The sequence below is a fragment of the Sphingopyxis sp. H073 genome (assembly GCF_001468395.1).
Classification (GTDB): Bacteria; Pseudomonadota; Alphaproteobacteria; order Sphingomonadales; family Sphingomonadaceae; genus Sphingopyxis.
The window spans coordinates 450671-499426 of sequence record NZ_LNSG01000004.1; the positions used below are offsets into that span (position 1 = coordinate 450671).

Consider the following 48756-nt stretch of genomic DNA (forward strand, 5'->3'; position numbering starts at 1 on the left):
CCGCAGTGATCGGCATGGCCGGCATTGCGACCTTGTTGCTTCCCGAAACGAAAGAGCGCAGCCTGATCGTTGAGGATTGACGGATAACAGGGCGCAGCCGCTTTTATCCGTCATCGCGGCGAAGGCCGGGAATACGGAAAAGGGAAGAACGACCGGCGCAATATAGTTTCAAATGAAACCGGCGCTGCTATAGGCGGGGCAATCTCAAAGGAGCATCCCATGGCCATGCGCGGCACACCCAAGACGAACAGCAAGAAAATCGGCGACAAGGAGCTGAGCCCCGCCACGCTGATGATGGGACTCGGCTATGATCCCGTGCTCTCCGAAGGCTCGCTGAAGCCGCCGATCTTTCTGACCTCGACCTTCGCCTTTGAAAGCGCCGCCGCCGGCAAGCGCTTCTTCGAACATATCACCGGCAAGCGCGAAGGCCCCGCCGACGGCCTCGTCTATTCGCGCTTCAACGGCCCGAACCAGGAAATCCTCGAAGACCGCCTCGCGGTCTGGGACGGCGCCGACGACAGCCTCGTCTTCTCCAGCGGCATGTCGGCGATTGCGACCCTGCTCCTCGCGCTCGTGAACCAGAACGACGTGATCGTCCATTCGGGTCCGCTCTATGCTGCGACCGAAACGCTGATCGCGCGCATCCTGTCGCGCTTCGGCGTCAGCTTCCTCGATTTCCCGGCCGGCGCGACCCGCGAAGAGATCGACGCAATCCTCGACCGCGCGAAGGCGCTCGCCACCGAAAAGGGCGGCAAGGTCGCGCTCGTCTATCTCGAAAGCCCGGCGAACCCGACCAATGCGCTCGTCGATGTCGAGGCCGTCCGCGCCGCGCGCGACGCCGCTTTCCCCGGCGAGCAGAAGCCCGCGATCGCGATCGACAACACCTTCCTCGGCCCGCTCTGGCAGCAGCCGCTGAAGCAGGGCGCCGAACTCGTCGTTTACAGCCTCACCAAATATGCCGGCGGCCATTCGGACCTCGTTGCGGGCGGCGTCTCGGGCGACCAGAAGCTGCTCAACATCATCCGTCCGATGCGCAATACGATCGGCACGATCTGCGACCCCAACACCGCGTGGATGTTGCTGCGCAGCCTCGAAACGCTCGAACTGCGCATGAGCCGCGCGGGCGAAAATGCGCTGAAGGTCTGCACCTTCCTTCGCGATCATCCGAAGGTCGAGGGCCTCGGCTATCTCGGCTTCATCAGCGAGGCGCGCCAGAAGGATATCTTCGACCGCCATTGTTCGGGCGCGGGCTCGACCTTCTCGCTCTTCATCAAGGGCGGTGAGGCCGAGAGCTTCCGCTTCCTCGACGCGCTCAAGATCGCGAAACTCGCGGTCAGCCTGGGCGGCACCGAGACGCTGGCGAGCCACCCCGCCGCGATGACGCATCTGTCGGTTCCCGACGAGCGCAAGAAGGCACTCGGCATCACCGACAATCTGGTGCGGGTGTCGATCGGCATCGAGGACGCCGACGACCTGATTGCCGATTTCGCGCAGGCGCTGGACGCGGTCTAACGACCGCGCCGCGCGCGCCAGTCGACCACCTGCCACCCCATTTTCGGCGCGAGCTGCTTGAGCTTGCGCGACGGCGTCGTCGCGACCGCCTCGTCGGCGAAATGCAGCATCGGGTGATCGGAGACATGATCCGAATAGGCGCGGATATGTGCCTGATCGCGCGTGATGTCATTGTCGGCGAGCCAATCCGAAATGCGCGCAAATTTCGCATCGCCATAGCAATTGTCGCCCGCAAGCCGCGCGTGGATATGATCGGCGCCATCGGGCTCGTCGAGCCGCGTCGCGAGCACGTCGTCGATCCCCAGCCGCCGCGCGATCGCGTCGACATAAAGATGGAACGACGCCGTCGCGAGCAGCAGCCGGTATCCCGCCTCGCGGTCGGCGGCGATCTGGTCGAGCGCCGCCGCGTGCAACCCGCGCCCGATCACCTGATCGGCATAGCTTTCGGCAAGCGGGGTGATCTCGTCACGGCTGAACTGCTTCCCGACGAGCAGCCGCAGGTTGATCGCCTTCAGCCGCGACCGGTCGATCAACCGTAGCGAATAGGCCGCGCCCGCCAGCGCGACAAGCGGCAGCAACAGCATGCGCCATTGCTGGCGCCGGCGGACAACATGCATCAGAAATCCGCTGTAAGTCCCTGAACGCGTTATCGTTCGGTCCATGTCGTACATCGCAACGCGATGCCGGTATTCGGTCGGGACGATTGGCACGGGCGCATCCATGCCCCCGTCCATAAGGCGCGCGCAGCGAGGCGCCAAGCGGCTTCGGATTCGCTTGCCGTCTCGGGGCAAATAATACAATGTCCCCCGCGAGATGGTGGCCAGGGCGGACTTCGACTATGACGACGGCGCCGATGGCGCTGCGGTCCGCTTCACGGGTCGGCTGACGCTGGCGCGCCTTGGCGACGTGCCCGCGCGCCTCGACGAACTCGGCCCGATCGCGACAATCGACCTTTCCGCGATCGAACGAATCGACACCGTCGGCGCGTGGATTGTCACCCGCACCGTTAACGAACATGGCGCGAAGGTCATTGGCGCAAGCCCCGAGGCCGAACGGCTGCTCGAGGCGCTGCGCGAAGACAAGAGCGAATATGCCGTTCACCGCGACCGCCGTTCGCCGATCGAGCGAATGCTCGAACAGGTCGGCACCGCCACCCTTGCCATCTGGAACGAACTGCTCGGCATCGTCGGCTTCTTCGGCGCGATGATTGTGGCGCTCGGCATCCAGATCCGCGCCCGCCGCCGCCTGCGCTGGAACGCCGTCGTCACGCGCTTTCAGGCCGTGGGCGTCGACGCGCTGCCGATCATCGGGCTGATGAGCTTCCTGATCGGCATCGTCATCGCGCAGCAGGGCGCGGTGCAGCTCGAACAGTTCGGGCTGGAGGTGTTCACGATCAATCTCGTCGGCCGCGCCTCGCTCCGCGAACTTGGCCTATTGATGACCGCGATCATGGTTGCCGGCCGCTCAGGGTCGGCCTTCGCCGCCCAGATCGGGACGATGAAGCTGACGGAAGAGGTCGACGCGATGCGCACGATCGGCGTCTCGCCGATGGAGGCAATCGTGCTGCCGCGCGTCGCGGCGTCGACGATCACCATGCCGCTGCTCGGCTTCTACGCCAGCATCTGCGCGATCATCGGCGGCGGGGTCTTTTGCTGGCTCGGGCTCGAAATCCCGCCGCTGACTTACGTGCAACGGCTGCGCGAGATCATCCCGATGCACGATTTCTACATCATGCTGATCAAGGCGCCGGTGTTCGGGATCCTGATCGGCGTCACAGGCTGTTACGAAGGTATGCAGGTGCGCCAGAATGCCGAGGAGGTCGGCCGCCGCACGACATCCGCGGTCGTCGCCGCCATCTTCCTCGTCATCGTTCTCGATGCCTTTTTCGCCGTCTTCTTCTCCTCGCTGGGGTGGAATTGATGGCCGACGAAATCGAGCAGCAGGAAATTAAAGAGGAGCTGGCGGCCGCTGACGCGGTGCGTCCCGAAAAATTCGAATTTGCGATCCGCATTCGCGGCCTCAGAAACCAGTTCGGCGACGCGGTGGTCCACGACGATCTCGACCTCGACGTCCGTTCGGGCGAGATACTGGGCGTCGTCGGCGGGTCGGGCACCGGCAAATCGGTACTGATGCGCTCGATCGTCGGGCTCCAGACGCCGGCAGCAGGCGAAATCGAAGTCTATGGCAAGACGCTCGATACCATCACCGATCAAGAGGAATCGCGCGACCTTCGCCGCCGCTGGGGCGTGATGTTCCAGGGCGGCGCGCTCTTCTCGACGCTCAGCGTCGCGGAGAATATCCAGGTGCCGCTGTGCGAATATTATCCGCGCCTCGACCAGAAACTGCTCGACGAGATCGCCGCCTACAAGGTCGCGATGGTCGGACTGCCCCCCGACGCGGGGCCCAAATATCCCGCCGAGCTGTCGGGCGGGATGGTGAAGCGCGCCGGTCTGGCCCGCGCGCTCGCGCTCGATCCCGCGCTGCTCTTCCTCGACGAGCCCACGGCGGGTCTCGATCCGATCGGCGCCGCGAAGTTCGACGAGCTCATCCGCGGCCTTGCCGACACGATGGGCCTCACCGTCTTCCTCATCACCCACGACCTCGACACGCTCTATGCGACGTGCGACCGCGTCGCGGTGCTCGCCGAAAAGCGTGTCATCGCGGTCGGCACGATTCCCGAACTGCTTGCCACCGAGCATCCGTGGATACAGGAATATTTCAACGGCCCGCGCGGCCGCGCCGCCTCGAGCTGCAACCAGACCCAGGATAGGAAGAGCTGATGGAAACGCGGTCGAACAATGTGCTGGTCGGGGCCTTCGTCCTGCTCTTCACGCTCGCCCTCGCCGGCTTCGTCGTCTGGCTCGCCAACGACAGCGGCGGCACCAAGCGCGAATATGACATCTTCTTCAAACAGTCGGTCGACGGCCTCAACAAGGGGGCGCAGGTGCAATTCTCCGGCGTTCCTGCGGGACAGGTGCGCCAGATCGCGCTGTGGCCCGACGATCCGCAATTCGTCCGCGTCCGCATCGAGGTGAACGAGGGCGTGCCGATCCTGCAGGGCACCACCGCCGCACTGGAAGGCGTCGGCTTCACCGGCGTCTCGCAGATCTCGCTCGACGGCGCGGTAAAGGGCGCACCACCGATCACCGACAAGGGGCCCGCCGGCAAGCCCGTCATCCCGACGCGCGTCGGCGGTCTCGGCGAACTGCTCAACACGGCGCCGCAATTGCTGCAACGCCTCTCGACGCTGACCGAGCGCCTCGCCGAACTCGCCGACGACAAGAATCAGGAAAGCTTCGCCAACATCCTGGACAATGTGGAGGCGACCACCGCGACGCTCGCGCGCAACGGCCCGGCGCTCGAAAGGGCGCTCGCCGACGCGCGCATTGCGATCCAGCAGGCGGGCAATGCGGCCGAGCAGGTCGGCAATCTCGCCGCCTCGGCGCAGGGGACGATCGACCGCAACGTCGACCCCGCGATGGCAAACCTGCGCGATACTTTGAAGTCCGCCAACGCATCGATGAAGACGCTCGAATCCGCGATCGCCGACGCGCGGCCGGGGCTCAAGACCTTCAGCGACACGACGATCCCCGAAGCCAATGCGCTGATCCGCGACCTCCGTCGCACCTCGGCCTCGCTGTCCAGCCTGACCGACAAGCTGGACCAGCAGGGCGCGGGCGCGGTCCTCGGCGGCAGCAAGCTGCCCGACTACAAGGAATGATGAGGATGTCCATGATGCAAACCACCCGCACCGCCCTGCTCGCTTCCGTGGTTGCCGTTTGCCTCACCGGCTGCATCGGGCTCGGCGGCAAGACGCCGCCCTTCCTCCTGACGCTCGACGCCGACGCCGCGCCGACCTCGGGCGAGGCGCGCACGGCCGCCGAGGCTGCGACCCTGACGATCCTGATCCCGACCGCGCCGCAGAAGCTGCGCACGACGCGCATTCCCGTGCAGCAGGACGACAGCAGCGTGACCTATGTGAAGGACGCGCAATGGGTCGAGGCGCCGCAGCGGCTGTTCCAGCGGCTGGTGTCCGAAACCGTCGCCGCGCGCACCGCCCGCGTCGTCCTCGACGAGGGTCAATATCTGACCGCACCCGGCGAACAACTCGCAGGACAGCTCATGGAATTCGGCATCGACGCGCGCTCGAACGAGGCGGTCGTCGTCTATCAGGCGATGCTCGTCTCGGCAGGCGGCAAGACCGTCACGCAGCGCCGCTTCGAGGTCCGCGAACCCCTGGCCGCCAAGATCGAGGCCAAGCCCGCGGGCGAAGCGCTGGCGCGCGCGGCGAACAAGGTTGCGGTCGATGTCGCAGCTTGGCTGGGAGGCTAACGCCGCCGGACCGGACCGCGATCCGGTTCGGCTTGCCGGCGATCGCGAAGATCGTCCCCGGAGAGTGCCGGCGGGCGTGACCGCTCTCGATCATGGGCCGGACCCCAATCGCCTCATGCTGATCCACGCCGCCGCCAGCTAGCGCCTATCTCCACCGCGGCATCGCGATCGAGTTCAACCGCGTCGTCCCCGAAGCGATGAAGCCGCGCAAGATCGCAATCGGCAGCAGTTCCCGCGAGCGGCAGCGGATCGCAGCGCCCGAGGATAAGGCGCTCGAACTGCCGCGCTAACTGGAGCAGCGAGGGGTGATCGGGCCGGTAATAATGGATCTCGGCGGTCGTCAGTCCATAGCCGTCCAGCTGCGCGATCAGCGCCCGGTCGGTCATGGCGCGCGCGCTTCGCCGCCGTCGAGCGAGCGGAGCGCCGCCAGCACATCGTCGACCGGCACCGCGCGCCGCACGCCCGGCGGCTTGCGAAGCGCCGGCCGGTTGCAGACCGCCGAGCGGTCCGATGCCCAGGATGCGAGGAGGGCGCGCTTGACCTCGGGCTCCAGGCTCGGGTGACGCGCCACGTCGAAGGGATGAAGAAAACGGGAAAATGGCTCGGACATGATCGTGCCTCCTTCCTTGTCGCCATTCCTTTCTCGTCGTGCGGCAACAGGCCGCGAGGACAGATTTTGGGAAGCCAGCGAGTCGAGTCAAGAGGGCTGAGGCCGTTGAAAAGGGGGCCTTGTTTCTCCCAACCGGGGCACAAAAAATTCTGCCCGATCCTCTTGAAGCGAAAAAATCCGCTTCCTAGCTTTTCGGCGCCGCGCGTCCCGGACAGGCGCGCGGTCTGTATCATATCGTTATGCAACATGGAGGTTATGCATGCATTTCCGTCCCTTGCACGACCGTGTGGTCGTCCGTCGCATCGAAGCCGAGGAAAAGACCTCGGGCGGCATCATCATCCCCGACACCGCCAAGGAAAAGCCGCAGGAGGGCGAAGTCGTCGCCGTCGGTCCGGGCGCCCGCGCCGAGGACGGCACCGTGACCGCGCTCGACGTCCAGGCCGGCGACCGCATCCTGTTCGGCAAATGGTCGGGCACCGAGGTGCGCATCGACGGCGAAGAGTTGCTCATCATGAAGGAGAGCGACATCCTCGGCGTGATCGAGCAGGCCGCGGCGCTCAAGAAGGCGGCCTGACGCCGCATCCATCCACAATTGAAAGGACATCAAGAAGGAGGTCAAAATGGCTGCCAAGGAAGTGAAATTTGCGTCGGACGCGCGTGATCGCATGCTGCGCGGCGTGGATACGCTTGCGAATGCAGTGAAGGTGACGCTGGGCCCCAAGGGCCGCAACGTCGTCATCGAGAAAAGCTTCGGCGCGCCGCGGATCACCAAGGACGGCGTCACCGTCGCCAAGGAAATCGAGCTGGCCGACAAGTTCGAGAATATGGGCGCGCAGATGCTGCGCGAGGTGGCCAGCAAGCAGAATGACAAGGCCGGCGACGGCACGACCACCGCGACGGTGCTCGCGCAGGCGATCGTCCGCGAAGGCGCGAAGGCGGTCGCCGCGGGGATGAACCCGATGGACGTCAAGCGCGGCATCGACCTTGCCGTGACCACCGTGGTCGATGACCTCAAGGCGCACGCCAAGTCGGTCGAGGCAAACAGCGAGATCGCGCAGGTCGCAACGATCTCCGCCAACGGCGACGAAGAGGTCGGCCGCATCCTCGCCGAGGCGATGGAAAAGGTCGGCAACGAAGGGGTGATCACCGTCGAGGAAGCAAAGAGCCTGGCGACCGAACTCGAGACCGTCGAAGGCATGCAGTTCGATCGCGGTTACTTGAGCCCCTATTTCATCACCAACGCCGAGAAGCTCAAGGTCGAGCTCGACGATCCGTACATCCTGATCCACGAGAAGAAGCTGTCGAACCTGCAGGCGATGCTGCCGCTCCTCGAAAGCGTCGTGCAGTCGGGCCGACCGCTGCTGATCATCGCGGAGGATGTCGAGGGCGAAGCGCTCGCGACGCTGGTCGTCAACCGCCTGCGCGGCGGCCTCAAGGTCGCGGCGGTCAAGGCGCCCGGCTTCGGCGACCGCCGCAAGGCGATGCTCGAGGATATCGCGGTGCTCACCGGCGGCAATGTCGTCAGCGAGGAACTCGGCATCAAGCTCGAGAGCGTCACGATCAACATGCTCGGGCGCGCGAAGAAGGTCGTCATCGACAAGGATAATACGACGATCGTCGATGGCGTCGGTTCGAAGTCGGACATCGACGGCCGTATCGCACAGATCCGCCAGCAGATCGAGACGACGACCAGCGATTACGACCGCGAAAAGCTGCAAGAGCGGCTCGCCAAGCTCGCGGGCGGCGTCGCGGTGATCCGCGTCGGCGGCGCCACAGAGGTCGAGGTCAAGGAGAAGAAGGACCGCGTCGACGACGCGCTCCATGCAACGCGCGCGGCGGTCGAGGAAGGCATCCTTCCCGGCGGCGGCATTGCGCTGCTCCGCTCGCTGAAGGCGCTCGAGGGCCTGAAGGCTGCGAACGACGACCAGCAGTCGGGCATCGACATCGTCCGCCGCGCGCTCCGCGCGCCGGCGCGCCAGATCGCCGACAATGCCGGCGAGGACGGCGCCTGGATTGTCGGCAAGCTGCTCGAAAGCGAGGAGTATAGCTGGGGCTTCAACGCCGCGACCGGCGAGTATCAGGATCTCGTCAAGGCGGGCGTGATCGACCCCGCCAAGGTCGTTCGCACCGCGCTGCAGGATGCGGCGTCGGTCGCGTCGCTGCTGATCACGACCGAGGCGCTCGTAGCCGAACTGCCGAAGGAGGAGAAGGCGGCGCCGATGCCGGCGATGGACTTCTGACGATCGGAGGGCGGCGGGAGACTGCCGCCCTCACCCGCAGGTCGAGCGCAGCAAGACGATGGCACTTCCTTGAGGCCGCGATGCGCCACCCTGATCAGAAGCTGCCTGCTATCCCCTTCCCGCGCTGATCCCGTCGACGATCGGGTCGGCAAGGAACAGGCTGTCTCCAATTTTCACGGCCGCGATAGGATGCGTCCGGCCGTTACCCGCCCCTCGCGAACTGCGATGATTTCATAATCGGCCATAGGCGAAGGAATCGAACCTTCTCGTCGGGACGCGCTAGTAGCGGATCGGCACGATGCGGATGCGATCGATGGCGCCGGGGGACGCACGCGACCTTGCGATCGCCGCGGCCCGCAGTTCATCGAGAATGATCGCGTCATAGCCGCTTTCGTCGGGCTGCATCGGGATATCCGTTTCGACGACGAGAATGACCTTGCGCGCGAAGCCATCGAGTTCCCATTCGAACCAGCTTCGGACGATATGGTCCGCGAGCTGCCGGTTATCCGGCATGGGATTCGCTTCCCGATACGGATCGCGAACGGATTTCCCGCTCGACGCTCGCATAACCCGCATCGCTCTGGGTCGCTAGAGTGATCGGCCGACCGCCCAACGCACTGCTTTCGGTGTTCAGGAAGGCGAGTGCCGGGTCCCGGCCGCCAAGAAGCTGGAAGGCCAGCGCGCTGATGGCGCCCTGGCGCTGCGCGTCGCGCGGAGCGAGCGGCGACGCTGTGCGATGTCGCCGGAACGGGTTCGTACGCATATTCACTGGCGCGGCGCGGGTTTGGTTCGGATCAAGCGTCATTGGCTTGCTCCCTTGCCGGACCGGCACCGGCGCTTTGGCGAGCGAGGGCGGCGCGGGCATCGTCGATGTTCGAGTATCGAAATGCTCCGACCCGGAACTGTTCGACGTAAAGATGTTCGATGCCCTCTTCGGATCGCGACCGGAAGGGCTCGAACGCTCCCGCGCCTGTCCGGTGCAGATCGGGTGGGGCGGGTAGCTTTGCCGCAAGCGCGGCGAGCTTTTCCTCATCGAGGCCGAGCGCCCGGTAGATATCGCGGCCGACGATCCAGACATCCTCCTGGATATCCGCAAGGCGGCCGATGACATCTTCTAGCGCGAAGGAAGCGCGTTCCTCCGCGGTCATGGCGAGCACCTCGTTGACGAGCAGTTCGGCGATCAGCGTGTCGCCGACGAACATGGGATAATCCGCCGCGGCCTCCGCGATCGGCGAATCGGCCCTGGGACCGCCGGATGCCCCGTCTGTCAATGCCGCGAAGCCGTCCGTCAGCCCTCTGCGCTCGCGATATTGATCGATCCGCTTCGCATAATAGCGTGGCAGGTCGAAATTCGGCAGCAAATGCCCGTCGCGTTGCGCCTGACTTACCGCCAACAGCGCCATCTGGTGATGATAGAGGAGTTGATTGAGATCCACATTCGCCTCCCTTTTGCGGGAGCGCGATCGTCTCTCAGGCGCCAACATGCAGAAACGAAGTCGGCGATTCACGAAAGATGGGGCTGACGATGCGCGTTTTCAAGTGCGCCCTGCAAGCGTCGTCGCTACGGTTGTGGGTGGCCGATTGGGACGGCCCGCTTTTGAAATGATCGCTTCAAGAACAGACAAGCGCGCCTTCAATGCTATCTCTCCGGCCTCCGATCACCCCCAATTCAAAAGGGGGGCGGTTTATGGACGAGAGTGCGGCAGCTCGTCGGCGGCGCAGCGCCGGGTCCTTCGATTGGTCCTCCTCCTCCGCTCCCGTCGGATCGCCTGATCCACAGAGAGTCTGGCTCGATCCTTTTCGCGGTAAGCAATCATGGCTTCGCCAGTTTCTTGTCCTGCAAGCCAGTTTGCGGCGGTGGTTTATGCAAGCGGCTGGCGCATATCCGGCCGCCCGATCATGGGTGGCTTCGACGATCGAAAACATCGCACCACACCGTACGGCCGACGGCCGCGAGGCCAGGATCCTGATGCTCCAAGATTCAGGACCGGCAGAGGCGTTCGATTTGCCATATCGCCTGTTTCTCGTCGATGACTTCCGCATATTTGGCTTGAAGATCGAACAAGCTGGCCTGGTGGGGATCGACGTGGCGATCGGCGCACGCGTCTTCGACGACGAACGGGGCGAAGCCGTGCTGGAGTGCGTCGAGTGCAGAGGCCCGCACGCACCCCGATGTCGAAACCCCCGCTATCATCAAGGTGTCGATACCATCCCCTTCGAGAAGGGCGCTCAACCCTGTGCCAAAAAACGCCGACGGATATTGTTTGGTTATGACATGTTCGCCGGGCCCCGGCGAAAGCTCGCGCGGAAATTCGCCGAGAGGCGAACCTCTGTCCAGACAACTGAGAGCGGGAACCTTCTTGTAGAACAATCCGCCGTCGGAGCCGCCGGGCTCGAATATGACGTTGGTGAAGACGATCGGCATGCCGGCTGCCCGGGCGGCCGCCAAAAGTCGCACCGTGGATGCAAGAGCATTTTCAGCGCCTGCAAATAACGGCGAAGCGGGGTCCAGATAGGCCATGACGAAGTCGACGATGAGCAAGGCGGGACGAGTGCCAAAGGGCAGGTGTCCGTCAAAAGTGCCGCGATAATTCTCTCCGAGATCGTCGCGTCCGGCCATCATATGACCCCGGCAGCGGCGAGCGCATCTCGCTCCTCCGTCGATATACCGAGCAAATCCCCGTAAATCGCGTCATTATGCTGACCAACGAGCGATGGCGCCGGCGACCGGACCGCGCTCGGGCTCCGCGAAAGGCGCGGAAAGGCATTCTGCATCTTGAGCGGGCCAAAGCGTTCGGTTTCAACTTCGACGATCGCTTCGCGTGCAGCAAAATGGGGGTCGGCGAGCATCTCCGGCGCGCGATAGACCCGGCCTGCCGGTACCGAATGTTCGATCATCAGCCGATCGACCTCCGCCACGGGCAGCGTTTCCGTCCACCGGTTGATGAGAGCGTCGAGTTCCGCTTGGTGATGCCCCCTTGCGATATGGGTCGCATAGCGCTCGTCGTCGGCGAGAGCGGGCTGCTCCATGGCTTGGGCGAGGCGCCTGAAAATGGCGTCATTATTGGCACCGATCATGAATTCGCCGTCAAGGCACCGATACACATTGGACGGTGCGATCCCCGGCAGGATGGAGCCCGAACGCTCACGTATGATGCCGGCATGATCATATTCGGCCACGAGCCCTTCCATCACTTGCAGCACCGATTCATAAAGCGCTGCGTCGACGATCTGGCCAAAGCCGGTCTTTTCGCGATAATGAAGCGCGGCAAGAACGCCCATGCAACCATATGTGGCGCACAATGTATCGCCGATCGAAATTCCCATGCGCGAGGGCGCGCGGTCGGGCTCGCCGACAATATAGCGCCAGCCCCCCATGGCTTCACCGATGCCGCCAAATCCGGCGCGATCCGAATAGGGACCCGTCTGACCATAACCCGACATGCGCGCAATGATCAGACGCGGATTGTCCCGATGCAGGTCTTCTGGCGAGAGGCCCCATTTTTCGAGCGTTCCCGGCTTGAAATTCTCGATGAGCACGTCGGCCGTGGCGATCAGTCTCCGCGCGAGCGCTTGGCCCGCTGCAACGCGCAGATTGCAAGATACCGACTGCTTGTTGCGCGCAATGACTTCCCAGTGAACCTTGTCTTCGCCCTGGCCCCACAGGCGCATCGGGTCTCCGGCTCCCGGCGGCTCGATCTTGATGACATCAGCGCCCATGTCGCCAAGAAGTTGGCCGCAAAAGGGACCGGCCAGCAGCTGACCCATTTCCACGACGCGAAGGCCGTGCAGCGCGCCTGCCCGGTCCATATTCACTGCGCGGCTTCCAGCTCCGGCCATGCCGGCTGTATCGGTGCCGGGAGCCCCGTCTCGGCTTCGCAGGCGCTGCGCAAGGCTTCGACCCCCGGGCCATAATCGAAAAGCGACAAAGGTGCGCGGGTGCTGCGCATGTGATGGCGCAGCGCCTCGGTTGCGGCGGCGTCGATCTCGCCGTCCTCGCTGGCGACCACCCCATAAGCGCGGGCCCCAGCGACGGTTACAAGCCCCTGCAAGACTTCCAGGCCGACCAGCGATGGATCGCGCGCCAGCGGATCGCCCCAGCCGCCACCGCCCCAAGTGATGAAATGGAGCTGGTCGTCGACTGCAACGCTGATGTCTTCGACCTTGTTGCCGATCACGCAATGCGACCCGTCGGCTCGCTCCAATATTTTCCGCGCACGCTTGCCCGGCGCCCCGCCGTTCACGCCCCAAGGCGGAACGAACCAGCGATCGTCGTGGATCGAAATCGTGCCGGGACTGAGAAAGCGGTAGGTCATATGAATACCGTTGCCGCCGCGATGAAGCCCCGCCCCTCCGCTGTCGGGATCGGTCTCGTAGCGCTCGATCATGAGCGGAAAGTAACGCTCCAGAAATTCGTTCGGAACATTGGTAAAGCCCGGCCACAGGGAATGTCCGTCGGGGCCGTCACCCATCGGGCGGCCCGGAATGCCTCCAAATCCGATCTGGAACAGCTGAAACCACTCCCCCCCTTTACCCGGGCGGTGATCGTTGCCCGAATAAAAGAGATGGGGACTCGACGAAAAGCCCGCCGCGTTCAAGAATTCGGGTGTTTTTTGCCCAAGCAGCCCACCCAAAATGTCGAAAATACGGCCCAGTGCATGCGTGCGGCCCGACAGGGCGGCGGGAAAATGGGGCTTCAGCAGGGATCCGGCGGGAATACGGACGTCAATAAGGTCATAGAAGCCATCGTTGAACAGGATCTGCGGGTCGAAGACCATGATCATGTAGATTCCGAAGAACATCTTGAACATGTTTTCATTGAGGTAGAAATTGATCGAAGCGCTGCTCTGCGGATCGGTACCCTGAAAGTCGAGGACAACCTTGTCGCCGTCGCGCCACATCGTGCATTTGATCTTGTACGGGCCATAGCCCATTCCATCATCGCATATATAATCCTCGAAACTTACCGGTTCCTCGGCGACCGCCATTGCGATCAACTGCTTCATGGCCCGGTGATTGCGAGCGAGCAGTTCCTGCGTTGCCGACACATAGACGTCATCGCCAAACCGGTCTGCCATTTCGACGACCCGCCGCGCCGCAACCCGGCACGCGGCGATCAGCGCGTTCAAGTCGGCCTGGCACCAGTCGGGTTTGCGCGTCTGATGCATGACCAGCTTGATCAGATCCTCGTTATATTCACCCTTTCGCCAGATTTTCACCGGCGGAATCCGCACTCCTTCCTCGAAGATCGAGCGAGCGTTTATCGGCATCGAGCCTACCACCTTGCCGCCGATGTCGGACTGGTGGCCGAACATGGCGGTATAGGCGATGAGGCGGCCTGATTTGAAAACCGGGAGCAGAATAAGCCAGTCATTGGAATGGCTGACAGCCCCTTCGCAGCTATAGGGGTCCGACAGAAAAATCATGTCGCCATCTTCGAGCGTGCCGTCGAACTGCTTCAGAAAACCGCCGATGAAGCTGCCGAACTGACCCACTATCATCTTGCCATTGTGATCGGCGATGAGCGGAAAGGCATCGCCCTGCTCGCGAATTCCCGGCGACATCGCGGTCCGCACCAGCGTTGCATCCATTTCGACACGAGCGTTGCGAAGTGCGTTTTCGATAATGTCGAGTGTCACCGGATCGATTTCGGCGGGGGCGAACGGTTGCGAGTTTGTCTGGACGATCGTCGCGGGCATGGTCTTGCTCCTCAGGCCAGATAGATCAGGATGTTTCCGAACGCGTCGACGCGGGCGACGCAGCCATTTTCGATCAGCGTCGTCGAATCCATCTCGATCACGATCGCAGGGCCCGGGATGATGTCGCCCTGCTTGAGCTTTGACCGGTCGTAAATGATGGCCGATCGCTCCTCGCCGTCCATCCAGAGCCGGTGGTCGCGGATTTTCGCAGCGGCGGGATTGCCATCGCCGTGCGGCAATTCAGCCGCCGGCAGGTTCAAAACCGGTCCCAACGCCACGGCGCGCAGATTCACAATCTCATGCGGCGTTTCCATATTGAACGTGAAAAGGCGCAGATGCTCGGCGTCGAACCGGGACAATAGCCCTTCGATGCCGTCGCGTTCGAGCGTGTCGAGGGGCGTGGTCAACGGTACTTCGAACGCCTGTCCCGCGTAGCGAACGTCAATTTCAAACTCGGTATCAATCTCATCGGCATTGAGGCCGTCACTTTCCAGCTCGGCGCGAATTTGCGTCGCCATGTCGCTGAGCATCGAGACCAAATCGCGGGCGTCGGTGTCCTGTGCCAAACGCGAAAAGGACCGCGCGGTCTCGGTGCGCATTCGGGTGGTCGCGTCGCCCAGCGCACAGAGCACCCCGGGCGATACCGGCGATATCGCAGGCCAGCTTCCCATCAGCCGCGCCACCGCATTGACATGGAGAGGGCCGGCGCCGCCGAACCCCATCAATGCAAAATGCCGCGGGTCATAGCCCTGCTGGACCGAGATCATGCGCAGCGCCCCGAACATATTTTCGTTGACGATGTCGATGATCCCGCGAGCCGCGCTCATCAGATCGATCCCAAGCGCGTCCGCGATCGTCTGCACGGCCTTTGCGGCGCTCTCGCGATCGAGTTGAAACGAGCCGCCGAGCAGGTTCTCGGGCAGATAGCCGAGGACGACGTTGGCGTCGGTCACCGTCGGCGCACTGCCGCCCTTGCCATAAGCGACAGGGCCGGGCACCGCGCCGGCCGATTGCGGTCCGACGCGAAGCGCGCGCGTAAGTTCCGGAACATAGGCGATCGAGCCCCCGCCAGCTCCGACCGTCTTGACGTCTAGCGAGGATGCCCGAACCGACAAATGGCCGACATCGGTCGTACGCGCGCGGCGGGGCTCGAGATTTTCGATGAGCGCCACGTCGGTGGACGTGCCGCCAACGTCCAGCGTCAGAATGTTGGAGAACCCGGAATGCTTCGCGACCCAAAGCGCACCCGTCACACCGCCGGCCGGCCCCGACATCAGAATATTCACGGGATGCTCCTCGGCCTTTGCCGAAGACATGAGTCCGCCGTCGGACCGGAGCAGCGACAACTTCCCTGCCATCCCCCGCTCGGCGAGCCGGTTGCGAAGGCTCGCTATATATTTGCCGACGACGGGCCGCACGGCCGCGTTGGCAACGGTCGTCAACGTCCGTTCATATTCCTGCATTTCAGGAAGGATCTCATGGCTCAATGATACCGGCACGCCGGGCATGATTTCCCGGGCCAGGGTCCCGATCCGGCTTTCATGGTCCCCGTTGGCGTAGGCATTGATCAGGCTGATGGTAATCGCCTCGACACCCCGTTCCTTCAACGCCCCGAGCGCCTGCCGAACGTCCGTTTCGTCCAGCGGGCGGACCTCCTCGCCTGCCGCGCTGATCCGGCCTTTTACCGTGACCGTATCTTCGAGCGCCGCCAGCGGCACTGGCTTGGGCCAGACGATCCATGCGGCGAGGCCGCCCGGCACATAGCTTCGGGCAATCTGCATGATATGCCGATGTCCCTCGGTGGTCACCAGTCCCACTCGGGCACCCTTCCCTTCGAGCACGGCGTTGGTTGCGACCGTCGTGCCGTGGAGGAGGTAGCTTATGTCGCTGGCGGCGATGCCGGCCTGGGCGCAGATGGCATCGAGCCCCGTGACAATGCCTTCGGAGCTGTCCTGCGGCGTCGATGGGGTCTTGTGACGCCAGAAGGCGCCCGATGCGTCGTCAAACAGGAGAAGGTCGGTAAATGTTCCTCCGACATCGACGCCCAAACGATAGCCCATTGCGTAGCCTCCTCAGGCGCCCGGCGGAAAAGCCGGCGCGCGCGCCGCCATGCCCGGCAATTGCTTGTCGATCAGGCTGCCAAGCCACTGGCTGGTCGCGATCAGCGCATCGATACGCATGCCGGTCGCAATCCCCGCGCGCTCAAGCATGTAGACGACGTCCTCGCTGCACACGTTCCCCGCGGCCCCCAGCGCGAAGGGACAGCCGCCGAGGCCGCCGACCGACGCATCTACGATCGTCGCGCCCGCCGCGACCGCCGCCCAGACATTCGCCAGTCCGGTGCCGCGCGTATTGTGAAAATGAACCCTGACCGGAAGCGGCGCGACCGCGTCGCTCACGCGGCGAACGAGCTCGGTCACGCGCCACGGATCGGCGACGCCGATCGTGTCGGCGAGCGCTATTTCTGCCGGGCCCGATTGCGCCAGGGTCCGCGCGATTTCGACGACATGCGACGGGTCGACTTCGCCCTCATAGGGGCAGCCGAACGCAGCCGCGATCGTCACTTGCCCCGACGCGCCCCCGCGGTTCGCGAGCGCCACGATATCGCACGCCGCGGCGACCGAGCCCGCGCATGTCTGCCCCTGATTGGCCATGGCGAAGCTGTCCGTCGCGACCGCCACGGCGCCAAGCTGATCGATCCTGCCGGTGGCAAGCGCTCGCTCCGCGCCGCGAAGATTCAGCACGAGCCCGACATAGGTGACGTCGCCGCGCCGCGGCAGCCCGGCGCAGACATCTTCGGCATCGGCCATTTGAGGCACCCGGCGAGGATTGACGAAACTTGCCACCTCGATCCGCCGTGCCCCGGCGTCGATCAGGCGCTCGATCAGCGAAAGCTTGTCGTTCGTGGCAAGGATGACGGGCTCGTTCTGGAGCCCGTCGCGGGGGCCCACTTCGACGAATTCGATGGCGGATGGCAGAATCATCGCTTCCTCATTCGCATATATGTATACAAAATCAACCTCCCTCGACCTGACGCCCGCTCCCGCGCTTGTGCGCATCGGCATAGGCATGGAAGGCGCGCCGGATGTGGCTCTTCATGACCGCGGCCGCCCAATCGGGATCGCGTCGGCCGAATGCGGCAAGCAGTTCGTCATGCTCTCGACCGGAGCTTTGCAGATCTTCCCGATCATATTGGAGCGCGGTTCGCAGGACGACGGGCTGCTCGATGATCCGCGACAGCATGAGCGCGAGCCGTTGAGACGCCGACGCTTCCATGATGATCGCGTGAAATATGCGGTTCTGCTCCAGAAACGCCGGAATGTCCGGCGCGTCACCCGCGATCGCCCTGTAGATCGCCTGGTTGCATCGCCTGAGCTGCTCGACTTGCTCGGGGCTGACGCGGACAGCGGCGCGGGCTGCCGCGTGCGATTCGAGCATTGCGCGAAGCTCGAACGCCTCCTCCATGTCGTCCAGTGACCAGTCCGCCACGAAACTGCGCTGGGAGTCGTTCCGGCGCACGAAAGACTCGCTTTCGAGGCGCCTGAGCGCGTCGCGAATAGGCGTGCGCGAAACCCCGCAAATTTCGGCCAGTTGCTCCTCGCGCAGCTGCTCGCCGGGCGCCAGGTCACCCGACAACACCATGTTCCGGATCTGCGAATAGGCCCGATCGGATGCGCGCGACATTCTTGCCTCCTTTGAGCACTTGACGCTCGATGTTTGTATACAATATGACGTAGCGGGGGCAACGTCCAACGTGTCTTTGCAGGGGCGGCGCCGAATTTGACACCGAGGAGTCAACGATGCGCATCACGAAAGCCGTCTTGCTGTCTTCGATCGCTGCCATCGCAGCCCAATCTGGTCCGGCCGCCGCGCAGGAGAGCGCCGGGATAACAGATGAAGGCGATATCATTGTCACTGCGCGGCGACAAAATGAACGGCTCGTCGATGTCCCTGCGTCGGTGACGGTGTTGACGTCCGACACGCTCGAAACCACGGGTGTCGATAATGCGCAGGGCTTTGCCCAGTTGACGCCGGGCGTGACGATTGTGACCGGGACCGCGGAGGCGGGGGATACGCAAATCAACATCCGGGGGATCAATGGCGCGCGCGATGCCGAAAGCTCGGTGGCTCTCGTGGTCGACGGGATATTGAAAACCAACAGCGCTCAGCTCAACCAGAACCAGGGCACGCTGCGCCAGATCGAAATTCTGAAAGGGCCGCAAGGCGCCATCTATGGCCGCAACGCCGCCGCCGGGGCGATTGTGATAACGACCGCAAAACCTGGCGAGCAGTTCGAAGGCGCGGTCAAGGCGAGTTACGCCAACGAAAATACCTTCGAGGGCTCCGCTTATGTATCGGCGCCGATCGGCGGCAATGCCGGCGTTCTCGTGTCAGGCTATTATCGCACGACAGACGGCTTTTATCGCAACAGCTTTCTCGATCGCAAGGTGGTCGACGACCAGGAAATATGGTCGATCGACGGACGCTTTGTCGCGGACCTGGGCGAGGCGACCGAGATCGATGTCAAGACCCGCTATTCGAAGCTGTCGGGAGCCTCGATCAACTTCAACGCGGCCTTTCACCTGCCGGCATTGGGCGGCGCCTTCAACGAAGACGTCGACGATCACCCGTTCAATTATTATAGCAATATCCGCCCCACCAACGACCAGAAGTCGTTCGATGCCTCGATCAAGCTGGACCATGATTTTGGCTCGACGCGGTTGACGGCATGGGCGCTATACTCCGATGTCCGGCAGTCCTTGTCGGCAGACGGCACCTCGGCGGATTTTGCGCGCTATATTGCCCCGGCATTTGGCGCCCCCGCAAACCCGACCAATCTTGCTGTTCAAAATGCCTGTTTCGCGTCAACAGCTGCCAATACCGGATACCCCGTCAATCCGCCTGGCGCGATAGGGCAGATTCCTGTCCCCTTCATTTTCGACTTCTCGGGCTCGACCTTCGGCCCCTACAGCCCCACCACATGCGATGGCACGCAATTTCAGGTTCGCAACCAGAAGGACATCAGCGGAGAAATCCGTTTGGCCTCGAACGGGGACGGTGCCCTGAGCTGGCAGCTGGGGGGCTATGTTCTCCATATCGACCGCTCGGTCGGGGTAAGTTTGGGAGCCGATCTGGGCCTGGGACTGATACAGCAGCTCTACAATGCACCCGGCAGCAGCAATCCTACCTCGCAGCTTTATTCGGACAAGTTCAAGACCAACGTCTACGCCGTCTTCGGATCGGCAGACTATGACGTCACCGACCGCCTCAAGCTGAGCCTCGCGCTCCGCTACGATATCGAGGACCGAAACGTATCGAGCCGCGTGCCGAATGTGCTCGATCCGATTACCGGGGCGAAGATCAATCCGGGGCTTCCGGCGACCGGGAGCATCCCCGATCAATCGAAAACCTTTCGGCAGCTCCAGCCAAAGGTCAGTCTGAGCTACTCGCCGACGGCAAACTCCAACATATATGCCAATTGGGGCGTGGGATTTAAATCGGGCGGGTTCAACAACCAGGGTTCGTCAGCGACAGTCGACCAGTTCTTCAACAACGGCGTCGATTTCGGGACGATCGATGCCAATGTCGCAATCGACGACAATTATCGCAAGGAACGCTCGAGCTCGTTCGAAGCCGGCGTCAAGGGGGCGCTCTTCGACAATCGCGTCACCTTCGATCTTGCCGGATATTACACCCGGATCACGGACATGCAGTTCTTCGAGTTTTTCGTGGGGTCCTTTGGCCTCCTGCGCGTCGTCTCGAACATCGATCGGGTGGATATCAAAGGCGTCGAATTGAACGCCAGCGCCCGAATTGTCGACGGTTGGAAAGTGTTCGGATCGGTCAATCTGACCGACAGCGAGATCAAGCGGAACAGTTCGCGAACCTACACGGTAGGAAACAAATCTCCCTATACGGCGGACTATACGATCAACCTCGGCACCCAGATCGACGCGCCGCTGGCCCGCAACTTCGATCTCGTTCTGCGCGCCGACTATCGCATCACCGGGCCGACATGGTTCCATACCGTACAAAATCAGAGCAGCCCCACGGTCTTCAGCGCGCTGCTTCCGGCTTCGTTGTTCGCGCTGCCGCCGTCGGCCGGCAACGGCAGTTACATCAATGCTCGCCGTGACGCATTCGGCGTGCTCAACCTTCGCGCGGGACTTCAGAGCGACAGATGGTCGCTTATGCTGTTCGCCGACAATATGCTCGATCGCAAATATATCAACGAGGCCATCCCCGCGATCGAATTTGGCGGGTCTTTCATCTCGCCAGGCGCACGCAGGCTGATTGGCGTCGAAGCGGGCTTCAAATTCTAGCGCGGCCCTATGCCGCAAAAACCCCTCGCCGCCTTTGCCAGTGACGAAGGAATTGATTGGCGACTGTCGAAGGAGGCGGCCCGGACCTGATCGGGTGCGCCAACGCTGGGGCAAATCTGCGCGCGGCAAACCGTCTTCCGTCTGATAGCTCGACGATAGTCGCCCACGGGGCCGTGAAAAAGTCAACGAGCGAAGGAAACCTGTATCGGGAGCCTGTACCGCCACCGTCGACTATCGGCCCGTGGCCTACCGTCAGCGTCCCGGGCATAAATCCAAAATGGCTGACGTTCATCGGAATTTTGCTTGGATGACCTAAAGCGACCGGAGCACGACATTTCTAGTATCGTCATCCTGAACTTGTTTCAGGATCCATGGTCCGTCGCCTCCTTCAACGCAGCGGTCGATGAGAGGTCAGCTCATGGATGCTGAAACAAGTTCAGCATGACGAGCTTCGGTTAGCCGCTCACCACCCCAAATCCGCCATCGCCTGCAAATAGGCCTTTCCTACATTATCCCGCTGTGTCAGCCTTCTTCCGGCTCTTTCATCTGGTAGATGAAAGCGGTCGGGACGAGGCGTGCGAGATGCGTTCGGCATGCTCCCGGTCCAAAAAGAGCGCTCAATGGGCTGAACTTTCCTGAACTTTGGGATTCAGGCCGCGATGACCGGGGAAGCCATGACAGATCCCCACCCTATCTTGGCCGTCAAGGCCGCCGGCATATCCCGCTGCTCGTCAGATCGAACGACCATCGCATAATGGCGATATCCTTTGCGAAAAATTGAGCTTGCAGGGTGTCGCGGCGATGCTAGCCTCGCATAGCAACAGGAGAGCCAATGATGCGTCACGTCCTAGCTCTGCCGGCCGCATTTGCGGTGATCGCACTTGCCACCTCCGCCACGGCCCAAGGCGCCTCCGATGTCGAGGATCTTGTCGGGGCCCGGGCGGCCGGCGGCGAGACCCAGCTTCTCTCGCGCGGATATGAGCAGCGTCAGTCGAACGACGTGCGCGATCAGCGTTTCACCTTCTGGTGGAACAAGCGCACCGGACGCTGCATCTCCGTATCCACGATGGAGGGCCGCTACGCCGCGATCATCGGGGTGCCTGCCGGGAACTGCTCCGAAGGGTCACAGGGCGACAACCGGAACGATCACGGCGCACCGCCGCCCGCATCCGACTATCGCGACCCCAATTCGATGGTCCTTGTCTGTTATGGCGGCGGAAATCGCCCGACCGTGACCTCGCAGCCGACTTACACCTGGAACCATTCCAATCATAAATGGGAATGGAGCAATCAGGTGGCGAGCGGCACCGAGGCATTCAACAGCGATATCCAGATCGAACTCTACGGAACGCAGGGCCGTATCCACCTCGGGCCCAAGCTTGTGCCGCCGATCCATTCCGGCGGCGATCATGGGTGGTGGGATCTGGAAAACCTGGTCGTTGGACGCGATCAGATCACCGCGACTTATCGCCTCAATGGCATGAACAAGCCCAAGCTGACGATCGATCGCCGCACCGGCCTCATCACCATCAAGGCGGTCACCGACTTTTCCGGGCGCTGCGACATTGGCAACTGGGGCAACGGGCAGCGCCGCTTCTGATATGGAGCCAAGGTCGACCGCGCATCATTTCGGTCGACCTTAGGGGTCGAGACACGGCAAGAAGCGCAGACTTGACGTCACGCCTTTAGCCGCTGGTGGTCCGCTTTGATCGCCATAGCTGCGATAGAGGCATGAACCGCGTGGGCTTCGATCGGCTTGATCAGCAAATGGCCCTGGATCTGGTGGCACCCCTCCTGCCGCACGATTTCGGCTGCGCTTAATCCTCTACGCCCTCGGCCAGTGTCTCCATGCCCGGCGCGTCCGCCAGCGTCGTGATCGCGCGGATCACCTTGTCGGCCTTCCCGGGACATTGGGGCGGTGCGCCAGATGCACTCGCCGCCTCTTGAAACCGAAAAAGGCCTACCTAATTTTTTCCTGGACGCCGCATTTTGCGGGTCCGAAGGACATAGAGAGCGCCGGCTCTACGTCCCGGCGCATCTCATGCCCGAATTGCTTCACTCAGGAGGATTTGGAAATGAGAACCGACTTCGACTTTACCCCCTACCGCCGCTCGACGGTGGGTTTCGACCACCTCTTCGACCTGCTGGAGAAGGGGCAGCGCAGCGAGACGTCCGACGGCTATCCCGCCTTCGACATCGTCCGCGACGCCGACGACCGCTATCGCATCACGCTGGCGGTTCCCGGCTTCAAGGCCGACGAGATCGAGATCGTCGCGCAGCAGAACCAGCTCACTGTCACGGGCAAGCCGGCCGGGGAGGATGCGAAGCGCGCCTATCTCCACCGCGGCATCGCGCGCCGGGAATTCGAACGGCGCTTCCAGCTGGCCGACTATATCGAGGTGGGCAGCGCAAGCTTCGCCGACGGGCTGCTCACGATCGAGCTCAACCGCGTCGTTCCCGAAGCGATGAAGCCGCGCAAGATCGAGATCGGCAGCAGTTCCGGCGAGCGGCAGCGGATCGCAGCGCCCGAGGACAAGGCGCTCGAAAGCGCGTGAGCGCCTAAGAGGGGGCACTCCATCGTGCCCCCTTTTTTCAGGAAGATTGTCGGCGGCGGGGGTTAGGCAGGCAGCGACCTGGCCGGCCGCTCGCCCTATTCCAGCGACCGCAGAATATCGGCCGCGCGCCACTCGGCGGGTCCGATCAGCGCATGATGCGCGATCCGTACCGAATGGAGCGCAGCTTCGATCTGCCGCCGCCACATGGCCAGAAAATCGAACAGTATCGGAAAGTCCGGCGGAAGATCATAGTCCTGCCAGACAAAGAGCTGGAGCAGCGAGGGATGATCGGGCCGGTAATAGTGGATCTCGGCGGTCGTCAGCCCATAGCCGTCCAGCTGCGCGATCAGCGCCCGGTCGGTCATGGCGCGCGCGCTTCGCCGCCGTCGAGCGAGCGGAGCGCCGCCAGCACATCGTCGACCGGCACCGCGCGCCGCACGCCCGGCGGCTTGCGGAGCGCCGGCCGGTTGCGGACTGCCGAGCGGTCCGATGCCCAGGATGCGAGGAGGGCGCGCTTGACCTCGGGCTCCAGGCTCGGGTGACGCGCCACGTCGAAGGGATGAAGAAAACGGGAAAATGGCTCGGACATGATCGTGCCTCCTTCCTTGTCGCCATTCCTTTCTCGTCGTGCGGCAAAAGGCCGCGGATACAGATTTTGGGAAGCCAGCGAGTCGAGTCAAGAGGGCTGAGGCCGTTGAAAAGGGGGCCTTGTTTCTCCCAACCCGGGGGAACAAAAAATTCTGCCCGATCCTCTTGAAGCGAAGAGGTGCGCTTTCGGCGGCCGTCAGTAACCAGCTTCGACCGCCAACCGGATGGCATCCGCGGTGGTCTCGACGCCGAGCGCACGCAAAAGTGCCGACCGGTGCATCTTCACCGTGCGCTCCGACAATGAAAGTGCGAATGCGATCTGCTTGTTGAGCTGCCCGCTCGCCATATGCTTCAATACCTCGCGCTGCCGCGGCGAAAGCGCCTCGATCAATTGGCGCGCCCTTGCGGTGCGCTGGGCAGCCGCATCCTCGACGCCACCTACTTCCATTTGGGATCCAAGGAAATATTCGAGCTTTCCGGTGACCCCGAATATCGGCGCGACGAGGACGGCGTTGCGGAACGGCGAGCCGTCCTTGCGATAGTTCAGGATGTCGACAAGCGCGGGCCGGCGCGCGCGGATTGAGGCGCGCAACGTCTCGGTCAGTTCAGGCTCGGTGCCGGGGCCGGAAAGAAAACGGCAATTCCGCCCGATAATCTCCTCGCGTGCATATCCCGTCAGCGCCGCGAACGCCGCATTGCATTCGACGATCGGATTGTCGGGCAACCGCGGGTCGCTGATCACCGCAGCGATCGGGCTCGCCGCGATCATCGTCTTCAATGACATAGCTTCCTGCCTGCTCCTCGCCTCATGCCCCAAGGGACATGTTGCGACACTTGCCCCCTGTCATGCAAGCCTCGTCGGCGCCGGAATGCGGCGGAACGAGAAAAACCCAGATGATCCATGATGACCGGGGCCGCGGCGCGGCTCGCGATACTTCCGCTTCCTGCATTCCGTTGTCGATCGACGCTATGGTCCGGTGCCCTCCATGCATGTAGCGATCGTGGGCGCCGGAATCTCAGGCCTCGCCTGCGCCCACCGGCTGCGGGACGCAGGCATTGCCGTCTCCGTTTTCGACAAGGCTCGCGGCGTCGGGGGGCGTCTTGCAACGCGGCGCTCCAAGCTCCGGGGCCGGGCCGTCGGCTTCGACCACGGCGCAACACATTTCACGGCACGGTCGGACGGTTTCCGGCGCCTCGTAGGCCAGTGGGAGGCAGCGGGGCTTGCCGCGCGCTGGCCTGCCGCGGGCGCCGACAGCTGGGTCGGGACGCCGACGATGACTGCCCCGATAAAGGCGCTCGCCTCGGGCATCGATGTCAGCCTCTCGACCCCGGTTACCGCCCTGACCCGATCAGGCGACGGCTGGACACTGCACAGCGAAGCGGCCCGCCTCGGCGATTTCGACGCGGCGGTGGTCGCGATCCCTTCCGAGCAAGCGGCGCCGCTCCTGTCGCTTCACGACTTCGAGATGGCGCGCGCCGCCATGTCGGTGCGATCCTATCCATCGTGGAGCGCGATGTTCGCCTTTCGCGAGCGCATTGCCGATCTTCCCGATTTCCTGCGCGGCGCCGGCCCCATCGTGACCGCCGCTCGCGACAGCGCCAAGCCGGGACGCACGCCCGGTGAACGGTGGGTCGTGCAGGCCGACTGGACGTGGTCGGAGGCGAATCTGGGCCGCGACAGCGCGGATGTGTCGGAGGCACTACTTGCTGCTCTCGCGGATGCGGCCGGCCGCCCCCTGCCGCGCCCTTTCCATTCGGCCGCGCACCGCTGGCTGTTTGCCCAGCCCTCGGGCCGGGACCTCACGACGCTCTGGAACGATGCGATCGGGCTCGGCGCCTGCGGTGACTGGCTTTATCATGGCTTTGCCGAATATGCATGGTTGTCCGGCCATGTGCTGGGCGCGGCGATCGCTGCGGGAGCAAACCGATGATCGCTGCCGTCGTCATCGGCGCGGGCTTCGGCGGTCTCGCTCTGGCGATCAGACTGCAGTCGGCGGGCGTGGAAACGCTGCTGGTCGAGGCACGCGAGCTTGCAGGCGGCCGCGCCTATATGTTCGAGAAGGAAGGCTTCCGGTTCGACGCCGGCCCGACCGTCATCACAGACCCCTCCTGCCTCGCCGAGCTCTGGGCGCTAAGCGGCGACACGATCGATCGCGATGTCGACCTGCTTCCCGTTGCACCCTTCTATCGGCTCAGCTGGCCCGACGGATCGCATTTCGACTACAGCAATGATCGCGGCGCACTGAACCGGCAGATCGCCGCCCTCGAACCGCGCGATCTGGAAGGCTATGAACGATTTCTCGGCTACGCGGCCGCAGTCCATGAGGAAGGATATGTGAAGCTTGGGGCGGTGCCGTTCCTCGATTTCCGCTCGATGCTGAAAGCGGCGCCGGCGCTGGCGCGGCGCCGGGCCTGGCGCTCGGTCTACGCAACCGTCGCCGGCTTCGTGAAAAATGAGAAGCTCCGCGAGGCCTTGTCGTTCCACACCCTGCTGGTCGGCGGCAATCCGATGACGACGAGCAGCATCTATGCGCTGATCCACAAGCTCGAGCAGGATGGCGGCGTCTGGTATGCCCGCGGCGGCACGAACCGCCTGGTTGCCGGCATGTCGGCGCTGTTCGAGCGCCTCGGCGGAACGATCCGTCTGGGCGATCCGGTGGTGCGGATCGAAACGCGGGGCGACCGCGCGACGGCTGTCGTGACGAAGAGCGGCTTCCGCGCGGAGGCCAGCGTCGTCGCATCGAACGCGGACCTATTGCACAGCTACCGCGATCTGCTCGATCATCCCCGCGGGCCGCGAGAAGGCGCGCGGCTGGCTCGCAAAAGCTGGTCCCCGAGCCTTTTCGTTCTCCATCTGGGCGTGCGGGGGCGCTTCCCCGACATTCCGCATCACATGATCCTGTTCGGACCTCGATACCGCGGACTTCTCGACGACATCTACCGTCACGGCAGGCTTGCGGACGACTTTTCGCTCTATCTCCATCATCCCAGCGCGTCCGATCCCACCGTCGCGCCCGATGGGCACAGCAGCTTCTACATTCTCGCGCCGGTTCCGCATCTCGGCCATGCTCCGCTCGACTGGGACGTCGAAGGGCCGAGGCTGGCGGCGCGCATGATCGCCGAGATCGAGCGGCGGCTGATTCCGGATTTCGGCGACCGTATCGTGACGAGCCTCGCCTATGCCCCGCCCGATTTCGAACGCGATCTTGCCGCCCATCACGGCAGCGCCTTCAGCCTTACTCCGTCGTTGACGCAGAGTGCATGGTTTCGCGGCCACAACCGCGACGACCGTATCTCCAACCTCTACTTCACCGGTGCCGGCACCCATCCCGGCGCCGGCATTCCCGGCGTCGTGGCGAGCGCGAAAGCAACGGCCGGTCTCATCCTCGACGATATCGGCGCACGGCGGGCCGCGCACGGCCGCGGCCCTGTCGCTCGGAAACAACAGGGGCCGGGAAGATGACCGCGACCGGCCTATTGAGGAGCGAGGCCGGCGCGCCGGCCACGGGCATTGGCGGTTCCACCGGCGGCAGGGCCCTTGCGACCTTTACCTTGCCGCGGTGGGGGGCGATGGATTGTCATCGCCGGGCGGTGCGGCGCTGCGCCGCACCGCCCGAAACCCTGGCCCATGATGGGCGCGCGGACCGGGGAACGGGATGACCCGAACATCGATCTTGTGGTTCCGGCAGGACCTCCGGCTCACCGACCATCCGGCGCTGACGGCGGCGATAGCCGAGGGCGCTGTCGTGCCGGTCTATATATTGGACGATGAGGCGCCCGGGGATTGGTCGATCGGCGGAGCGCAAAGGTGGTGGCTTCACCACAGCCTCACGGCCCTCGACGCCAGCCTCCGCAAGCGGGGCAGCAGGCTGGTTCTGCGGCGCGGCGCAGCGGCGGCCGAGCTGGAGAAGATCATGATCGAAACCGGCGCGCGCCATGTCTTGGCCACGCGCTGTTACGAGCCATGGTGGAAACGGATCGACGCGGCACTGTCTGCCCGCGCAGACCTCGTGCTGCACGACGGCAATTATCTCGCCCCACCGTCGGCCATCACGAACATGAGCGGCGAGCGTTACCGCGTCTTCACTCCATGGTATCGTCGGCTGCTCGAGCGAATGCCGCCCGCGCTGCCGCTGCCGGCTCCGGACCGCATCGCGGGCCCCGAGCTATGGCCGGAGTCGGAAGGGCTTTCAACTTGGTGCCTCACACCGACCGCGCCCGATTGGGCCTCGGGCTTCGGCGCGTGGGTGCCCGGCGAGAAGGGGGCTCTTCGCGCACTTCGCGACTGGCTCCCGGCCGCTGGCGATTACAAAATCGATCGCGACTATCCCGCTCGGCCCGCGACATCGCGGCTCTCCCCCCATCTCCACTTCGGCGAAATCAGTCCGCGAACGCTTTGGCATGCGCTCGGGGACCGCGACGATCCCGGCGCCGAAGCTTTTCGTTCCGAAATCGGCTGGCGCGAACATGGTCTCAATCTCGTCGATCAAATGCCCGATTATGGCGAACGGAACGGCCGCGCTCCCTTCGACCGCTTCCCATGGCGAACGGGCGCGGCGGCGGATCGGGACTTTCGGGCATGGTGCCGGGGCCGGACCGGATATCCTGTCGTCGACGCTGGGATGCGCGAACTCTGGAGCACCGGATGGATGCACAACCGCGTCCGAATGATAACCGCGTCCTTCCTGGTCAAGCATCTCCTCATCGACTGGCGGCGCGGCGAGCGTTGGTTCTGGGACACATTGCTCGACGCCGATTTCGGCTCAAATGCGATGAACTGGCAATATGTCGCTGGCACGGGCGTCGATGCGCCCGTCTTTTCGCGGATCATGTCGCCGCTCCTGCAGTGCGAGAAGTTTGCGATGGGAGATTATGTCCGCGCGTTCGTGCCCGAACTCTCTCGGCTCGGTGACAGCGAGATTGCCGCAATGCATGGCGGCGGGACCGGCATTGCCGGCTATCCGGCGCCGCTCGTCGGCCACCAGGAGGCTCGGAGCCGTGCACTGGCCGCGTGGGAGTCGCTGCGCGCCTGACGAAGATCACGCCGAAGCGCTTGGCGGCGCGGATTGCCCGAAAGTCCAGCTGTCGGTGCCGCTCGAATGCGCTCAAAGGCCCTTCGGATGAGCATCGGGAAAGTTATCGCCCGGACATGCGGCGGCCGGCAGGTCGATGCGCATCGTCTTCGGATGGCCTCAGCGCGAGCGAAGCGGGATTGAAAAACCAGCTCGTCCTTATCCTCGGCGACCAGCTTACCCCGGCCATCTCGTCGCTGCGCGGGCTCGATCGGGCCAGGACGCGTGTCCTGATGGTCGAGGTCGCAGCCGAGGCCGGCTATGTCGCGCATCATCGCAAAAAGCTCGCCTTCGTCTTCTCCGCCATGCGTCACTTCGCTGCCGAGCTGCGCACGGACGGGTGGGACGTAGAGTATGTGCGGCTCGACGATGCTGGAAATAGCGGCTCGCTTGCATCCGAGATCGAGCGGTTCAGACGGCGTCATGGCAAATTGCCGCTTCGGGTGACCGAAGCCGGCGAGTATCGCGTCGCCGAAATCCTGCGGTCGGTCGCCGACGCGACAATCGTCCCTGACGATCGCTTTTTCATCAGTTCCGCCGAATTCGCCGCGTGGGCCGAAGGGCGCTCGCAGCTTCGCATGGAACATTTCTACCGGATGATGCGGCGGCGCACTGGCATTCTCATGGACGGCGACAAGCCGCTGGGCGGCAAGTGGAATTTCGATAGCGACAACCGCAACGCCGCAACGCGCGATCTCATGATGACCCAGCCGCTGCAATTTACGCCGGACCGCGTGACGCGCGAGGTCCTTGCCATGGTGACGGAAAACTTCCCCGACAATTTCGGTAATCTCGAGCCCTTCTGGTTCGCGGTCGCCCGCCGCGACGCCGGGGCCGCGTTCGAGGATTTCGTGAGCACGCGTCTCTCGCGCTTCGGCGATTATCAGGATGCGATGCTGGCGGGCGAGAAGTATCTCTACCACGCGGCGATCGCCCAATATCTGAACGCCGGTCTGCTCGACGCGCGCCATCTGTGCTGGGTTGTCGACAGCGCGTATCGCGCCGGAAAAGTGCCGATAAATGCCGCCGAGGGCTTCATTCGGCAGATTCTTGGCTGGCGCGAATATGTTCGCGGCATCTACTGGTGGCGGATGCCGGGCTATGCCGACGAAAATGCGCTCGGCGCGTCGAGGCCGCTCCCCGCGCTCTATTGGACCGGCGACACCGATATGGCCTGCCTTGCGTCCTGCGTCGCGCAAACCCGCGAGGAGGCCTACGCCCACCATATCCAGCGGCTAATGGTGACCGGCAATTTTGCGCTGCTGGTCGGCGTGGCCCCCGCCGAAGTGCATCGCTGGTACCTCGCCGTTTACGCTGACGCCTATGAGTGGGTCGAATTGCCGAACACCATCGGGATGAGCCAGTTTGCCGACGGCGGCCTGCTCGCCTCCAAGCCCTATGCCGCAAGCGGCGCCTATATCAACAGGATGTCGGATTACTGCCACGGCTGCCGATATGACGTGAAGAGCCGGACCGGCACCAACGCCTGTCCGTTCAACTTCCTCTACTGGGACTTCATCGCCCGCCACGCGACGATGCTCCGCGCCAACCCGCGCATGCGGATGGCCGCAGACAGCTGGATGCGGTTCAGCGACGCCGAGCGGAAAAATGTGCGCGCCAGCGCTCGCAATTTCCTGCAGGCATTGCGGTAAGTCGGAACCGCGGACGGATCGCACCGTCGGCCGCGTTCGCCGACGGCATCGCGGGCTGCCCGAAGAGGCATATTGTTGCCCGGGCTTTCGCGCGAGAGACGTCGGCGGCGGGGCTATTCTGCCCCGATCCTGAGGAAGCGCCGACGGCACGCGAGCCCATGCCAGCCAAATTCCCAAGCGATGCGCCGGGCGGCGAGCGCTCCGGCACGGTTCCCCCCGATGTCATCGAAGCCATTCGGACCATGCTGCGCTGGATCGGGGAGGACCCCGACAGGGAGGGCTTGCGCGAGACGCCGGGCACGGTCGCTCAATCCTTGCGCTCGGCCCTATCGGGACACAGGGAAGGCGTGATGTTCGATGTCAGGCCAAGAGCAAGCGAAGAGTCCGGGGCGCCGGAAATGATAGTCTTGCGAAATACTCCCTTCGACACAGTCCGGGAAACCGATCTTGCTCTGGTGACCGGTGTGGCGACGGTCGCCTATCTGCCCGATGCGATGACCGCAGAAGCCTCCGCGATCCGGCATGCGCTGGCCATTCTTGCCCGGCGCCTTCAGACGCAGGAGCAGCTCACCGCGGACTTCGCGGAAGCGATCTGGGACCGGCTGTCGCCAGCGGGTGTCGCGGTGATCATCGAAACCAGACATGTCGATCTGGTCACCGGCATGCCTGCGACCGACCTCGCGGTGACCACACGCATCATGCTCGGCCGCTTCAGGGATGATCCGGAGATGCGCCGCGCCGTTGCCGCGCTGATAGGCCCCGGCCCACCCGCATCCGGAACGCGCGCCGCCAATGCGAGCCGCTCCCGCCAGAGAATTGCGGTTCCCGGGGACGATGGCGAGGCCGGAACACGCTAGATGAAAGCGAAGGCGAGCCCCGAAACACCGAGGCCGATCGAAAGGCGCCATCGCAACCTGTTCCAATTGGTCGCACCGGCATGCCCGCCGACGATGGCCCGATCGACCAGCGGCGACAGGATGAGGGCAAGCGACAGCACCGCGAGCGAGGGCTTCGGCCACGACCAGCCGACAAGCCAGGGCAAGAAACTCGCCCAAACGGCAAGCGAGGGCAGCACCGCTGCTACGGGGGTCCAGCGCGGCGCCGACGGCCGGGACGATGCCAAACCCCACCAGAGGCCGCCGAGAAAGGAGAGGATCGAGGCGAGATAGAAATAAAGAAGAGCGAGCGCGGTCCAGTAATAGTCCAGGCCGCACGCCAGCGGCAACAGCAGGCATGCGGCGGGGGGAAGCAGGCCGGCGTAACCAAGCGTTTCCTGCATCCGGGAGACGGAGAGAATAGGTTCGGCCATCGTCGGATTATTCCGCCCACCCTATGCTGGCGCAATCTGCCCTTTGATGCATCCCCCGCCCGAAAGGACATGTCGCCGCCACAGCCACGGGAACGTAGACAGGCGGTGTCCCCTTCCCCCCAGGGACGGTTTGCAAAGGAACGACATATGTCCATTTCCCGCATTGCGCTTTCGATCGCGGCCGCGAGCATGACCATCGCCGCCGGTACCGCCGCCGCCAAGAACCCCGCAGTCGGCGGCGCGGCCATGTACGAAACGAAGAATATCGTGGAGAATGCCTCCGCCTCGAAGGACCACACGACGCTCGTCGCCGCCGTGAAGGCGGCCGGCCTTGTCGACACGCTCGCGTCGCCGGGACCCTTCACGGTATTCGCGCCGACCAACGCCGCTTTTGGCAAATTGCCGGCAGGCACGGTCGATACCCTGCTGAAGCCCGAGAACAAGGCAACCCTGACCGGCGTGCTCACCTATCATGTCGTTCCCGGCCGTCTTACCGCCGCGGACCTTGCGGCGCAGGTTCAGGCCAATGGCGGAAAGGCCGTCCTCACCACCGTCCAAGGTGGAAAGCTCACCATCTGGCAGCAGGACGGCGCCTGGTATGTCGGCGATGCCAAGGGCGGCAAGGCAAAGATCGGCCCTGCTGATGTACTCCAGTCGAACGGCGTGATCCACGTGATCGACGGCGTCCTTCTGCCGGGCTGATACAAGAGGCGCGATCGCGCTCGTCGATCGCGCCGTCTCCCGGGCCGGCTCGCGCCTGTTTGCGTAAACCGGCCACAGGCGCCTGAATGCCTTGATGCGGCCGCGCGCAGGCTGAATGCCGGGCCGGATTAGACTATCCCGCCTTCGGCGCCGCCGCCACGGCCTTGCGCCTCCGCGGCGCGGTTCGCGCCCGCCACAAGCTGGCCGAGCTAGTCCCATTTTCAGGAGCAGCCGCTCGCCAATTTGGTGCGAGCCGGGATTCGCCAATGCGACCTTGACCGCGACCGCGTGAGTCCCCCCACGGGATTTACCCCCACATTATCTCGTCGGAATTGGGGGGAAGCACTGTGCGGGGGAAAGCCTATCCTCCCCCACTCCTCCACACACTATGGTCCGGCTGCAAGCGGATTTGCTCGGACGCGAGGGGCGAAGAGGGCATATCGCCCCAGGTTTTCTAGGGTCAGGACTCATTGATCAGAGCCAGCCCGCGCCCGATCGGATAGCGGCCGTCAGTCGCGACCGGATAGCCGCCGAAGCTCGCATTTATGTCCTTCAGAGCATCCGTGCCGAAAATTGCCGGCGGCCCGTAAGGATGAGCCGCCGGTCAAAGTTATGAGCGCGTGCCACGCGCTCGGGGAGGATCAGGGAAGCGTCCGGCGACCGCGCCCAAACACGAGAGCAACGACGAACAGCACTGCGGCGATGATCAACAGGATCTTGGCGAACTCCGCCGAAAGGCCGGCGATGCCGCCGAAACCCAGAAGCGCCGCGACGAGCGCGATTACGGCAAAAATGATAGCCCAGCGAAACATGATCTTCTCCTTCTTTCAGGGCGCGATTCCGGATGACCCGATGCGCGCGCCGGGGCAGCGGACTACGCTGCTCCCTTACTTGTTCTGATGGACGGATAACGTTGAATCCCGACGTTTGGTTCCGCCGCCGCGCCGCCGTTCGTCTGTTTCGGGATCATCCTGCCGATAATCGATCTCCGCCCACGAACGTGATGCCATCGATCGACATATCTGACCCACGCTGGGAACCAACGGTTCGCCTGCCGCATACCCCCCATATGTTTGCCATTGACTCGCTGCTCGTCAAAATCGCCCTCATCGGCATCATCGGCCTCGGTGCGCAGTGGATTGCATGGCGGACGGGTCGCCCTGCGATCGCGCTGATGCTAATCGCGGGGATCATCGCCGGCCCCGTTCTTGGGCTCATCGATCCCGAGCGCGATTTTGGCGCGCTGCGCGAACCGATCATCAAGCTCGCGGTAGCGGTGATCCTGTTCGAGGGCGGTCTCAGCCTCAGGTTCCGCGAGCTGAGACAAGCGGGTACGGCCGTCCTGATGCTCGTCTTCATCGGCGTGCCGCTCGGCTGGGCGCTGGGGACCGCCGCGGCCTATTACGGCGCCGGCCTGCCGCTCGAGCTCGCCGCGCTGTTTGGCGGCGTCATGGTCGTCACCGGCCCCACGGTGATCTCGCCGCTGCTACGCTCGCTCAACATTCCGCCGCGCGTCAAGCATATGCTCAAATGGGAAGCGATCGTGAACGACCCGATCGGGGCGCTGATCGCGGTCGGCGTCTACGCCTATATCACGCACGGCGGCGGCGCGAGCGCGACCACGGTCGTCGCCGATGTCGTTGCCGCAAGTGCGCTGGCGATCCTGATCGGCATCGCCGCCGGCTTCGCGCTCACCACCGCCTATCTGCGCGGCTGGATTCCCGAATATTTGAAAGCGCCGATCCTCCTGACCTCGGTTATCGCAGTGTTCGTGCTTTCCGACCTCGTGATGCACGAGACTGGGCTCATCACCGTCACCGTGATGGGAGTGGTGATGGCAAACCGCGAAACCTATTCGAGCCACATGCTTCGCCGGTTCAAGGAGGATCTGACCATCCTTCTCGTGTCGGGCGTCTTCATCCTCCTGTCGGCGACGCTCGACTGGCAGGTGGTGCAAAACTTCGAGCTGCGTTTCCTCCTGTTCCTGTTCCTTCTCCTGTTCGTGGTGCGCCCGCTCACGATCATGACCGCGCTGCTCTTCACGCGCATTCCGATCCAGGAAAGGCTGTTTGTCGCATGGATCGCGCCGCGGGGCATCGTCGCGGTGGCCGTGACCGGTTTGTTCGCGCTGCGCCTCACCGACTATGGCGTGCCCGGCGCCGAGGCGCTCGTGCCTCTGGGGTTCGGCGTCGTGATCGTCACCATCTTCGCACACGGCTTCACCGCCGCCGCCGTCGCCCGCTTGCTCGACCTCGACCGCGGTAAGGGCAACGGCGTTCTTCTCGTCGGCGCCAACAGCTGGACGATCGCCTTCGCCGAGTTCGTGAAGAGCCAGGACCGCGAAGTGCTGATCGCCGACGAGGACAAGCTCGCGCTCCGGCGCGCGAGGCGCGTCGAGATTCCCGTCCATCATGGCAATATCCTCGACGAGGCACATGAGGACGAGATCGAGCTCGGCCAATATCGCCAGCTGATCGCCGCCACCGGCAGCGACAGCTACAATGCGCTTGTGTGCAGCGAGCTGGCGCCCGAGATCGGGGCCGATCGCGTCAGCCGCACCGGCGGCCAGTCGCGCCTCAAGGGCTTGCGCCGAGGCCGCATCTTCACGCTCGCCGGCACCTCGATCGAGGAGCTACTCGACCGCCTTCAGGCAGGCTGGACCTTCGGGCGGACGCGGATCACCGAGAAGTTCACCTATGAGGATTTCGTGGTGCGCATGAAGGCGAATGGCGGCGACAGCCTCGCCGTCGCCAAGGCGTCGGGCGATCTCGTCATCTTCTCGAGCGACCGACGGCCCGCCGTTGAAGTCGACGATGTCATCTGGACCTTCGTCCCACCCGAAGGTCCCGCGAAGCCGGTGTCGTCGCCGATTACCGGCTCGGCGGAGATCGCAGCATGAAAGCCCATTGGAGCGCCCTTGCCGAACGAACCAAGGCTCTAACCAACGCTCTGCCGCGCAAGGTGAAGATCGCGCTTGCTGCCATAAGTGGTCTGCTCCTGGCCGCAGTCCTGCTCCTCGGCGCATTCCCGGTCGGGCTGCTCCGCGGCGCAGCCGAACGCAGTCTGTCGAACCAGTTCAGTGCGGCGGTGGAACTCGGCGCGCTTGAACGCGACGGTCTGCTTTCCTTCACGCCCCTCGTCACCGTGCGCGATCTTCGCATCGGCCAGCCGAAGTGGGCGGGTCCGGGCGACATGGTGAAGGTCGAGCGCGCCAGCGCCCGCGTGTCCATCTTCTCCCTCCTGACGGGTGATGCCACACCGCGCACGCTCGACATCGACGGGCTCGATCTGGCGCTCGTCCGCGATGCAAAGGGCAACAGCAATTGGGGCGGCCCCGCCGACCGGGGGGGCGAAGCGAGCGAGCCGCTCCGCATTGCCGAAATCCGTATCCGGGACAGCCGCTTCACGCTGAAGGACAAAAAGCGCCGCCTTGATATCGCGGGCACCATAGAGGCCGACGATCGCAAGGGCGTGAGGATCGCGGCAAGCGGCAGCTTCAACGGCGCCGCCGCGACGCTACGGGCCGACGGCGGCGGTCCATCGATCAATGCCACCGGCTGGCCCTTCACCGCCCGCCTGTCTTCCCCCATCCTCGATGTCCAGGCTACCGGAAGCATGGCCGCGCCGCTCGACGTTTCGGCGATGACAATGAAGATGTCCGCACGCGGAACCAGCCTCAAGGAGCTCGACCATATCATCGAGGCCGGGCTGTTCGGGACGCAGGCGATCGCGCTCGATGGCGATGTCCGCCGCAAGGGCGAAGACTGGTTCATCGACCGGCTGCAGGGCCGCATCGGTCGCTCAACGATCCGCGCCAAAGCGACGGTGGTCAAGCGCAGCGGCCGCACCAGGATCGACGGGACGATCGATGCGCCGGAACTCGACTTCGACGATCTCGCCGACAATGCGGGCCTCGCGGCGGCGCGCGCAAGAGAAGCACGCATCGGCCCGCGCATTATCCCCGACACGCGCATCAATCTTTCGAAGATGGGACCGACGGACGGAACCATCCGCGTCTCGATCGCCCGCCTGCTGATCAAGGGCGGCTCGGTGTTCCGGAGCCTTACTGGGACGCTCAGCCTCGACCGCCGCGTGCTTCGCCTCGACAATGCCGTCGCCGGACTCGAACGCGGAAAAATGACCGGTTGGGTCAAGGTCGATTCTCGACATCCCGTGCCGATCCTCACGACCGAACTTCGCATTGAGGGTGCATCATTCGACGCTTTCATCGGTCAGCCCGAGATGATCCGCGGTCCCGTTCGCGGGCTCGTCCGCATCACCGGTCGCGGCGACACCGTCCGCGAGGCTTTCGCAGGCGGCAGCGGCACGATCGCCTTTGTCGCGAACGCGGGGGCCATGAATAGCACCGCCGCCTATGTCATCGGACAGGATCTTGGCGGCGCGATCGGCCAGAAGCTCGGCGACGACGACGAGATGACGCCGATACGCTGCGCGATCCTCGCCTTCAGCGCGAAGGGCGGCAAGCTGACCCCCGCCCCGCTCATCATCGACACCGCAATATCGCGCGCGACGGGCCGCGGCCTGATCAATCTCGACGGCGAGACGGTCGCGCTGTCGATGACCGGCGCGGCGAGCCAGAAGCCCGGCCTCAAGCTGGTCGATCCGCTGAAGGTCGAGGGTACCCTGTCGAAACCCGAGATCAGCTTCGCACCCGCGGGCAAACGCGGCAAGTCGGGCGGATTGCTCGGCGCGGTCGGGCGCTCGATCGGGAACGCGCTGGGCCTGCGCAAGGACCCCGACGCCGATGCGCCGCGCCCCAAGCCGGGTTCGGTCAATTGCAGAGCGCTTTCAGCGGCAGCGCTCCGATAAGCATTTGGCTGGCGAAGGCCTCAATCGGGTATCGAAGACGCCGCAAAGCTCGCGGCGTCGAGCTCGGTCGCATTCCATTTGCCGTTGGGAGAATCTCAAAATCTTGCTACCGATACGGCATTGGACGAGAACCAGTGAATGAGCATCCGTCTGACTGAGAGACTGCGCGCTCCCGCTTGCTTCGACGGGATCGCGCCATGCACAAAGACTATTCACACGATCTGATGGCTCCCGGGGCAATGCCGGTTGCGGCGCTCGACGCACTCCCCATTCTAACGATTGTCCCGCCATCGATGGCCGAGCGCATAGAAGCCTTCGACTGGTCGGCGACGCCTCTCGGACCTCGCCATGCCTGGCCGAACGAACTGACGATCATCGTACGCCAAATCCTCGATTCAAGCTTTCCCAAGGCGGTCGTCTGGGGATACGATTTAACGACAATCTATAATGATGCCTTTGTTCCTATTCTTGGCCAGAAGCCCGATGCGCTTGGTCGTGCATGGCCCGATATCTGGTCTGAAGCGTGGGACCATATCCGGGGGTATACCGAGCGCGCGTTTGCGGGCGAGAACACATATATCGAGAATCTGCCGCTGACGATCGAGCGCTCGGGAGCGCCGGAAGAGGCCTGGTTCACCTTCTGCTACAGCCCGCTGCGCCGCGCCGATGGCAGCGTTGCCGGCATGCTCGACACGGTGGTCGAGACGACGGCGATGGTCCGTGCACAGAATGATCTTGCTCTGGTCAATCAGGAGCTCGGCCATCGCCTCAAGAATACGCTCGCGATGGTGCAGGCAATCGCATCGCAGACATTGCGCGACCATAGCGAAGGGCCAGCGTTGGCTGCCTTCAACGAACGCCTTGCCGCACTCGGCCATGCGCATGACGTGCTGCTCCGCCGCAACTGGACCGGTGCTTCGCTCGCCGAGGTCATCCGCGCCTCCGTCGAACCGCATGATGCGGGCAGCCGCGTCGCGATCGATGGCCCCGACATGCGCATCGGGTCGCGAACAGCCGTGGCGCTCTCGCTGATGCTCCACGAACTTGCCACCAATGCGATTAAATATGGCGCGCTTTCGGTTCCGGAGGGCTCAGTGAGGCTCGGCTGGCGCATTGACGCCGACACGCTGCACTTTCATTGGCACGAACCAGGCGGACCGCCATCGACGCCGACGGAGCGTAAGGGATTTGGCACGCGCCTCATCGATCGGGGGCTCGGCGGACGCAGCAAGGTCGACCGCCATTTTCTGCCGACGGGCCTTACGATCGACATCACAGCGCCGGCCAACGAGCTTGTTAGCTGAGACAGCGAATGGCCGACAGCGGACTGACAGCTTTTGGTAGGAAAAGGCACAAAGCTGTCGTCGCCGGGGCACCTACCCCTCACAATGCCGCGCCTCACGGATGAGGCGGAGTCATTCGGAAAAATTGAACGATCCCTACATCTCCTATAGCTCTAGCGGCGCATCGTGCAGTGCGGTAGCGACAATCCATGGATCTCTATTCCCTCATCAAGACGCTGCACATTGTAAGTGCGTCGATCGTGTTCGGAACGGGGATCGGCATCGCCAATTTCATGTTCTTCGGAAGTCGCAGCCGCGTACCGGTGGAGCGCGCCTTTGCCGCGCGCATGACGGTAAAGGCGGATCTCCTGTTCACCCTGCCTTCGGTGATCGTCCAGCCACTGAGCGGCGCATGGCTGGTGTGGCGCGGCGGCTTTCTGTGGGACGATTATTGGCTGGTCGTTACCTACGGTCTCTATCTGCTGGCGGCGCTGTGCTGGGTTCCGGTCGTTTTCATCCAGATCCGTATGAAGATGATGCTGGAAGCGCACGCACGTGGCGAGAGACTGGATGAAGCCGCATATGATCGTCTGTTTCGCAAATGGTTCGTGCTGGGCTGGCCAGCTTTCGGCGGGCTGCTCGTCATCTTCTGGCTGATGGTCACCAAGCCGACATGGTAGCGCGCATTCTGATCATCGGCGGTTACGGCAATTTCGGTAGCTATATCGCGCGGAGCCTTGCCGATGACGAGAGCATCCGTCTACTGATCGGTGGACGATCGGCGGACAAGGCAAATGCGTTTTCGGCGTCGCTCGAGGCCACCCATGCCGCCGAAGGTCATGCGATTGACATCGATAATGACCTCACCGAAGCACTCGCCCGTATCGGGCCAGACATCGTCATCCACACCACCGGACCTTTCCAGACACAGGACCATCGCGTCGCAAGGGCATGCATCGCGCAGGGCAGTCATTATCTCGACCTCGCCGATGCGCGGGAGTTCGTGGCGACGATCGACCGGCTCGATGCCGAGGCAAAGGCGAAGGATGTGCTGGTCGTCAGCGGTGCCAGTTCTGTTCCCTGTCTGACCGCTGCGGTGATCGACGCCTATCTCCCGTCCTTCGCGCGGTTGGATGCGGTCGATTATGGCATCAGCGCGGCGCAGCACACCAATCGAGGTCTGGCGACAACCTCGGCTGTGCTCAGCTATGTCGGCAAGCCGATGCAGATGCTGCGCGATGGCACGATGAAAACCGTCCATGGCTGGGAAGATACGCATGCCGTCCGCTACCCTGGTCTTGGCGCTCGTCTTTTCGGCAATTGCGACATTCCCGACCTGACCCTGTTTCCCGAACGCTATCCATCACTCCAATCGATGCGTTTTTCCGCCGGACATGAGTTGAAGATCCTCCATATCGCTACGCGCATGTTGGGCGTGCTGGTAAGGTTGGGGATAATCGGATCGCTCAGCGACCATGCCGGGTCGCTGCTCAAGCTCGCTTTCGCATTCGACCGCTTCGGGTCAGGGCGCAGCGGCTTCCACATGTTCCTAAGCGGCCTGTGTCACGACGGCAGCCCGCTGGAGCGACGCTTCTGGATCATCGCGAGGTCGGGTCACGGCCCCTATATCCCGTGCATGCCGGCGATCCTGCTGGCTCGGTGGCTGGCAAGAAATAAGGTCCGGCGACGCGGCGCGAGGCCCTGCCTCGACCTGATCGATCTGGACAGCTATCTCGGAGCGCTCGCCGGTCTCGATATCGAGATCATTCGGGACGACATCGATGCCTGAAGTCTCAAAACAGCCGTTCAGCTATCGCAATGATCCGACCGTGCCCGATTTCGATGACGGCAGGGCGCTCTTCGTGTTCGACGGCATCTGCGTAATGTGCTCGGGCGGCGCGAGCTGGATCATGCAAAACGACAGTAGGTCGCTCGTCAACTTCACGCCCGCACAGGAGGCGCTGGGTCGGGCGCTCTATGCCCATTATGATATCGAGATGGATGAAAGCTTTCTCCTGATCGCAAAGGGCCGCGCCTACACCGCCTCTCGGGGCTATCTGGAGCTTTGCCGGATATTGGGGGGCTGGTGGCATGTCCTTCGCATTTCCGCCGCCATCCCTGAGCGCTTGCGTGATTGGCTATACGCCCTGATCGCCCGCAATCGCTATGGCTGGTTCGGCAAGGCCGAATATTGCGCTCTGCTGACCAAAGAGCAGCGCGAGCGTTTGCTCTAGCATAGCGAGCCAAATCACGCGCCTATATCCCCGGGAAAAATGCAGCCGAGATCAAATCTGGCCGTTAGCGGCCAGTCAGCTTCTCGCACGATCTTCGGTAAAGCGGACAGCCAGAGACTTGGGAGGTCTCGAAACGGTCAAAACGGGATGGGCCTTCCATCCCAGCCAAAGAACCCGCCGCTATCCGTCGGCGCTAGCTGGTCAGTGACGGCCAGAATGCTTGCCGCACTGTGATCCGCACTAAGGAGCGATGATCCAGCTATTCGCGCCTGAAATGGTTGCGAGAGCGGCGTGTCCACCGTTCCCGGGTGCAGTGCCGCGACGATCGCATCCGGACTGTTGCGGGCGAGTTCTATTGCGAAGCAGCGAACCAAGGCATTGAGTGCCGCCTTGGAGGCCCGGTAGCTATGCCATCCGCCAAGCCTGTTGTCCGCAATCGAACCAACGCGCGCAGAAAGAAATATGGCGACCGCCCGTTGCCTCCGGGCCAGCAGAGGAAGAATATGCTTTGCGACGAGCGCGGGCCCTATGCTGTTGACCGCAAAGACCTCGGCCATCACCGAGGCGTCGAGTTGCCGAAGGCTCTTTTCAGGGCGGATGTCCGTTCCGCGGTGCAGGAGCCCCGTCGCCACGATCACAAGGTCGAGGACGCCATCCCGGGCGATTTGACGACCGGCCTCGGCAAGCGTGGCGTCGTCCAATATATCGATCGTCAGCCTTGTCACATTGGGATGATGGCACGGATGGGGGCGTCTGCTCCCTGCATAGATGCGGTTAAATCGACCCGATGCGACCAGCCGATCGATAAGCGCGGCGCCGATACCACCGCCGCTCCCGATCACCAATGCGCGCTTGCCGCCCAAATGCCTTTCCTTCCGGCCACTGGACCCACCCGGGTGACGGAACCCTTAAGGGGCGGCGGCAGAATATCCCACGTGTCTCAAAGGGAAGGTAGAGCGGTTGCCTAGAAGCCAGCCTCGACCGCGAGCCGGATCGCGCTGCCTTCAAGATGTCTGAATACCGACTCATCGCAGCTCCTAGAACAACGTTCCAGATACATCGAAGGTTGTTCTAGATCCTCATGCCAGCGAACTCAGCATGTTCTCCTGCGGAAGACCGGCGAACACTGACGCTGGTCCTGCCGCTTGCCGTCGCGTTGCGGGCGTAAAAGCCAATAAGCCCCACCCCGCTTGTCCACCTTCAGGAACAGTCCGTCGCCGTCCTGATATATGCCAGGATGGCCCATAGCCGTCTTGATCGCCAAAGCCGTCAGCTTCTTCATAGGTTAACCCTCATATTTACCCCACACTCGGGAGGCTAACTTTGAAGGCCCGAGAAATTTACCCCACATCCCCTCACACTTCTTGCTGAGCTGCGGTGGAAGGAAATGGGATATTGGGAGCCGACCAATACGATTATACGCCAGGTTTTCTGGGGCTTTCAGCGATTTTAGGAGATGCCCTCGGACCAGAGGGTGGTGGACAGGGCTGGATTCGAACCAGCGTACGGAAACCCGGGCAGATTTACAGTCTGCTGCCTTTAACCACTCGGCCACCTGTCCATTGGGGCCCGCTTTGGGAAGAGGCCCAATGGCGAAACGAGACTTGCCTGTCAATGGCAGTCATGGGAAAGGCGCGGCCATGAGACAATTTTCCCGTCACCGCCGCCCGCAGGGCTCGGGCCAGCGCGGCCAGGCCATCCGTTTCTGGGGACGCCATGCCGTTCTCGCCGCGCTCGCCAACCCCGAGCGCACCGTAAAACGCATCTGGGGCACGCGCGAAGCGTTAGGCCAGCTCGACCTGCCGCCGGTGATTCCGATCAGCTACGCCGACGTCGCCGATCTGGCGCGACTCGTCGCGCGCGATGCCCCGCACCAGGGCCTCGTGATCGAGGTCGATCCGCTCGAGGAAATCTACCTCGGCGACCTCCTCCAGGACGAGGTCGACGCGGGAAGCACGCGGCCGCTCGTCGTCCTCGACCAGGTCACCGACCCGCACAATATCGGTGCGGTGCTCCGCTCGGCCGCCGCTTTCGATGCCGCGGCGATCATCACGCAGGATCGTCACAGCCCGCCCGAAAGCGGCGTCATCGCGCGCTCGGCGTCGGGCGCGCTCGAAACCGTACCGTGGGTGCGCGTCGTCAACCTGTCGCGCGCGCTGGAGGAGATCGCCGAGGCGCAATATTGGCGCATCGGGCTGACAGGCGACACCGAAACGACGCTGGGCTCGACGCTCGACGGCAGCAAGGTTGCGCTGGTGCTGGGGTCCGAAGGCGACGGCATGCGCCACAATGTGATGGAGCATTGCGACGTGCTGGCGAAGCTCCCCATCTCGCCGCGGATGGAGAGCCTCAATATCTCGAACGCCGCGGCAATCGCGCTCTACGCGGTCGCGACATCAGGCCAGTAAGGCTCAGTCCTCGGCGGCGATCCGCACGCGAAGACCGTCGAGCGCGTCGCTGAACGGAATCTGGCACGACAGGCGCGAATTGTCGTCGCGATCGGTCGTCGAATCGAGCAGGTCGTTCTCGTCCTCGCTCATCGCGGGGATCGCGCTCTTGTCGCCGCCCTCGATGTGCACATGGCACGTCGCGCACGAACAACAACCGCCGCACAGCGCCAGCAGCTCGTCGAAGCCTGCGTCGCGGATATTCTCCATCACGGTCAGGCTGGTGTCGCCCTCGATCTCATGCTCGGTCCCGTCACGCGTCACGACAATCAGCTTGGCCATGCTAGTCCCCATCGGTTTCTTGTCGCAGGCGCTATGTCGTGCGTTGCGCGGCAAATCAAGCGTTGCTATCAGCGGCGGCAAGAACAAATGGAGAATATGCGATGGGCCTCAGCCAGCGGCAACTGAACGCGGGAATCGACGCGCTGGCGGAACGCGACGCCAATTTCGCGCGTGCGCTCGGCCATGCGGGCTATCCCGAACCGCGCATCCGCGAACCGGGATACACGACTCTCCTGCGCACTATCGTCGGCCAGCAGGTGAGTGTCGCGGCGGCGAATTCGATCTGGAACAAGCTCGAGGCCGGGTTCGGCGAAGGATGCCCGGCCGAGGTGATGGCGGCCGCCGAATTCGACGCGCTGCGTGCCTGCGGCCTGTCGGCGCAGAAACAGGGCTATGCGAAAAGCCTCGCACAGCTCGTGATCGACGGCGAACTGAAATTCGACGCCCTGCCCGCCGATGACGAGGAGGCGATCGCATTGCTGACCAAGGTCAAGGGGATCGGCCGCTGGTCGGCTGAGATCTATCTGCTTTTCGCCGAAGGGCGCCCTGACATCTGGCCCGCGGGCGACCTTGCGGTGCAGGAGGCCGTCGGCCGCATCCTCCAGCTAGGCGAGCGACCGGGCGAAAAGGCCGTGCGCGAACTCGCCGAACCCTGGCGCCCGCACCGCGGTGCCGCAGCGATCTTCAGCTGGCACTGCTACAATATGGATGTGATCTGATCATCTCTTCAAGGACGCCATGAAATGACCACCCGCGACATCGTCACCGCCTACTACGCCGCCTTCAACGCGGGCGACACCGACGCGATGCTCGCGCTGGTCGCCGACGACATGCGTCATGACGTCAACCAGGGCGAACCGCGCCACGGCAAGGCGCTGTTCGCCGAGTTCAACGCGCATATGACGCGCTGCTACCGCGAGCAACTCACCGACATGGTGATCTTTGTCGAAGGCAATCGCGCCGCCGCAGAGTTCATCGTGAACGGCACCTATCTCGCTACCGACGAGGGTCTGCCCGAGGCAAATGGCCAGACCTACCGCCTTCCCGGCGGCGCCTTTCTGTCGGTCAACGCCGACGGCCTGATCGACCGCGTGACGACCTATTACAATTTGCAGGACTGGCTGAGGCAGGTCGGCGCGTGACGCTCGCGGTTGCGGCGGTGACGGGCGCCGAATTGGCCGGGGTCATCCCCGCCCTCGCCCGGCTGCGCATCGCGGTATTCCGTGACTTCCCCTATCTCTACGATGGCGACGCAGCCTATGAGGCCGATTACCTCGCTCATTTTGCCGCAGCCGACGGCGCGGTCGTCGTGGTCGCGCGCGACGGCACGGACATCGTCGGCGCCGCCACTGCCGCGCCGCTTGCCGCGCAGGACCCGGCGTGGCGCGACCCGCTCGCGGCGGCAGGATTCGATATCGGCCGCACCTTTTACTTCGGCGAATCCGTCCTCCTCGGCAAGTATCGGGGCAAAGGCATCGGCCATGCCTTCTTCGACCATCGCGAGGCGCAGGCGCGCGCATGCGGCGCATCGCATGCCGCCTTCTGCAGCGTCATCCGCGCCGAAGACCATCCCATGCGCCCCGCCGACCACCGTCCCCTCGACGCCTTCTGGCGCAGCCGCGGCTACGCCCCGCTGGCAGGCGTGACGGCTACCTTCGACTGGAAGACAGTCGGGAGCGCAGAAGAGCAGCCGCACCGGCTGCAATACTGGACGCGCGGGCTTTGACCTTGGACAATGGCCTAACGACGGGTGGCAGCTTTCGGCCGGAGGTGGACATTTATCCTCCCTGTGCCGCAGGCATGGGGAGGTGGCAGCGCGAAGCGCTGACGGAGGGGCTTTTGCGCCGCCGTTGCGGCCCCTCCACCACTGCCTGCGGCGGCGGTCCCCCTCCCATCGCTTCGCGACAGGGAGGATAACTCCTTCTTCGTCACCCCGGACTTGATCCGGGGTCCATGACTTCGCCGCCGCCGTGGATCCCGGATCAAGTCCGGGATGACGAAGGTGGGTGGCCAAACGTCCGCTCGCCACCCCAAAACAGCCAGTCGTCCGGCGCTCTACCAGAGAGCTAATAAAAAGGCCGGATGGATCGCTCCACCCGGCCTTTTTCATTCATCAAGTGCGAAGCTTATTCGGCCGGAGCCGCCTTCTTCGCGGCCGGCTTCTTGGCCGGGGCCTTCTTCGCAGCGGGCTTTTCCTCGGTCTCGGCCTTCGGAGCCGCGGCTTTCTTCGCCGGAGCCTTTTTGGCGGGCGCTTCTTCGGCCTTGGCCTCTTCCTTCACCGCTTCCTTCTTGGCGGCCGGCTTCTTCGCGGCCGCCTTCTTGGCGGGCTTGTGATCGTGGTCGTGATGGTCGTGGCCGCAGCCCGGGCCATGGACGTGACCGTCATCATCGGCTTCGATCGCGGCTTCCAGCTTCTCGCGGGTGGTTTCGCGGTCGCTGATCTCGGCCTTCTCGAACAGGAAGTCGACGACCTTGTCCTCATACAGCGGGGCGCGAAGCTGCGCGGCGGCAAGCGCGTCCTGCTGGACATATTCGACGAAACGCTGGCGGTCCTCGGGGCGATACTGCTGCGCCGCCTGCATGATCAGGCGCTGCATTTCCTGGTTCGACACCTGCACGCCGTGCGCCTGGCCGATCTCGGAGAGCAGCAGGCCCAGACGGACGCGGCGCACCGCGATCGCATGATATTCGTCGCGATCCTTTTCGAGTTCGGCCTTCGCCGCCTCGGGATCGGCTTCGTGGCTCGCCTCATGCTCGAGCTGCTGCCAGATCTGGGCGAATTCGGCTTCGACCATCGTCGGCGGCACGTCGAAGTCGTGCGCGGCGGCGAGCTGGTCGAGCAGCTTGCGCTTCATATAGGTGCGCGTCAGGCCATTGAGCTCCTGCTCAACCTGGTCCTTCATCAGCTCTTTCAGCTTGTCGAGGCTTTCGAGGCCCAGCGACTTCGCGAACTCGTCGTCGATCTTCGACGCGGCCGGAACCTTCACTTCCTTGACGGTGATCGCGAATTCGGCGGGCTGGCCCTTCAGATTCTCGACCGGATAATCTTCGGGGAAGGTCACCTTGATCGTCTTTTCGTCGCCAACCTTCGCGCCGACGAGCTGGTCCTCGAAACCGGGGATGAGCTGGCCCGAGCCGATTTCGACCGCCATGTCCTCGCCCGTGCCGCCGTCGAACGCGACGCCGTCGACGCTGCCCGCGAAGTCGATGATGACTTGGTCGCCGGTTGCGGCCTTCCTGGTCTTCGGCGCTTCCTCGAAGCGCTTCATCTGCGCCGCGAATTCCTCGATCTTCGCCATCACCGCCGCGTCGTCGGCGGGAACGGTCAGACGCTCGAGCTTCAACCCGTCGACCGACGGGGCCGCAATCTCGGGCAGCACCTCGAGCGCAACGGTCAGTTCGGCATCCTTGCCGCGCTCATAGTCGTCGGCGAGCGTCACGCCGGGCTGGATCGCCGGGCGCAGCTTTTCCTTCGCGATCAGGTCCTTGACGCCCTGATCGATCGCCTTGTTGAGCGCATCGGCCGACAGCGCCTCGCCATGCATCTTGCGGATCAGGTTCGGCGGAACCTTGCCGGGGCGGAAGCCGGGCATCCGCACGGTCGGCGCGACAGCCTTCACTTCCTCATCGACGCGCGCGTCGATATCCTTCGCGGTGATGGTCAGGCGATATTCGCGCTTCAGGCCTTCGTTCAGCGTTTCGACGGTCTTCATTGCCTTGGTCTTATCCTTGCTCAAAATCTCGTATCGAACCCCGCCTGACAGACGAAGTTCCCCATTCCCGGCCTGCTGCTCGCGAAGGTGGTGCGGGCGAAGGGACTCGAACCCCCACATCTTGCGATACTGGTACCTAAAACCAGCGCGTCTACCAATTCCGCCACGCCCGCAGGAGCTTTCGGCCGGGGTGCACGACATCGCGCGCTGCCGCGCACGCCCGTGCGGGCCGCGCGGGGCTATAGCAGACACGCGGCCGAGGGCAAGGCCGGAAAGCCGCCTTTTCCGCCCGAATGCGCGAGGCGGAACATGCGCCGCGCCGGTTCGTTGTTGAATCGAGGAGAATCACCATGACGACCGGCGCCGACCCGCTTCCGAAGCCGAAGCCCGATACGATCGAACCACAGGCGCCGCCCGAACAGCCGGTACAGCCGACGCCGCTGGAAGACCCGGCGGGGCAGCCGCAGGAAATCCCCGGCGGGCCCGGTGGCGGCGATGTGGACGAACCGGGACGCGGGCCGAGCGAAGTGCCGCCCGGTCAGATTTGACAGCGCCGACTGCGCGTCAGATTTTCAGCGTATCGAGCAGCTTGTTCACTTTCGCGGCATCGCGGTCGAAATAGTGGATCGAGGGCGCGACGAAGCTGACCAGATAGAGCTGACCCTTCACCACCGCTGCCTTGGCGATCCCCTTGCGCGGAAGCTGGTCGCCCTCGACCGCATAGGTGAAGGTAAAGCGCACCGCATCGTGCCCGCTCATCTTGTCGGGTTCGACCTTGCCGACCTCGAACAGCGACGTCGAGGCGAGCGGCCACTGAAATCCATTCGCCAGCTCTCGCAGGAGCACATGGCTTGCCAATACCCCGGCGCGGAACGCCGTAGAACATCTATTGTAGTCGGCTAGGTTTCATCGAGGCAATGCCGCGCATTCGCCAACGAAGCCAAAATAGCGACAATCATGGGCCGATCAGAAATGCGAGGATCGTCGCCGTCTAAAGAAATCTTGACACTGGAAACACATTTAACAGCGCCAGCGCCCAAATCCGGCGCTGACCATGCAATCTCCAACGACATCTTTCCTTTAGGCTTCGTGGACGCGATTCCCTTCCACGAGGTACAGAGCGAAACATCAAGATTCTGAAGCTCACCCCGCAATTTCCGATCCCCAAGCCAAATCGCCTGCCGCTGCGCCTCCTTTTCTAAGGCGCCCGGCGCGGGCATACGCATCTGAAACGCTCGTATTTTCCCGGCAGGAAGGCAAACTAGGGTCAGGACTCATTGATCAGAGCCAGAAGATGACTGTAGCGGCGAGGGCTACGGCGGAGAAGAAGGCCTTCGGGCACCGATCGTAGCGCGTGGCGACGCGCCGCCAGT

At 63.6% G+C, this 48756-nt stretch carries 51 protein-coding genes, 2 tRNA genes and 1 pseudogene (1 of these 54 running past the window's edge); 28 read left to right on the top strand and 26 right to left on the bottom strand.

All coding sequences use genetic code 11. The features are described 5' to 3' along the window. Window positions 1-80: the end of an MFS transporter gene (locus tag ATE64_RS10260; RefSeq protein WP_058455470.1), read on the top strand. It extends 1204 nt beyond the left edge of the window; the window shows 80 of its 1284 coding nt (coding positions 1205-1284); the start codon falls outside the window, past its left edge; it ends in the stop codon at window positions 78-80. Between the two features lie 139 nt (window positions 81-219). Further along, window positions 220-1512, top strand: a complete 1293-nt coding sequence (locus ATE64_RS10265) for a cystathionine gamma-synthase family protein (RefSeq protein ID WP_058455471.1) — start codon at window positions 220-222, stop codon at window positions 1510-1512. On the opposite strand, the gene ATE64_RS10270 is transcribed toward ATE64_RS10265, so the two are convergent. Beyond that, on the bottom strand, window positions 1509-2234 hold the full coding sequence (locus tag ATE64_RS10270) for an HAD-IB family hydrolase (RefSeq protein ID WP_082657747.1): 726 nt from the start codon (window positions 2232-2234) through the stop codon (window positions 1509-1511). The two genes, ATE64_RS10265 and ATE64_RS10270, sit on opposite strands and share 4 nt — an antisense overlap. Window positions 2235-2325: 91 nt before the next feature. Here ATE64_RS10270 and ATE64_RS10275 point away from each other — a divergent pair, with 91 nt between their 5' ends. The 4 genes from ATE64_RS10275 to ATE64_RS10290 are packed head-to-tail and all read left to right on the top strand — an operon-like array spanning window position 2326 to window position 5844. Continuing rightward, on the top strand, window positions 2326-3432 hold the full coding sequence (locus ATE64_RS10275; RefSeq protein WP_058455472.1) for an ABC transporter permease: 1107 nt from the start codon (window positions 2326-2328) through the stop codon (window positions 3430-3432). Then, window positions 3432-4292: an ABC transporter ATP-binding protein gene (locus tag ATE64_RS10280; RefSeq protein ID WP_058455473.1), complete on the top strand. Its 861-nt coding sequence runs from the start codon at window positions 3432-3434 to the stop codon at window positions 4290-4292. Before ATE64_RS10275 ends, ATE64_RS10280 begins: the two co-directional genes overlap by 1 nt. Next, window positions 4292-5233 carry an MlaD family protein gene (locus ATE64_RS10285; RefSeq protein ID WP_058455474.1) on the top strand — a complete coding sequence of 314 codons (942 nt, stop codon included), beginning with the start codon at window positions 4292-4294 and terminating at the stop codon, window positions 5231-5233. Before ATE64_RS10280 ends, ATE64_RS10285 begins: the two co-directional genes overlap by 1 nt. Before the next feature lie 5 nt (window positions 5234-5238). After that, window positions 5239-5844, top strand: coding sequence for an ABC-type transport auxiliary lipoprotein family protein (locus ATE64_RS10290; protein WP_231729066.1), 606 nt, complete (start codon window positions 5239-5241; stop codon window positions 5842-5844). A 113-nt stretch (window positions 5845-5957) separates the two neighbouring features. On the opposite strand, the gene ATE64_RS22220 is transcribed toward ATE64_RS10290, so the two are convergent. Next, complete coding sequence (locus ATE64_RS22220) at window positions 5958-6230, bottom strand: usg protein (protein ID WP_231729067.1); 273 nt, start codon at window positions 6228-6230, stop codon at window positions 5958-5960. Further along, window positions 6227-6454 carry a hypothetical protein gene (locus tag ATE64_RS10300; protein ID WP_058455475.1) on the bottom strand — a complete coding sequence of 76 codons (228 nt, stop codon included), beginning with the start codon at window positions 6452-6454 and terminating at the stop codon, window positions 6227-6229. Before ATE64_RS10300 ends, ATE64_RS22220 begins: the two co-directional genes overlap by 4 nt. A 259-nt stretch (window positions 6455-6713) precedes the next feature. Here ATE64_RS10300 and groES point away from each other — a divergent pair, with 259 nt between their 5' ends. After that, window positions 6714-7028, top strand: coding sequence for a co-chaperone GroES (gene groES, locus ATE64_RS10305; RefSeq protein WP_058455476.1), 315 nt, complete (start codon window positions 6714-6716; stop codon window positions 7026-7028). A gap of 46 nt (window positions 7029-7074) precedes the next feature. Then, window positions 7075-8694, top strand: coding sequence for a chaperonin GroEL (gene groL / locus ATE64_RS10310; RefSeq protein ID WP_058455477.1), 1620 nt, complete (start codon window positions 7075-7077; stop codon window positions 8692-8694). 279 nt (window positions 8695-8973) lie between these two features. Here groL and ATE64_RS10315 read toward each other — a convergent pair whose 3' ends face one another. The 9 genes from ATE64_RS10315 to ATE64_RS10355 form a co-directional block, all read right to left on the bottom strand. After that, the gene (locus tag ATE64_RS10315) at window positions 8974-9207 is read right to left on the bottom strand and encodes a hypothetical protein (RefSeq protein ID WP_058455478.1); all 234 of its coding nucleotides are present in this window, start codon (window positions 9205-9207) and stop codon (window positions 8974-8976) included. Continuing rightward, window positions 9197-9499 (bottom strand): antitoxin Xre/MbcA/ParS toxin-binding domain-containing protein, encoded by a 303-nt coding sequence (locus ATE64_RS21995; RefSeq protein WP_058455479.1) that lies wholly within the window; start codon window positions 9497-9499, stop codon window positions 9197-9199. Before ATE64_RS21995 ends, ATE64_RS10315 begins: the two co-directional genes overlap by 11 nt. Then, window positions 9489-10130: a hypothetical protein gene (locus ATE64_RS22000; RefSeq protein ID WP_058455480.1), complete on the bottom strand. Its 642-nt coding sequence runs from the start codon at window positions 10128-10130 to the stop codon at window positions 9489-9491. The genes ATE64_RS21995 and ATE64_RS22000 overlap by 11 nt, the downstream gene beginning before the upstream one ends. A 545-nt stretch (window positions 10131-10675) precedes the next feature. Continuing rightward, window positions 10676-11317, bottom strand: a complete 642-nt coding sequence (locus tag ATE64_RS10330) for an isochorismatase family protein (protein WP_331458622.1) — start codon at window positions 11315-11317, stop codon at window positions 10676-10678. Beyond that, complete coding sequence (locus ATE64_RS10335) at window positions 11314-12504, bottom strand: CoA transferase (protein WP_058455482.1); 1191 nt, start codon at window positions 12502-12504, stop codon at window positions 11314-11316. The genes ATE64_RS10330 and ATE64_RS10335 overlap by 4 nt, the downstream gene beginning before the upstream one ends. Window positions 12505-12506: 2 nt before the next feature. After that, the gene (locus ATE64_RS10340) at window positions 12507-14393 is read right to left on the bottom strand and encodes a hydantoinase B/oxoprolinase family protein (RefSeq protein WP_058455483.1); all 1887 of its coding nucleotides are present in this window, start codon (window positions 14391-14393) and stop codon (window positions 12507-12509) included. A gap of 11 nt (window positions 14394-14404) precedes the next feature. Next, window positions 14405-16453, bottom strand: a complete 2049-nt coding sequence (locus ATE64_RS10345) for a hydantoinase/oxoprolinase family protein (RefSeq protein WP_058455484.1) — start codon at window positions 16451-16453, stop codon at window positions 14405-14407. A gap of 12 nt (window positions 16454-16465) precedes the next feature. Continuing rightward, window positions 16466-17377 (bottom strand): hydroxymethylglutaryl-CoA lyase, encoded by a 912-nt coding sequence (locus tag ATE64_RS10350; protein ID WP_058455485.1) that lies wholly within the window; start codon window positions 17375-17377, stop codon window positions 16466-16468. Window positions 17378-17408: 31 nt separating this feature from the next. Continuing rightward, entirely contained in the window at window positions 17409-18077 is a 669-nt protein-coding gene (locus ATE64_RS10355; protein ID WP_058455486.1) for a GntR family transcriptional regulator, read from the bottom strand. A gap of 116 nt (window positions 18078-18193) precedes the next feature. On the opposite strand from ATE64_RS10355, the gene ATE64_RS10360 reads away from it, so the two are divergent. From ATE64_RS10360 to ATE64_RS10370, 3 genes are all read left to right on the top strand, one after another. Next, window positions 18194-20716, top strand: a complete 2523-nt coding sequence (locus tag ATE64_RS10360) for a TonB-dependent receptor (protein ID WP_058455487.1) — start codon at window positions 18194-18196, stop codon at window positions 20714-20716. Between the two features lie 832 nt (window positions 20717-21548). Next, window positions 21549-22316: a hypothetical protein gene (locus tag ATE64_RS10365; RefSeq protein WP_058455488.1), complete on the top strand. Its 768-nt coding sequence runs from the start codon at window positions 21549-21551 to the stop codon at window positions 22314-22316. A gap of 475 nt (window positions 22317-22791) precedes the next feature. Beyond that, window positions 22792-23271, top strand: a complete 480-nt coding sequence (locus ATE64_RS10370; protein ID WP_058455489.1) for an Hsp20 family protein — start codon at window positions 22792-22794, stop codon at window positions 23269-23271. A 95-nt stretch (window positions 23272-23366) separates the two neighbouring features. Here the strand turns inward: ATE64_RS10370 and ATE64_RS10375 are convergent, their stop codons facing one another. The 3 genes from ATE64_RS10375 to ATE64_RS10385 form a co-directional block, all read right to left on the bottom strand. Beyond that, window positions 23367-23636, bottom strand: a complete 270-nt coding sequence (locus ATE64_RS10375; RefSeq protein ID WP_058455490.1) for an usg protein — start codon at window positions 23634-23636, stop codon at window positions 23367-23369. Next, window positions 23633-23860, bottom strand: a complete 228-nt coding sequence (locus ATE64_RS10380) for a hypothetical protein (RefSeq protein ID WP_058455491.1) — start codon at window positions 23858-23860, stop codon at window positions 23633-23635. The genes ATE64_RS10375 and ATE64_RS10380 overlap by 4 nt, the downstream gene beginning before the upstream one ends. Window positions 23861-24055: 195 nt before the next feature. After that, entirely contained in the window at window positions 24056-24643 is a 588-nt protein-coding gene (locus tag ATE64_RS10385) for a LuxR C-terminal-related transcriptional regulator (RefSeq protein ID WP_058455492.1), read from the bottom strand. Between the two features lie 202 nt (window positions 24644-24845). Between ATE64_RS10385 and ATE64_RS10390 the strand changes: the two genes are divergently transcribed. The 5 genes from ATE64_RS10390 to ATE64_RS10410 all read left to right on the top strand — a co-directional run bounded on the left by ATE64_RS10390 (window position 24846) and on the right by ATE64_RS10410 (window position 31440). Then, entirely contained in the window at window positions 24846-25790 is a 945-nt protein-coding gene (locus ATE64_RS10390; protein WP_058455493.1) for an FAD-dependent oxidoreductase, read from the top strand. Further along, a complete protein-coding gene (locus ATE64_RS10395) occupies window positions 25787-27322 on the top strand; it encodes a phytoene desaturase (protein WP_058455494.1) in 1536 nt (511 codons plus the stop codon). The genes ATE64_RS10390 and ATE64_RS10395 overlap by 4 nt, the downstream gene beginning before the upstream one ends. Window positions 27323-27515: 193 nt before the next feature. Then, window positions 27516-28892 (top strand): deoxyribodipyrimidine photo-lyase, encoded by a 1377-nt coding sequence (locus ATE64_RS10400; RefSeq protein WP_058455495.1) that lies wholly within the window; start codon window positions 27516-27518, stop codon window positions 28890-28892. 116 nt (window positions 28893-29008) lie between these two features. After that, window positions 29009-30583, top strand: coding sequence for a cryptochrome/photolyase family protein (locus ATE64_RS10405; RefSeq protein WP_082657740.1), 1575 nt, complete (start codon window positions 29009-29011; stop codon window positions 30581-30583). A 158-nt stretch (window positions 30584-30741) separates the two neighbouring features. Beyond that, window positions 30742-31440 (top strand): GTP cyclohydrolase I, encoded by a 699-nt coding sequence (locus tag ATE64_RS10410; RefSeq protein ID WP_058455497.1) that lies wholly within the window; start codon window positions 30742-30744, stop codon window positions 31438-31440. On the opposite strand, the gene ATE64_RS10415 is transcribed toward ATE64_RS10410, so the two are convergent. Beyond that, window positions 31437-31892, bottom strand: a complete 456-nt coding sequence (locus tag ATE64_RS10415; RefSeq protein WP_231729068.1) for a DUF3429 domain-containing protein — start codon at window positions 31890-31892, stop codon at window positions 31437-31439. The genes ATE64_RS10410 and ATE64_RS10415 overlap by 4 nt on opposite strands. A gap of 147 nt (window positions 31893-32039) precedes the next feature. On the opposite strand from ATE64_RS10415, the gene ATE64_RS10420 reads away from it, so the two are divergent. Continuing rightward, window positions 32040-32594, top strand: a complete 555-nt coding sequence (locus ATE64_RS10420) for a fasciclin domain-containing protein (RefSeq protein WP_197410152.1) — start codon at window positions 32040-32042, stop codon at window positions 32592-32594. A 641-nt stretch (window positions 32595-33235) separates the two neighbouring features. Here ATE64_RS10420 and ATE64_RS21155 read toward each other — a convergent pair. Continuing rightward, on the bottom strand, window positions 33236-33406 hold the full coding sequence (locus ATE64_RS21155) for a DUF1328 domain-containing protein (protein ID WP_082657742.1): 171 nt from the start codon (window positions 33404-33406) through the stop codon (window positions 33236-33238). Window positions 33407-33663: 257 nt separating this feature from the next. Here ATE64_RS21155 and ATE64_RS10425 point away from each other — a divergent pair, with 257 nt between their 5' ends. The 6 genes from ATE64_RS10425 to ATE64_RS10450 all read left to right on the top strand — a co-directional run bounded on the left by ATE64_RS10425 (window position 33664) and on the right by ATE64_RS10450 (window position 40941). Next, window positions 33664-35493, top strand: a complete 1830-nt coding sequence (locus ATE64_RS10425; protein ID WP_058455498.1) for a sodium:proton antiporter — start codon at window positions 33664-33666, stop codon at window positions 35491-35493. Next, window positions 35490-37424: an AsmA family protein gene (locus ATE64_RS10430; protein WP_058455499.1), complete on the top strand. Its 1935-nt coding sequence runs from the start codon at window positions 35490-35492 to the stop codon at window positions 37422-37424. The genes ATE64_RS10425 and ATE64_RS10430 overlap by 4 nt, the downstream gene beginning before the upstream one ends. Window positions 37425-37621: 197 nt before the next feature. Beyond that, on the top strand, window positions 37622-38728 hold the full coding sequence (locus ATE64_RS10435; protein ID WP_082657743.1) for a PAS domain-containing sensor histidine kinase: 1107 nt from the start codon (window positions 37622-37624) through the stop codon (window positions 38726-38728). Window positions 38729-38916: 188 nt separating this feature from the next. Next, the gene (locus ATE64_RS10440) at window positions 38917-39387 is read left to right on the top strand and encodes a DUF2269 domain-containing protein (protein ID WP_058455500.1); all 471 of its coding nucleotides are present in this window, start codon (window positions 38917-38919) and stop codon (window positions 39385-39387) included. Further along, window positions 39381-40496 (top strand): saccharopine dehydrogenase NADP-binding domain-containing protein, encoded by a 1116-nt coding sequence (locus ATE64_RS10445; protein ID WP_058455501.1) that lies wholly within the window; start codon window positions 39381-39383, stop codon window positions 40494-40496. The genes ATE64_RS10440 and ATE64_RS10445 overlap by 7 nt, the downstream gene beginning before the upstream one ends. Next, window positions 40489-40941, top strand: a complete 453-nt coding sequence (locus tag ATE64_RS10450; protein ID WP_058455502.1) for a DCC1-like thiol-disulfide oxidoreductase family protein — start codon at window positions 40489-40491, stop codon at window positions 40939-40941. The genes ATE64_RS10445 and ATE64_RS10450 overlap by 8 nt, the downstream gene beginning before the upstream one ends. Window positions 40942-41078: 137 nt before the next feature. Here ATE64_RS10450 and ATE64_RS10455 read toward each other — a convergent pair whose 3' ends face one another. The 3 genes from ATE64_RS10455 to ATE64_RS10465 form a co-directional block, all read right to left on the bottom strand. Next, window positions 41079-41804, bottom strand: coding sequence for an SDR family NAD(P)-dependent oxidoreductase (locus tag ATE64_RS10455; RefSeq protein ID WP_058455503.1), 726 nt, complete (start codon window positions 41802-41804; stop codon window positions 41079-41081). A 230-nt stretch (window positions 41805-42034) separates the two neighbouring features. Beyond that, a complete protein-coding gene (locus tag ATE64_RS10460; RefSeq protein WP_058455504.1) occupies window positions 42035-42223 on the bottom strand; it encodes an Arm DNA-binding domain-containing protein in 189 nt (62 codons plus the stop codon). Between the two features lie 193 nt (window positions 42224-42416). After that, window positions 42417-42502: transfer RNA gene (locus ATE64_RS10465), tRNA-Tyr, on the bottom strand. A gap of 79 nt (window positions 42503-42581) precedes the next feature. Here ATE64_RS10465 and rlmB point away from each other — a divergent pair. Continuing rightward, entirely contained in the window at window positions 42582-43349 is a 768-nt protein-coding gene (rlmB, locus tag ATE64_RS10470; RefSeq protein ID WP_058455505.1) for a 23S rRNA (guanosine(2251)-2'-O)-methyltransferase RlmB, read from the top strand. Window positions 43350-43352: 3 nt separating this feature from the next. Here rlmB and ATE64_RS10475 read toward each other — a convergent pair whose 3' ends face one another. Continuing rightward, a complete protein-coding gene (locus tag ATE64_RS10475) occupies window positions 43353-43670 on the bottom strand; it encodes a 2Fe-2S iron-sulfur cluster-binding protein (RefSeq protein WP_058455506.1) in 318 nt (105 codons plus the stop codon). 101 nt (window positions 43671-43771) lie between these two features. Here ATE64_RS10475 and ATE64_RS10480 point away from each other — a divergent pair, with 101 nt between their 5' ends. From ATE64_RS10480 to ATE64_RS10490, 3 genes are read left to right on the top strand one after another with little or no spacing between them, the layout of a single operon-like run. Beyond that, window positions 43772-44389, top strand: a complete 618-nt coding sequence (locus ATE64_RS10480) for a DNA-3-methyladenine glycosylase (protein ID WP_058455507.1) — start codon at window positions 43772-43774, stop codon at window positions 44387-44389. Window positions 44390-44413: 24 nt separating this feature from the next. Next, entirely contained in the window at window positions 44414-44812 is a 399-nt protein-coding gene (locus tag ATE64_RS10485; RefSeq protein ID WP_058455508.1) for a ketosteroid isomerase-related protein, read from the top strand. Further along, entirely contained in the window at window positions 44809-45396 is a 588-nt protein-coding gene (locus ATE64_RS10490; RefSeq protein ID WP_231729069.1) for a GNAT family N-acetyltransferase, read from the top strand. Before ATE64_RS10485 ends, ATE64_RS10490 begins: the two co-directional genes overlap by 4 nt. A gap of 400 nt (window positions 45397-45796) precedes the next feature. Here the strand turns inward: ATE64_RS10490 and tig are convergent, their stop codons facing one another. Together tig and ATE64_RS10500 are read right to left on the bottom strand one after the other, a co-directional pair. Beyond that, the gene (gene tig / locus ATE64_RS10495; RefSeq protein WP_058455509.1) at window positions 45797-47383 is read right to left on the bottom strand and encodes a trigger factor; all 1587 of its coding nucleotides are present in this window, start codon (window positions 47381-47383) and stop codon (window positions 45797-45799) included. Between the two features lie 88 nt (window positions 47384-47471). Continuing rightward, window positions 47472-47556: transfer RNA gene (locus ATE64_RS10500), tRNA-Leu, on the bottom strand. A gap of 177 nt (window positions 47557-47733) precedes the next feature. Between ATE64_RS10500 and ATE64_RS10505 the strand changes: the two genes are divergently transcribed. Further along, window positions 47734-47931: a hypothetical protein gene (locus ATE64_RS10505; RefSeq protein ID WP_058455510.1), complete on the top strand. Its 198-nt coding sequence runs from the start codon at window positions 47734-47736 to the stop codon at window positions 47929-47931. A 16-nt stretch (window positions 47932-47947) separates the two neighbouring features. On the opposite strand, the gene ATE64_RS10510 is transcribed toward ATE64_RS10505, so the two are convergent. From ATE64_RS10510 to ATE64_RS21615, 3 genes and pseudogenes are all read right to left on the bottom strand, one after another. Then, window positions 47948-48229, bottom strand: a complete 282-nt coding sequence (locus ATE64_RS10510) for a hypothetical protein (RefSeq protein WP_058800351.1) — start codon at window positions 48227-48229, stop codon at window positions 47948-47950. Between the two features lie 53 nt (window positions 48230-48282). Then, a complete protein-coding gene (locus tag ATE64_RS21610; protein ID WP_156416501.1) occupies window positions 48283-48609 on the bottom strand; it encodes a hypothetical protein in 327 nt (108 codons plus the stop codon). A 55-nt stretch (window positions 48610-48664) separates the two neighbouring features. Beyond that, window positions 48665-48756: pseudogene (locus tag ATE64_RS21615) on the bottom strand (IS5/IS1182 family transposase); the annotation flags it as partial.

Bases quoted from the DNA above. Each gene is read 5' to 3' on its own strand.
- ATE64_RS10435 (WP_082657743.1), top strand. From the start codon at position 37,622: ATGCACAAAGACTATTCACACGATCTGATGGCTCCCGGGGCAATGCCG.
- ATE64_RS10275 (WP_058455472.1), top strand. From the start codon at position 2,326: ATGGTGGCCAGGGCGGACTTCGACTATGACGACGGCGCCGATGGCGCT.
- ATE64_RS10425 (WP_058455498.1), top strand. From the start codon at position 33,664: ATGTTTGCCATTGACTCGCTGCTCGTCAAAATCGCCCTCATCGGCATC.
- groL (WP_058455477.1), top strand. From the start codon at position 7,075: ATGGCTGCCAAGGAAGTGAAATTTGCGTCGGACGCGCGTGATCGCATG.
- ATE64_RS21610 (WP_156416501.1), bottom strand. From the start codon at position 48,609: ATGCGTATGCCCGCGCCGGGCGCCTTAGAAAAGGAGGCGCAGCGGCAG.
- ATE64_RS10315 (WP_058455478.1), bottom strand. From the start codon at position 9,207: ATGCCGGATAACCGGCAGCTCGCGGACCATATCGTCCGAAGCTGGTTC.
- ATE64_RS10365 (WP_058455488.1), top strand. From the start codon at position 21,549: ATGATGCGTCACGTCCTAGCTCTGCCGGCCGCATTTGCGGTGATCGCA.
- ATE64_RS10475 (WP_058455506.1), bottom strand. From the start codon at position 43,670: ATGGCCAAGCTGATTGTCGTGACGCGTGACGGGACCGAGCATGAGATC.
- ATE64_RS10420 (WP_197410152.1), top strand. From the start codon at position 32,040: ATGTCCATTTCCCGCATTGCGCTTTCGATCGCGGCCGCGAGCATGACC.
- ATE64_RS10265 (WP_058455471.1), top strand. From the start codon at position 220: ATGGCCATGCGCGGCACACCCAAGACGAACAGCAAGAAAATCGGCGAC.
- ATE64_RS10285 (WP_058455474.1), top strand. From the start codon at position 4,292: ATGGAAACGCGGTCGAACAATGTGCTGGTCGGGGCCTTCGTCCTGCTC.
- ATE64_RS10440 (WP_058455500.1), top strand. From the start codon at position 38,917: ATGGATCTCTATTCCCTCATCAAGACGCTGCACATTGTAAGTGCGTCG.
- ATE64_RS10355 (WP_058455486.1), bottom strand. From the start codon at position 18,077: ATGTCGCGCGCATCCGATCGGGCCTATTCGCAGATCCGGAACATGGTG.
- ATE64_RS10345 (WP_058455484.1), bottom strand. From the start codon at position 16,453: ATGGGCTATCGTTTGGGCGTCGATGTCGGAGGAACATTTACCGACCTT.
- ATE64_RS10410 (WP_058455497.1), top strand. From the start codon at position 30,742: ATGCCAGCCAAATTCCCAAGCGATGCGCCGGGCGGCGAGCGCTCCGGC.
- ATE64_RS10445 (WP_058455501.1), top strand. From the start codon at position 39,381: ATGGTAGCGCGCATTCTGATCATCGGCGGTTACGGCAATTTCGGTAGC.
- ATE64_RS10370 (WP_058455489.1), top strand. From the start codon at position 22,792: ATGAGAACCGACTTCGACTTTACCCCCTACCGCCGCTCGACGGTGGGT.
- ATE64_RS10280 (WP_058455473.1), top strand. From the start codon at position 3,432: ATGGCCGACGAAATCGAGCAGCAGGAAATTAAAGAGGAGCTGGCGGCC.
- ATE64_RS22220 (WP_231729067.1), bottom strand. From the start codon at position 6,230: ATGACCGACCGGGCGCTGATCGCGCAGCTGGACGGCTATGGACTGACG.
- ATE64_RS10375 (WP_058455490.1), bottom strand. From the start codon at position 23,636: ATGACCGACCGGGCGCTGATCGCGCAGCTGGACGGCTATGGGCTGACG.
- ATE64_RS10415 (WP_231729068.1), bottom strand. From the start codon at position 31,892: ATGGCCGAACCTATTCTCTCCGTCTCCCGGATGCAGGAAACGCTTGGT.
- ATE64_RS10350 (WP_058455485.1), bottom strand. From the start codon at position 17,377: ATGATTCTGCCATCCGCCATCGAATTCGTCGAAGTGGGCCCCCGCGAC.
- ATE64_RS10340 (WP_058455483.1), bottom strand. From the start codon at position 14,393: ATGCCCGCGACGATCGTCCAGACAAACTCGCAACCGTTCGCCCCCGCC.
- ATE64_RS10405 (WP_082657740.1), top strand. From the start codon at position 29,009: ATGCGGCGGCCGGCAGGTCGATGCGCATCGTCTTCGGATGGCCTCAGC.
- rlmB (WP_058455505.1), top strand. From the start codon at position 42,582: ATGAGACAATTTTCCCGTCACCGCCGCCCGCAGGGCTCGGGCCAGCGC.
- ATE64_RS10300 (WP_058455475.1), bottom strand. From the start codon at position 6,454: ATGTCCGAGCCATTTTCCCGTTTTCTTCATCCCTTCGACGTGGCGCGT.
- ATE64_RS10485 (WP_058455508.1), top strand. From the start codon at position 44,414: ATGACCACCCGCGACATCGTCACCGCCTACTACGCCGCCTTCAACGCG.
- ATE64_RS10385 (WP_058455492.1), bottom strand. From the start codon at position 24,643: ATGTCATTGAAGACGATGATCGCGGCGAGCCCGATCGCTGCGGTGATC.
- groES (WP_058455476.1), top strand. From the start codon at position 6,714: ATGCATTTCCGTCCCTTGCACGACCGTGTGGTCGTCCGTCGCATCGAA.
- ATE64_RS10450 (WP_058455502.1), top strand. From the start codon at position 40,489: ATGCCTGAAGTCTCAAAACAGCCGTTCAGCTATCGCAATGATCCGACC.
- ATE64_RS10390 (WP_058455493.1), top strand. From the start codon at position 24,846: ATGCATGTAGCGATCGTGGGCGCCGGAATCTCAGGCCTCGCCTGCGCC.
- ATE64_RS21995 (WP_058455479.1), bottom strand. From the start codon at position 9,499: ATGACGCTTGATCCGAACCAAACCCGCGCCGCGCCAGTGAATATGCGT.
- tig (WP_058455509.1), bottom strand. From the start codon at position 47,383: ATGAAGACCGTCGAAACGCTGAACGAAGGCCTGAAGCGCGAATATCGC.
- ATE64_RS10430 (WP_058455499.1), top strand. From the start codon at position 35,490: ATGAAAGCCCATTGGAGCGCCCTTGCCGAACGAACCAAGGCTCTAACC.
- ATE64_RS10505 (WP_058455510.1), top strand. From the start codon at position 47,734: ATGACGACCGGCGCCGACCCGCTTCCGAAGCCGAAGCCCGATACGATC.
- ATE64_RS10460 (WP_058455504.1), bottom strand. From the start codon at position 42,223: ATGAAGAAGCTGACGGCTTTGGCGATCAAGACGGCTATGGGCCATCCT.
- ATE64_RS10360 (WP_058455487.1), top strand. From the start codon at position 18,194: ATGCGCATCACGAAAGCCGTCTTGCTGTCTTCGATCGCTGCCATCGCA.
- ATE64_RS10480 (WP_058455507.1), top strand. From the start codon at position 43,772: ATGGGCCTCAGCCAGCGGCAACTGAACGCGGGAATCGACGCGCTGGCG.
- ATE64_RS10400 (WP_058455495.1), top strand. From the start codon at position 27,516: ATGACCCGAACATCGATCTTGTGGTTCCGGCAGGACCTCCGGCTCACC.
- ATE64_RS10330 (WP_331458622.1), bottom strand. From the start codon at position 11,317: ATGATGGCCGGACGCGACGATCTCGGAGAGAATTATCGCGGCACTTTT.
- ATE64_RS10380 (WP_058455491.1), bottom strand. From the start codon at position 23,860: ATGTCCGAGCCATTTTCCCGTTTTCTTCATCCCTTCGACGTGGCGCGT.
- ATE64_RS10395 (WP_058455494.1), top strand. From the start codon at position 25,787: ATGATCGCTGCCGTCGTCATCGGCGCGGGCTTCGGCGGTCTCGCTCTG.
- ATE64_RS10290 (WP_231729066.1), top strand. From the start codon at position 5,239: ATGTCCATGATGCAAACCACCCGCACCGCCCTGCTCGCTTCCGTGGTT.
- ATE64_RS10335 (WP_058455482.1), bottom strand. From the start codon at position 12,504: ATGGACCGGGCAGGCGCGCTGCACGGCCTTCGCGTCGTGGAAATGGGT.
- ATE64_RS10270 (WP_082657747.1), bottom strand. From the start codon at position 2,234: ATGGATGCGCCCGTGCCAATCGTCCCGACCGAATACCGGCATCGCGTT.
- ATE64_RS21155 (WP_082657742.1), bottom strand. From the start codon at position 33,406: ATGTTTCGCTGGGCTATCATTTTTGCCGTAATCGCGCTCGTCGCGGCG.